Raw genomic sequence first — 57501 nt, 5'->3', positions numbered from 1 at the left:
AGGTATGAAAGTGGGAATTCGAGGTAATAAAGCTCCGTTACGTTGGGATACATCTATTGAACTGAATAAACAAAACCAAACCTATAGCGTCACCTTAGCATTTGATAAATCAGATTCCGAATTACAATACAAATACGTGATTTTTGAAAATGACACTGTGGTACAGTGGGAAAACACTTCTAATCGAACGCTTTCACTAAGCAATTCCAAAGCAACATTCCTAGAGGAAGGGATTTGGAATGTGGAACAAGCAATTGATATTAGCACCTTAAATTCGATTCCTCCCCATCTTTTATTAGAAGACTACCATCTTATTGAAGCCTTAGTTTTAGAGATTCATCCAGGTACGTATCGCTATAATTCTGAGAAAACCATCAAAGAAGGTTTAGACCATTTAAAAGAAACATTTAGTACGGCTTTAACCTATCAGCAAGCTTATCTCGCTGTCTCAAAAATGATGGCATTACTACAATGCGATCATACCAAAGCTGGATTTAATAATCAAACAAAACTAATTAATTCTATCATTCATTATCAAAAAGACAAGTTGCCTTTTACGTTCAAATGGATTGATGATGACATGATTATTATCCGAAATGCCTCGGAAAACCCATTACTCGAAAGAGGGACAAAAATTCTCTCCATTAATAACGTTAATGTCGAGGAAATCAGAGATAACATGATCCATTATATCGCAGCTGATGGTGACACAGACCAAAACCGAATCAACAAAATGCAAGTCCATGGTTTTGATTTTAGATATAACGCCTTTGATGTATTCTATCCCTTGTTATATCCTATTGTAAACGATGAGATAACTCTTAAAATTCAAGGCCCAAATACCGATGACATCGAATGGATAAAAGTGTCAACGTTAAAACGCGAACAACGGTCGTCAATTCTGGCATCTCGCTATCCTGATTTTCCTAAAACTAGAGATGACATGTGGTCATTTGAAATACAGTCTGAAACTACCGCCAAACTCACCTTAAACTCTTTCGGACTATCAGGATGGAAAGCCATGACCATTGACTATAAAGCGTTTTTAGCTCAGGCGTTTCAACAAATTCAGGAACAAGGTATTTCGAATCTTATCATTGATATTCGCGAGAATACAGGTGGCAATGACGAGATGGCTAACGAGCTTTTTTCCTATCTAACAAAAGACTATCCTGTATATTCAAGAGAAGGAAGAACGCGCTACCAATCGTTTGCAGAACAGCTAAAACCTCATATAAAAACATGGGGAAATGACCCATGGTATTATGAACTTCATCCAGCCAATGAAATGAACTCAGATGGCTATTATATCTTCAAAGAAAATTATGACCAACCAAAGCCAGCCAATGACAAAGACATTTTTAATGGTCGTTTATACCTATTAACCAGTGCTGCCAATACATCTTTAGCCTATTACACAGCCTTGCGATTTAAAACTCAAAACTTAGGCATTATTATCGGAGAGGAAACGGGTGGTAACTTAAATGGCATCAATGGTGGACAAATCATTTTTTTAACACTGCCTAATTCACAGATTGAAATTGATGCTCCTATTATGGGAGAATTTACTGTGGGCTCAAGTACAAATTCAGGTGTGGTTCCAGACATTAAAACCGTATACACGAGAGAGGATATTATCAAGCATCGCGATTTAGAGCTAGAGAAAGCCTTAGATTTGATAGAAAAAAATTAAAAGGCATTCGTTTCTTAACAAGTTGGTTAAGTCTATGCCATAAAAGTATCAGTGATCACCAATCTCTGTGTTTTCAATAAGATGCTCAAATCAATGTCACGATACCTTTTCCAAGGGATATAATTTTGAATATTTCTTTCAACGTTATTAGCTGCTTTAAAGACTTGCATCATCGGCATAGATGATGTATAGCTAAGACCCTTCCGAAGAACAATAGAACATGATTTTGCGTTAATCCCTCACTAAAGGCAAGGTGGAACAACGCAACAAGCCTTCTTGTTTAGCGATTTCAGCATAAGGCACTTCTTCCACTGTAAATCCGTGGGAACGCAACCAAGCATTCAAGCGTGTAAAGTGGCGTTCTGAAATAATGACATCCTCAGCGATAGAAAACACATTACTATTCATTTGATACATTTCTTCCTTCGAAATGATAAAACAGTTCGCTTCTCCAAAAAAGTTGAGCAACCACTCATACTCTTCCTCCTCTAAAAAGCCTTCTTTATGTAAGATGGCCTTATTGGTACCTATAGGTTGAAAACAACAGTCCAAATGCAAGGCATTATCTCTAGGGTTGGTTTGCGATTTCCGAAGGTTAAAACTTTTAACGATTTTATGAGGAAATAAATTGGTAATGTAATCTACACCTTGTGTATTTGTGCGTGCCACGATATAATCAGCATAATCTGGTTCGCGATAGGTCCCAATAAAAATATGGTCATTCCAGACAATCACGTCACCGCCTTCAATATGCACTTCTTCAGGCGGCCGCAATACTTTATTCGGATCCATCTGGTCAATGACATATTGAATCGCGTCTAACTCCTCCTCTCTATCTGGTAAAATGTTGGCTTTGATAAACCAATCATCAATCACAAAACCTATATCACGAGAAAATATTTGATTACAATCTTGAATGACTTCTGGCCTGTAAACCGTGACATCATACTTTTCAAATACTTCAGCTACAGCGGTCATTTCAGCTACCATATCGGCTTCAATAGGATAGGTCCCAGCTTTGATATGTTCCGCCGACTTAGGGTCATAAGCGTCCTCTAATTTGGGTGTCGGACCATTACTTTTGGCAGTTCCTAGAATCACAGTCCGAAGGCGCGACGTTTCGTTTTTGACATTGAGTTGTATCATGTCACAAATATAAAAAAAGCTCCATAATAATTATGGAGCTTTTTAAATGACTTGTTCTTAAAACTATCGGTTATCGATGGTCTTAAATAGACGATGAGTCTCGCCAATATACAACTGACGTGGACGACCAATTGGTTCTTTTCTCAAACGCATTTCACGCCATTGTGCAATCCATCCAGGTAAACGTCCTAATGCGAACATCACCGTGAACATTTCTGTTGGGATTCCCATACCTCTGTAAATAATACCGGAATAGAAATCGACATTCGGATACAATTTTCTGTCCACGAAATACGAATCTTCTAAAGCTTCTTTTTCTAAGCCCTTCGCTATATCTAAAATTGGATCTTCAATTCCTAAATCACCTAACACTTCATCTGCAGCGACCTTAATGATTTTAGCTCTTGGATCGAAATTTTTATAAACACGATGACCGAAGCCCATTAATCGGAACGGATCGTTCTTGTCTTTGGCTTTCGCCATGTATTTTTTAGTGTCACCACCATCTTCTTTGATGCCTTCCAACATTTCTAAAACGGCCTGATTCGCACCACCGTGAAGTGGTCCCCATAAAGCAGAAATACCTGCAGAAAGAGAAACGAATAAACCAGCGTGGGATGAGCCTACAATTCTTACAGTGGATGTAGAACAGTTTTGCTCATGATCAGCATGAAGAATTAATAATTTATCTAAAGCATTCACCAAGATTGGGTTTTGCTTATAGTCTTCATCAGGACGTTTAAACATCATCTGTAAGATGTTCTCTACATAACCTAATGATGAACTACCATAATCTAATGGTAAGCCTTTTTTCTTGCGCATAGTCCAAGCGACCAAAATTGGGAATTTCCCTAAAATTCTAACAATCGCATTGTACATATCCTCTTCCGATTCAACATTCACAGACGACGGATTAAAAGCGGTCAAGGCACTTGTTAAAGAAGCTAAAACACCCATTGGATGCGCCGATTTCGGAAATGCATCTAGAATTTTCTTAATATCATCATCCACTACAGCGTGCTTCTTGATATCAGAATGAAATTTGTTCAATTCGTCACGTGTTGGTAACTCACCAAATATCAATAAATAGGCTACTTCTAGAAAATCTGCTTTCTCAGCTAATTCCTCAATGGAATAGCCACGATACCTTAAAATCCCTTTTTCACCATCTAAAAACGTAATGGCACTTTCACAAGAACCTGTGTTTTTATATCCTGGATCAATCGTCGTGACACCACCAGTAGCACTTCTAAGTGATTTGATATCGATTGCAACTTCATTTTCTGTACCTGTAACTAATGGAAATTCGTGCTTTTGTCCATTAATTTCTAGTGTAGCTTTATCTGACATGTATGTATTAAAATTTTGTTAGAGATTATTTTACTTTGCGGATTGCTAATTTACGAAATATCTAAGGATTTACGAAGTCTATTTATAATGCTTTTAACAATTGTGATATTCATAAAATTGATAGATCTAAGGAGTGCTTTCTTGCGGAATTGATTACGATTCAATTTTAGATTATTCCTGCAACCAAACATGATAATTAATACATTTGTGAAAAGATTAAAATACCATGCGTTATTTCATCATTTTATTTTGCTTAACCACATATCTATCGACGGCCCAAGTGGTCAATGTGGAAACGCTTCGGAAGGTTTCAGATTCCGCCAAATGGACAGGCTCTGTAAGCTTGGATGTCTCCTTGATAAAAAATAAAAATGAGATTTTCAGAATTGCCAATAAAGCCCATGTGCAATACAATAATCAAATCCATTTATGGCTTTTTGTCAATGACTTGAATTTACAACGTATTGAAGGGAATTCTCTTGTGAATCGTGGGACGCAGCATTTGCGATATAACAGGCGTCTTTCAGAACATGTTAAATGGGAAGCTTTCGGACAAGCACAATATGATGCTATCTCTAAAATTGATTTCAGAGGACTGCTAGGCACTGGTCCGCGATTTAAATTGACGACTAGCGATAATTATCGCTTCTATCTCGGAACGCTAATAATGTATGAATACGAAAAAGCCGATCAGGTACTGACAGATAGAGTTCAGAAAGATATTCGTGGCAGCGCTTATTTATCCTTCAGTCTGTATCCGAAAGACCATATCAGCATAATTAGCACGAGCTACTATCAACCTAAAGTTTCAGCATTTAAGGATTACCGTTTTTCAACCAATACCTCGTTACTCATAGAGCTCTTTAAAAATTTGGCCTTTAAGACCAATTTCAATTATTTTCACGATGCGTTTCCCGTGAGCTCAGATATTCCTAAAACACAGTATGAATTAACTAACGGATTATTGTATTCCTTCTAACAAAAAAACCTACACGAAGGATCGCATAGGTTCATGATATTAAACTTGTTGTAGATTACTGAATCTTGAAGGCCTTTTCCTGTGGATAATAAGCCACGTCATCCAATTCTTCTTCAATACGCAACAACTGATTGTATTTTGCCATACGGTCACTACGTGATGCAGAACCTGTTTTAATTTGACCTGTATTTAAAGCAACAGCCAAATCGGCAATCGTGTTATCTTCTGTTTCTCCAGAACGGTGAGACATCACAGAGGTATAACCAGCATTGTGTGCCATATTTACTGCGGAAATGGTCTCTGTTAAGGTTCCTATTTGATTCACTTTAATCAAGATAGAATTTGCTATGCCGTTTTCAATACCTCTTGACAAACGTTCTACATTGGTCACGAATAAGTCATCACCAACCAATTGTACTTTATCTCCGATTTTTTCCGTGAGATACTTCCAGCCATCCCAATCATTTTCATCCATACCATCTTCTATAGAAATGATGGGATATTTTTCAGCTAATTGTGCTAAGTAATCGGCTTGTTCTTGGCTTGTTCTTACTTGACCAGATGCACCTTCAAAAATGGTGTAATCATACTTGCCGTCTTTATAAAATTCTGCTGCCGCACAATCTAAAGCAATCATGACGTCGTCTCCTAACTTATAACCAGCATTGTCAACCGCTTTAGCAATGGTTTCTAAGGCGTCTTCTGTCCCACCTTCTAAGTTAGGCGCAAAACCACCTTCATCACCAACCGCAGTACTCAAGCCTCTGTCATGCAATACTTTTTTAAGATGATGGAAAATTTCGGTCCCCATTTGCATGGCATGGGTGAAGTTTTTAGCTTTTACTGGCATTACCATAAACTCTTGAAACGCGATTGGCGCATCACTATGTGAACCACCGTTAATGATATTCATCATTGGTACAGGTAAGGTATTAGCAGACACACCACCTACATAACGGTATAATGGCATTCCTAATTCTCCAGCAGCTGCTTTAGCAGTGGCCAATGACACACCCAAAATAGCGTTAGCACCTAATTTTGATTTGTTTGGTGTACCGTCTAATTCGATCATAAGTTGATCGATTCTATTCTGATCAAATACAGATTCTCCCAATAGTTCTTGAGCAATCACATTATTTACATTGTCTACAGCTTTAGACACGCCTTTTCCCATATAGGCCTTACCACCATCTCTAAGCTCTACGGCTTCATGTTCTCCTGTAGATGCTCCAGAAGGAACTGCAGCTCTTCCCAACATACCGTTTTCAGTAACCACATCAACTTCAACAGTTGGATTACCACGTGAATCTAAAATTTGTCTTGCATGAATGTTAATTATAATGCTCATTCTAATTGGTTTAAGTTATTTTAATTTATACGTCAAATTTACGAAATAGTTGGTCTACTTAGAATTTCAGCCAAGCAGAATTACATATTATCTTAACGATAATGTTTTCGTGACATAAAAATGGCAATGATTTTTAAATTTCATTGCCATTTCTTTATTAGTTTTTTTGGATATTCTGTATAAACTCATCAAATAGATAAGTCGAATCATTTGGTCCAGGACTCGCTTCTGGGTGGTATTGCACAGAGAAGCAGTTCTTGTGTTTCATTTTAATTCCCATTACGGTATCATCGTTGAGATGCAAGTGCGTAATATCCAAGTCTGGATGTGCTTCTGCTTCCTGACGATTGATAGAGAAACCGTGATTTTGAGAAGTGATCTCTCCTTTCGTTGTCACTAAGTTCTTCACAGGATGATTAATTCCTCGATGTCCGTGATGCATTTTATAAGTAGATATGCCATTGGCCAAAGCAATAATTTGGTGTCCTAAACAAATTCCGAATAAGGGTAAATCACGTTTGATAATTTCTTTGGCAAGCGTGATAGCACCTTCTAAAGGTTCAGGGTCGCCTGGTCCATTCGATAGAAAATAACCATCTGGTTGAAAGGCTTCCAATTCTTCGAAAGTAGCGTTGTAAGGAAATACTTTTATGTAGGCATCTCGTTTGGCCAGATTACGTAGAATATTCTTTTTAATTCCAATGTCTAGTGCAGCAATTTTGTAGGTTGCATTTTCGTCACCAAAGTAATAAGGTTCTTTGGTCGATACTTTAGATGCCAACTCCAAGCCTTCCATACTTGGTACTTCGGCCAATTGCTTTTTCAATCCTTCAATATTATCTACCTCTGTAGAAATCACAGCGTTCATAGCGCCATTATCACGAATATGACTGACGAGTGCGCGCGTGTCTACATCAGAAATCGCTAACAGATTATTATCTTCTAAAAATGTTTCTAAAGATTTATCTGCGATAGGTCTCGAATAATTAAAACTAAAGTTTCTACAAATTAATCCGGCAATCTTAATGGAATCGGATTCAGATTCTTCAGCAAAAGTTCCGTAGTTTCCAATGTGTGCATTGGTCGTTACCATGAGTTGTCCATAGTACGATGGATCTGTAAAAATTTCTTGATAACCAGTGGTTCCAGTATTGAAACACACTTCGCCAAAGGCAGTGCCTTCTTTCCCTATAGACTTCCCATGAAAAATGGTACCGTCGGCTAAAAGAATTAGGGCTTTTTTTCGTTTTTGATAGCTCATTATATTAAAAAGTTTTACAAAATTGCATAAAAAAAAGGATAATCTAAAATAGATTATCCTTTATATATTAAATGCTTATTAACATTTATTCTTCTTCATTAGTTGCTTTAGTCTCTACTGGTGCAGCTGCTGGCTTTGAACCACCTCTTCTACTTCTACGTGTCGACTTCTTAGCTGGCTTGTTAGCGTTGTACAACTCATTGTAATCTACTAACTCGATCATGGCCATATCAGCGTTATCACCAAGTCTGTTTCCTAATTTGATGATTCTTGTATAACCACCTGGACGATCAGCTACTTTTACAGCCACTTCTCTGAACAATTCAGTGACGGCATCCTTTTGTCTTAATCTAGACATAACGATACGTCTGTTGTGTGTTGTATCTTCTTTTGACTTTGTAATCATTGGCTCTACAAATTGTTTTAAAGCTTTTGCCTTAGCAACTGTAGTGTTGATACGTTTGTGTTCAATCAATGAACAAGCCATATTAGCTAACATCGACTTTCTGTGAGCCGTCTGTCTTCCTAAATGGTTAAATTTCTTTCCGTGTCTCATGACGTTTTGTTTTAATCATCATCTTGCTACAACCCACTTTGAGGAGCAAAATATGACGTATTAATCTTTATCTAATTTGTATTTTGCTAAATCCATTCCGAAGTTCAACCCTTTAACATTCACAAGCTCTTCAAGCTCTGTTAAAGATTTCTTACCGAAGTTACGGAACTTCATTAAATCATTTTTATTGAACGATACTAAGTCACCTAAAGTATCTACTTCTGCTGCTTTTAAACAGTTCAAAGCACGTACAGAAAGATCCATGTCCACTAATTTAGTTTTCAATAATTGTCTCATGTGAAGTGATTCTTCATCATAAGTTTCTGTTTGTGCAATTTCATCCGCCTCTAAGGTGATACGCTCATCAGAGAATAACATGAAGTGGTGGATTAATATTTTAGCAGCTTCAGTTAAAGCATCTTTTGGATGAATAGATCCATCTGTGATGATTTCAAAAACTAATTTTTCATAATCGGTTTTTTGTTCAACACGGAAATTCTCGATGCTGTATTTTACATTTTTTATAGGTGTGTAAATAGAATCTGTAAAGATAGTTCCTATTGGTGCAGAAGCTTTTTTGTTTTCTTCAGCAGGCACATAACCTCTCCCTTTTTCGATAGTGATTTCCATATTGATGTTCACTTTAGGATCCAAGTTACAAATCACTAAGTCTTTGTTTAATACTTGGAATCCAGAGATAAACTTCTGAAAGTCACCTGCGGTAATTTGATTCTGTCCAGAAATGGAGATAGAAACAGACTCGTTATCTACTTCATCAATTTGACGCTTAAAGTTTACTTGCTTTAAGTTCAAGATCATTTCCGTTACATCTTCTACAACACCTGCTATGGTTGAGAATTCGTGGTCTACACCTTCAATTCTCACAGAGGTGATTGCGAAACCTTCTAAAGAGGATAATAATACTCTTCTCAAAGCATTACCAACAGTTAATCCATAACCTGGTTCTAATGGTCTAAACTCGAATTTACCTTCGAATTCAGTAGAATCAATCATGATTACTTTATCGGGCTTCTGAAAATTTAAAATTGCCATATATGTCTTCGTTTTAATTGTGAGTCGGTTGCGCGATTTATAAGTTTGAAGAAGACTAATAAATCCTTTGGCCGACTACCAATATGATTAATTATTATTTAGAGTATAATTCGACGATGTATTGCTCGTTGATATTTTCTGGAATCTGGATACGTTCAGGAACTGAAACATAGGTTCCTTGTTTTGTATCGTTGTTCCATGTAATCCACTCGTATACATTGCTTGAATTAGCTAAAGAATTTTGAATAGATTCAAGAGACTTTGATTTCTCTCTTACAGCGACAACATCACCTGCTTTTAATTGGTAAGAAGGAATGTTAACGATCTCACCATTGACAGTAATGTGTCTGTGTGATACCAATTGTCTTGCACCACTACGTGATGGTGACAATCCCATTCTAAAAGTAACATTGTCTAAACGAGACTCACAAAGTTGAAGTAATACTTCACCCGTAATACCTTGAGCAGCTGTTGCTTTTTTGAACATGTTTCTGAATTGCTTTTCTAATATACCATAAGTATACTTCGCTTTTTGCTTCTCCATTAATTGGATTGCATATTCAGATTTTTTACCACGACGCTTGTTAGCTCCGTGTTGACCTGGAGGATAATTTCTTTTTTCAAAAGCTTTATCATCTCCAAAGATAGCTTCACCGAATTTTCGGGCTATTTTAGTTTTAGGACCAGTATATCTTGCCATTTTAAAATTTGTTTTGAGAGTGCTTGTGAATTAAGGTCTTAATCTTATCCTTCGACAAACGTTAATCTCTCGTTGATACTTGTTATTATTATTTTTCAGTTTGCAAATTTACATATAAAAAATTAATATCAACCATTTAAAACAGTTGATATTAATTCTTTACGGATAAATTATACTCTTCTTCTTTTTGGAGGTCGACATCCATTGTGTGGTAATAGCGTAACATCAATAATTTCTGTTACTTCAATACCTGCATTATGAATAGATCGGATGGCAGATTCTCTACCATTTCCAGGACCTTTAACGTAAACCTTAACTTTCTTTAGTCCAGCTTCTTTAGCAACACCTGCAGCGTCTTCCGCAGCTAATTGTGCAGCATAAGGTGTGTTCTTTTTAGAACCTCTGAATCCCATTTTACCAGCTGATGACCATGAAATAACATCTCCTTTTTTGTTTGTTAAAGAGATGATGATGTTGTTAAAAGATGCTGCTACGTGCGCTTCTCCAACCGCATCTACGATGACTTTACGTTTTTTTGTACTTGACTTTGCCATATTTTAAAGTTTCTAGTTGTTAGTTTTTTAATGTTTTTAGAATCCTAAACATTGCTATTTCGAACAGATTCCTCTAACGCTAAAACTAATGACTAATGTCTATTGATTATTTAGTTGCTTTTTTCTTGTTAGCAACAGTTTTTCTTCTACCTTTTCTCGTTCTAGAGTTGTTTTTTGTTCTCTGACCTCTTAATGGAAGTCCAGCTCTATGACGAATACCTCTGTAACATCCAATATCCATTAATCGCTTAATGTTCAATTGTGTTTCAGAACGTAACTCACCTTCAATAGTATAAGATCCAACCGCATCACGGATGGCTCCAATTTGCTCGTCTGTCCAATCTTGTACTTTGATGCTTTCGTCTACTTTAGCGTTTGCTAAAATTTCTTGTGCTCTACTTCTACCTATTCCATAGATATAAGTTAAAGAGATTACTCCTCTTTTCTGTTTTGGTATGTCTACACCTGCAATTCTTGCCATAATTACCCTTGTCTTTGTTTGAATCTAGGATTCTTTTTGTTAATGACGTAAAGTCTACCTTTTCTGCGGACTAATTTACAGTCTGCACTTCTTTTTTTAATTGATGCTCTTACTTTCATCTTGTCTTATTAATTTTTTACCAAAGCGATAAGCGACTTATCGTTTTAGTATCTATAAGTTATTCGAGCCTTTGTTAAATCATAAGGACTCATTTCCAATTTTACTTTGTCTCCAGGTAACAACTTAATGTAATGCATACGCATTTTACCTGAAATGTGTGCTGTCACTATGTGACCATTTTCTAGTTCAACTCGGAACATCGCATTTGACAATGCTTCGATGATTGATCCGTCTTGTTCTATTGCTGCTTGTTTTGCCATATTATATATTTTAGTGTTTAATCTTAGGAATTGCAAATACCTTGCCTAAAATTTCCTTTGACTAATCTCTAAATTAGTATTTACATTAAGCGACTGCTTTTCTGTTTTTACCTGTTTTCATCAAACCATCATAATGTTTATTCAACAAGTATGAATTGATTTGTTGCATGGTATCTATCGCAACTCCAACCATAATTAGTAGCGATGTGCCACCAAAGAATAATGCCCATCCACCTTGTACGTTCATAATTTTAACAATGACAGCTGGGAACACAGCGATTAAAGCTAAAAATATAGAACCTGGTAAGGTTATTTGAGACATTATTTTATCTAGATATTCAGAAGTTTCTGTTCCTGGTCTGATCCCTGGAATAAAACCGCCACTTCTCTTTAAATCATCTGCCATTTTATTGGTTGGAACAGTAATCGCCGTATAGAAATACGTAAATATGATAATCAACAATGCAAACACTACATTATACCATAATCCGAAAGGATCACTAAATTGTTGTTGCATCCATTGTCCAACTTCACTTGACGAACCAAAAGATTTTCCGATTAAACTTGGCACAAACATAATCGCTTGAGCAAAGATAATTGGCATCACTCCTGATGCATTCAATTTCAATGGTAAGAATTGTCTATTTCCAAATACGTTCTTTTCATAACCTCCAGATGCCGTTCTTCTGGCATACTGTACAGCAATCTTACGAACTGCCATCACTAACATAATTGAGAGTAAAATAATGACAAACCAAACGACGAGTTCGATTAAGATCATCATTAAACCACCATTTCCACCACCATCTAAACGAGATGCTGCATTTTGAATGAATGATTGCGGTAAAGTGGCAATAATACCAACCATAATCAATAAAGAAATACCATTTCCGATACCTTTATCTGTGATCTTTTCACCCAACCACATTGCAAAAATACATCCTGTCACTAGAATAATTACTGAAGAAATATAGAACGTAGGTCCTGTTCCCAATAAAAATGCCGATGAAGGAATACCAAATGCTGGTTGCAAACTCGCCAAATATCCTGGCGCTTGGAATAAACAAATAATTATAGTTAACCAACGAGTGATCTGTGTGATTTTCTTTTGTCCGCTCGCACCCTCTTTTTGAAGTTTCTGCAAATAAGGAATCGCAATTCCCATTAATTGCACGACAATTGAGGCTGAGATGTAAGGCATAATACCTAAGGCGAATACAGAAGCATTGGCGAATGCACCACCAGTAAACATATTAAGAATTCCTAATATACCACCATCAGCACCTTCAGCTAAACCCGCAAGTTGACTTGCATCAATACCTGGTAAAACAACTTGAGCACCAAAACGGTACACTAAAAGTAGACCAAGTGTTAATATGATCCTGTCTTTTAGCTCAGTTATCTTCCAAACATTTTTTAATGTATCTATAATTTTCATACTCAAGGGGTCTTATAAAGTTACAGCTTCACCGCCTGCAGCTTCAATCGCAGCTTTTGCTGTCGCCGTAAATTTATGAGCAGTTACTGTTAATTTTGATTTTAACTCGCCACGACCAAGAATTTTTACCATTTCATTCTTTCCTGCCAAACCTAATTCTACTAGCGTTTGAAAATCAACTGCATCCTTTATTTTCTTGTTGTCTACTAATTCTTGTAATTTGTCCAAGTTTATTCCTTGATACTCTACACGATTAATATTTGTGAATCCAAATTTAGGAACTCGTCTTTGAAGTGGCATTTGACCACCTTCGAAACCTAATTTCTTAGAGTAACCAGAACGTGATTTAGCTCCTTTGTGACCACGTGTTGCGGTACCACCTTTTCCAGAACCTTGTCCTCGACCTACTCTTTTACCTTGATTCTTAACAGAACCTTCTGCTGGTTTTAAATTACTTAAGTTCATTGTATCTTATTATTTTGTTTCTTCAACAGAAACTAAATGTGAAACTTTACTTACCATCCCAAGAATACTTGGTGACGCATCGTGTTCGATTGTTTGACCAATTCTTTTCAACCCAAGAGCCTCTAAAGTTCTCTTTTGAGTTTGCGTACGATTGATTGCGCTTTTTACTTTTGTTACTTTAATCTTTGCCATCGTCCTTATTGATTAACCATTAAACACTTTTTCAAGGGAAATTCCTCTGTCTTTCGCAATAGCATTGGCATCTCTTAATTGCAATAATGCATCGAAAGTTGCTTTAACTACGTTGTGAGGGTTAGAAGATCCTTGAGATTTAGATAATACATCGTGTACACCAACGGCTTCCAAAACTGTTCTTACAGCTCCACCAGCAATTACTCCGGTACCAGGTGCAGCAGGTATGATATTTACTCTCGCACCACCGTATTTACCTTTTTGTTCATGAGGTAAGGTCCCTTTAATGATCGGAATACGTACTAAATTTTTCTTAGCATCTTCAACCGCTTTTGCGATTGCTGTTGCTACGTCTTTAGATTTTCCTAAACCGTGACCTACAACTCCAGCTTCATCACCAACCACTACGATCGCTGAAAAACCGAAAGCTCTACCACCTTTTGTTACTTTTGTAACTCTTTGTACACCAACAAGACGATCTTTTAAATCAATTCCACTTGGTTTTACTAATTCTGCGTTTTTATATTTTTGATACATAGTGTCTTAGAATTTAAGTCCGCCTTCTCTTGCGCCTTCAGCTAATGATTTTACTCTTCCGTGATATTGGTATCCACCTCTATCAAAAGAAATTGTATTGATACCTGCCTTGATGGCTCTTTCAGCAACAGCTTTCCCAACTAAGGCAGCTATTTCTGATTTCGTTCCTTTTTCTGAAGCAATTGCTTTATCTCTTGAAGATGCTGCTGCTAAAGTTTTACCTGTAACATCATCAACCAATTGAGCATAAATCTCTTTATTACTTCTATAAACAGCTAAACGAGGTCTTGCTTCTGTACCAGAAACAACCTTACGTATTCTGCTTTTTATTCTTAGTCTTTTTTCGTTCTTTGTTAATGCCATAACTAATTTTTTAAGCTGATTTACCTGCTTTTCTTCTTAATTCTTCACCAACAAACTTAACACCTTTTCCTTTGTAAGGTTCTGGTTTTCTAAATCCGCGAATTTTCGCAGCTACTTGTCCAACTAATTGTTTATCGTGAGATGTTAATTTAACTATTGGGTTTTTACCTTTTTCTGAAATGGTTTCAATTTTCACTTCTGGTGCAATATCCATAATGATATTGTGAGAGAATCCTAAAGCCATATCTAATTTCTGACCTTGGTTTGTTGCTCTATAACCTACACCAACAAGCTCTAATTCTTTCGTCCATCCTTTAGAAACACCTTCAATCATGTTTCTCATTAAAGATCTGTATAAACCGTGCTTAGATTTGTTTTCTTTATTATCTGAAGATCTTGTTACCAAAACGTTTCCGTCTTCAACTTTAATTTCAACAGTATCGTAGTGCTGTGTTAATTCTCCTAATTTACCTTTAACAGTAACGACATTATCCTTAACATCGACTGTTACGCCTTCTGGAATGGCTACTGGGTTATTTCCTATTCTTGACATTGTTCTTCTGCTTTAAATTAGTAAACGTAACACAATAATTCACCACCTACGTTCTCACGTTGCGCTTGCTTACCTGTAATTACACCATGAGATGTAGAAACAATAGCAATACCTAATCCGTTAAGAATTCTCGGCATTTCATTCGCGCCAGCATACTTTCGTAAACCTGGTGTACTGATTCTTTGAATTTTTTTGATGACAGACTCCTTTGTGTCTTTGTTGTACTTAAGGGCTATCTTGATAGTTCCTTGTACAGACGAGTCGTCAAATTTGTAACTTAAAATATATCCTTGATCGAATAAGATTTTAGTTATCTCCTTTTTTAAGTTTGATGCAGGAATCTCAACAACTCTATGGTTGGCTTTTACTGCATTTCTGATTCTTGTTAAGTAATCAGCAATTGGATCTGTATTCATTTGTATTAATTTGCGGGAGTGGTTTTCGATAATCTATCGAACCTTCAACCAATTTATAATTCTTAATTGTTATCGTCGTTAAACGATAGGTTTTACCAAGATGCTTTCTTCACACCTGGAATCAACCCTTGATTGGCCATTTCACGGAACATTACACGTGAAATTCCAAACACTCTCATATACCCTTTAGGTCTACCTGTCAATTTACATCTGTTGTGCTGACGGATAGGAGAGGCATTTTTAGGTAACTTTTGTAATGCTTCGTAATCTCCAGCTTCTTTTAAAGCTTTACGTTTTTCAGCATATTTAGCTACTGTTTTTGCTCTTTTTACCTCACGGGCTTTCATTGATTCTTTAGCCATATCTTAGTTCTTTTGAAATGGTAATCCCAATTCAGTTAATAACGATTTTGCTTCTTTATCTGTTTCTGCAGACGTTACAAAAGTAATATCCATACCAGAAATTTTATTGATTTTATCAATGTTTATTTCTGGGAAGATGATTTGCTCAACAACACCAAGGTTATAGTTTCCTCTACCATCAAAACCAGTTGCTTTGATACCATTGAAATCTCTAACACGTGGTAAGGCTGAAGTCACCAAACGATCTAAGAACTCATACATTTGCTCTCCTCTTAAAGTAACGCGAGCACCAATTGGCATTCCTTTACGTAACTTAAAAGAAGCGACATCCTTCTTAGATAAGGTTGCTACAGCTTTTTGACCCGTAATCATTGTTAACTCATCAACCGCATGGTCAATCAATTTCTTATCGGCAACGGCAGCTCCAACACCTTTAGATAAAACAATCTTTTTTAGTTTAGGAACTTGCATGACGTTTTTATATCCGAATTCTTCTGTAAGAGCAGAAACTACTTTGTCCTTGTACTCTTGTTTTAATCTTGGAATATAAGCCATAACTATATTACTTCATTTGATTTTGTTGAAAATCTTACTTTCTTGTCACCTTCCATTTTGTAACCAACTCTTGTCGTTTCTCCTTTCGAAGTTAACAACGATAAATTAGACATGTGGATTGGTGCTTCTTTCTCTACAATACCACCTTGAGGATTCTGTGCACTTGGTTTCGTATGTTTCTTAACCATGTTCACACCTTCTACGATGGCTTTGTTTTTATCCTTTAATACTTTAAGAACATTGCCTTCAGTACCTTTATGATCTCCGGCAATTACTCTTACTGTATCTCCTGATTTAATTTTAAACTTTGTCATTTTATTAGTCATTAAAGCACTTCTGGTGCTAATGAAACAATTTTCATGAATTGTCTATCACGAAGTTCTCTAGCTACAGGTCCAAAAACACGTGTACCTCTCATTTCTCCTGTTGGATTTAAAAGGACACAAGCATTGTCATCAAATCTAATATAAGATCCATCTGGACGTCTAACTTCTTTCTTAGTACGAACAACTACTGCTGTTGATACTGCTCCTTTTTTAATGTTTCCATTAGGAGTCGCATCTTTTACTGAGACCACAATTTTGTCTCCAATAGAAGCGTATCTTCTTTTTGTACCACCTAGAACACGAATGGTTAAAACCTCTTTTGCTCCAGTGTTATCAGCTACTTTTAATCTTGATTCTTGTTGTACCATAATTACTTCGCTCTTTCAATTATTTCTACTAATCTCCAACATTTAGATTTACTTAAAGGTCTTGTTTCCATGATCTTTACTGTATCTCCAATGTTACAGTCGTTTGTTTCGTCGTGAGCAACATATTTCTTTGTTTTCAAAACGAACTTTCCGTACATAGGGTGTTTTACTTTTTTAACTTCTGAAACCACGATTGATTTCTGCATTTTGTTACTAGTAACAACTCCTATACGCTCTTTTCTTAAATTTCTTTTTTCCATCTTTCAGCCAGAATACAATTATTGTATTTCTCTTTTAGTTAATTCTGTTGCAATTCTTGCTACTGAACGTCTAACGTTTCGTAACTGAATTGGGTTATCTAATGGAGAGACTGCATGTGCCATTTTTAGCTCTGCATAACTCTTTTTGGTTTCGCTAAGTTTTTCTTGCAACTCAGTTACTGATAGCTGTGTAATTTCTGCTTGTTTCATCATACTTTAATTTTAAGCTTCGTAATCTCGAGCTATTAAAAACTTAGTTTTAACTGGTAACTTTTGTGCCGCTAAACGTAAGGCCTCTTTCGCAACTTCTAATGGGACTCCACCCACTTCGAAGATAATTCTTCCTGGTTTAACAACAGCTACCCAATATTCTACAGCACCTTTACCTTTACCCATACGTACTTCTAATGGTTTCTTGGTAATTGGCTTGTCTGGAAACACTTTAATCCATAACTGACCTTCTCTCTTCATGTAACGTGTTGCAGCAATACGCGCTGCCTCAAGCTGACGTGATGTCAAGAAATTAGCATCTAAAGATTTTATCCCAAACATACCATTAGACAATGTGTGTCCTCTTCCGGTATTTCCTTTCATACGTCCTTTTTGGACCTTACGAAATTTTGTTCTTTTCGGTTGTAACATCTTACTTTTCTTTAAAAATTACTTTCTACGACGAGATTTGTTCCCACCGCGTCCTCCAGACTTGCCACCTTGTTTCTTAGACAAGCCAACTAATGGAGAAAGTTCTCTTTTTCCGTACACTTCACCTTTCATGATCCATACTTTCACACCTAATCTACCGTAAGTAGTATGTGCTTCAACTAAAGCATAATCAATATCGGCTCTAAATGTCGATAAAGGAATACGTCCTTCTTTGTAGTGCTCGCTACGTGCCATTTCAGCACCATTCAAACGACCACTAATCTGGATTTTGATTCCTTCTGCATTCATACGCATCGCAGCAGCAATAGCCATTTTGATAGCACGTCTGTAAGAAATACGATTCTCTATTTGACGTGCAACGCTGGATCCTACTAAGAACGCATCGAGTTCAGGTCTTTTAATCTCAAAGATGTTTAACTGAACTTCTTTTCCAGTGATATTTTTAAGCTCTTCTTTTAACTTGTCTACCTCTTGGCCACCTTTACCGATAATGATACCAGGTCTGGCAGTAGTGATAGTAACGGTTACAAGTTTAAGCGTACGCTCAATAATTACTCTGGATACACTAGCTTTTGATAAACGAGCATGGATATACTTTCTGATTTTATCGTCTTCAGCAAGTTTATCTCCATAATCATTTCCACCATACCAGTTGGATTCCCATCCTCTGATAATTCCTAAACGATTTCCGATTGGATTTGTCTTTTGTCCCATATCTCTATTTAAGCTTGTGTGTTATTTTTAGCTCCAATCACAACTGTTACGTGATTAGATCTCTTTCTTATTCTGTGTGCACGACCTTGAGGTGCTGGACGCAATCTTTTCAACATTGATCCACCATCAACTCTAATTTCTTGAACAAATAAATCTGCATCTTCTATCGTTGCATCTTCATTTTTAGCTTGCCAGTTAGCAATCGCAGAAAGTACTAATTTCTCTAATCTGCGTGAGGCTTCCTTTTGGCTAAATCTCAAGATTTGTAATGCTTTTTCAGCTTCTTTTCCTCTTACCAAATCCGCTACTAAGCGCATTTTTCTTGGAGAGGTAGGACAGTTATTCAACTTTGCAAATGCAACTTTCTTTCTGTCTTCCTTAATAGCGTCTGCCATTTGTTTTTTACGACTTCCCATAGCTTACTATTTTTTTCCTTTATTTTTTGCACCTGCGTGACCTCTAAAAGATCGTGTTGGTGAAAATTCTCCTAACTTATGACCTACCATGTTTTCAGTTACGTAAACTGGTACGAATTGACGTCCGTTGTGAACTGCTATCGTTTGTCCAACAAAATCAGGTGATATCATTGAGGCTCTAGACCATGTTTTGATAACCGTTTTTTTGTTAGAAGCGACATTCTCCTCAACTTTCTTATTCAATTTATAATGGATGTAAGGTCCTTTTTTTAATGAACGTGCCATATTATCTCAATTATTTCTTTCTACGTTCTACAATATACTTATTACTCGCTTTGGTTCTAGAGCGTGTTCTGTAACCTTTAGCTGGAATACCATTTCTAGATCTTGGGTGTCCTCCTGAAGATTTACCTTCACCACCACCCATTGGGTGATCTACTGGGTTCATCACTACTGGTCTTACTCTTGGTCTTCTACCTAACCATCTACTTCTACCTGCTTTACCAGATACTGTTAATTGATGATCAGAGTTAGAAATCACTCCAATAGTTGCCATACACTCTGCAAGTATCATTCTTGTCTCACCAGATGGCAACTTCACTGTGGCGAACTTACCGTCTCTTGCCATTAATTGAGCAAATGCTCCAGCACTTCTTGCCATAACTGCACCTTGTCCAGGACGCAACTCAATACAAGAAATAATGGTACCTAATGGAATTTGACTTAAGGGCATTGCATTTCCAATTTCTGGAGCAACACCTTCTCTTCCTGACACTACATTCTGCCCAACCTGTAAACCATTTTGAGCAATAATGTAACTTTTCTCACCATCTTGATAATTCAATAATGCGATAAAAGCTGTTCTGTTTGGATCATACTCGATTGACTTAACTTCAGCAGGAATTCCTGTTTTGTTACGTTGGAAATCGATAATACGATACTTTCTCTTGTGACCTCCACCAATTTGGCGCATGGTCATTTTTCCTTGACTGTTTCTACCACCAGATCTTTTATTCGGAGCGAGTAAACTCTTCTCCGGCTTATCAGTAGTAATGGCGTCAAATCCATTTACTACTCTAAAACGCTGAGCTGATGTGATCGGTTTTAATTTTCTTACTGACATTCTTGTCTAATTACATGTTAGTGTATAAATCAATGACTTCACCTTCCGCCAGTTGTACAATTGCCTTTTTAACAGCATTTGTTTTACCATGTTGAATACCTGTTTTTGTATAACGTGTATTGCGATCTGGACGGACATTAATCGTACGAACTTTTTCTACAGAGACCCCATAAGCAGCTTCTACTGCTTTTTTGATTTCTACCTTGTTCGCCTTGGTGTTCACTTGAAATGTAAAGCAGTTGTTCAACTCACTATTAGTTGTCGCTTTTTCAGTGATGATAGGTTTAATTAAGATACTCATGGTCTACTTATTTACTTAAATTCGTTTCAATTCCTTCTAAAGAACTCTCTAGAAGAACTAATTTATTCGCATTTAAAATTTTGTAAGTGCTTAATTCTGAGTTCATTATGACTTCAGAGCCTTTAAAATTTCGTGATGACAAATATACATTATTATTTGACGCACCCAACACAAACAATGATTTTTTGTCTTGAATATCAAGTGCTTTCAATACAGCTGTAAAGTTTTTCGTCTTTGGAGCATCGAAATTGAAGTCTTCCAAAACAACGATATCTTTATCATTAGCTTTCATTGATAATGCTGATTTACGTGCTAAACGCTTCAGGTTTTTATTCAATTTAAAGCTATAGTTTCTTGGTCTTGGTCCGAACATACGTCCACCACCTTTAAATACACCAGACTTGATACTACCAGCTCTCGCCGTACCTGTACCTTTTTGTTTTTTAATCTTACGTGTACTTCCTGCAATTTCTGCTCTTTCTTTTGCCTTATGCGTTCCTTGACGTTGATTAGCTAAATACTGCTTTACGTCTAAGTATACCGCATGATTGTTAGGCTCAATAGCAAACACATCCTTAGAAAGCTCTGCTTTTCTACCTGTGTCTTTTCCGTTGATATCTAAAACTGCTACTTTCATTACTTCTGAATAATTACATAAGAGTTTTTGTGTCCTGGGACACAACCTTTTACTACTAACAAGTTCTTTTCAGGAACTACTTTGTAGACTCTTAAATTTTCAACATTCACTTTTTCGCCACCCATACGACCGGCCATCTTCATTCCTTTAAATACTCTCGCAGGATATGAAGCTGCTCCAATAGAACCAGGAGCTCTTAAACGGTTGTGCTGACCATGCGTTGCTTGACCAACTCCACCAAATCCATGACGTTTTACAACCCCTTGGAATCCTTTACCTTTAGAAGTTCCTGCAATATCAACATACTCACCTTCGATAAAGTGCTCTACTGTTATAGCATCTCCTAATTTGTAATCTCCTTCAAAATCTCTAAATTCCGCGACTTTTGCTTTAACAGAAGTACCAGCTTTCTTGGCATGACCAAGTTCCGCTTTTGTAGCACTTTTTTCTGTCTTGTCATCGAAACCTAGTTGAAGGGCATTGTACCCGTCTACCTCTTCGGTTCTGACTTGGGTAACGATACATGGTCCAGCTTCGATTACTGTACAAGGAATGTTCTTCCCGTTTTCATCGAAAATGCTGGTCATACCGATTTTTTTTCCTATTAACCCAGACATAATTATTAATTTATTTGTTATTACTCTATTATTAAAATTCAAGGTCGAAAATACATCCGACCTTGAATTGTATTTTAACCGTTTTTCCTTCGCACGCAGCTCCGGACATGTTTCGCTTTTATCTTACAAGCGATAAGATTCACTTACACCTTGATCTCAACTTCAACGCCACTTGGTAATTCAAGTTTCATCAATGCGTCAATCGTTTTTGAAGATGAAGAATAGATATCCAATAATCTCTTATAAGAAGATAATTGAAATTGTTCTCTCGACTTCTTATTAACGTGCGGTGAACGCAATACAGTGAAAATCTTTTTGTGTGTTGGTAATGGAATTGGTCCAGTAACCACAGCACCAGTACTTTTTACTGTTTTTACAATCTTATCAGCAGACTTGTCAACTAAATTGTGATCGTAAGACTTTAATTTTATTCTAATTTTCTGACTCATTTTCTTTTAGTTTTAAGCTTCTACGCCTTTTGCTGCTTTAATAACCTCTTCTGAAATATTAGAAGGAGTTTCTGCATAATGTGAAAATTCCATAGTTGATGTTGCACGACCTGAAGACAATGTTCTCAATGTTGTCACATATCCAAACATTTCAGATAATGGCACAGTCGCTTTTACAGTTTTTGCACCCGCTCTATCACCCATATCACTTACTTGACCACGACGACGGTTTAAGTCACCTACGATATCACCCATGTTTTCTTCTGGAGTGATTACCTCAAGTTTCATGATTGGCTCCATGATAACCGCTTTCGCAGCTTTTGCAGCATTTTTAAATCCTAGCTTAGCAGCTAATTCGAACGATAACTGATCAGAATCGACATCGTGGTAAGAACCATCCGTCAACGTCACTTTCATCGCGTCTACTTCATATCCTGCCAATGGTCCATTAACCATTGCCATTTGGAATCCTTTCTCAATTGAAGGGATAAATTCTTTAGGAACGTTACCACCTTTAATTAAAGATTCAAATTGAAGTCCTTCAACACCTTCATCCGCAGGCTCCAGCGTAAATACAATATCTGCGAATTTACCACGTCCACCAGATTGCTTTTTGTAAACCTCTCTGTGTTCTGCACGTTGCGTAATTGCTTCTTTGTACTCTACTTGTGGCTGACCTTGATTTACTTCAACCTTAAACTCACGTCTTAAACGGTCTACAATAATATCTAAGTGAAGCTCACCCATTCCAGAAATAATAGTCTGTCCTGAAGCTTCGTCAGTTCTTGCCGTAAATGTTGGATCTTCTTCAGATAATTTAGCTAATGCCATACCTAATTTATCCACATCTGCTTTCGTCTTAGGCTCTACAGCAATACCAATTACTGGATCTGGAAAATCCATAGATTCTAGTACAATTGGATGCTTTTCATCTGTCATGGTATCACCAGTCTTGATATCTTTAAACCCTACTGCTGCTCCAATATCACCTGCTTCGATATAATCGATAGCATTTTGCTTATTAGAGTGCATTTGGTAGATTCGAGAGATACGTTCTTTCTTTCCTGAACGGTTATTCAAGATATAAGAACCAGCATCTAAACGACCAGAGTATGCTCTAAAGAATGCTAAACGTCCTACGAAAGGATCTGTAGCAATCTTAAATGCCAATGCTGCAAACGGATCGCTTACATCAGGCTTACGCAATTCTTCTTTACCAGTATTTGGGTTCGTTCCTACAATACCTTCCTTATCAACAGGAGATGGTAAGTAACGACATACAGCATCTAATAAAAACTGTACCCCTTTATTTTTAAATGCAGAACCACAAATCATTGGAATAATGGCCATATCCATTACCGCAGCTCTAAGTGCAGCATGCACTTCCTCTTCAGTAATAGAATCTTCATCTTCCATGAATTTTTCTAAAAGATTCTCATCGTAAGTTGCAACTTCTTCAATTAGAAGCGCTCTGTACTTACGAGCTTCAGCTTTCATATCTTCTGGAATATCAATCACATCAAAAGTTGCCCCTTGCGTGTCATCATGCCAAACGATAGCTCTGTTTTTCACTAAATCAATGATACCTTTAAAGTCTGCTTCATCACCAATATTCAATACAATTGGAACTGCGTTAGACTTCAACATATCTTTCACTTGCTGACATACAGCAAGGAAGTTAGATCCTTGACGATCCATTTTATTAACGAATCCTATTCTAGGAACTTTATAGTTATCAGCAAGTCTCCAGTTAGTTTCAGATTGTGGCTCAACACCATCAACTGCACTAAATAAGAATACCAAACCATCTAATACACGTAATGATCTGTTTACCTCAACGGTAAAATCCACGTGACCAGGAGTATCAATAATATTAAAGTGGTATCCCTTAGTTTCTGGAGTAGGCTGTGCATTTTCTAAAGGAAACTGCCAAGTACAAGTTGTTGCAGCCGAAGTAATGGTAATACCTCTTTCCTGCTCTTGCTCCATCCAGTCCATAGTTGCAGCACCATCGTGAACCTCACCTATCTTGTGAGACACTCCCGTATAAAAAAGAATACGTTCTGTAGTTGTTGTTTTCCCTGCATCAATATGTGCAGCAATACCTATATTTCTTGTATATTTTAAATCTCTTTGTGCCATCTTTAATTAAAATCTAAAGTGTGAGAATGCCTTGTTTGCTTCTGCCATCTTGTGAGTATCTACTCTCTTTTTAACAGCCGCACCTTCTTCTTTAGCTGCAGCTATAATCTCAGCAGCTAATTTTTGTGGCATAGATTTTTCATTTCTTTTTCTCGCGTAGCTAATCAACCATTTCATTGCAGTTGATACTTTGCGGTCTGGACGAATTTGCATTGGGATTTGAAAAGTCGCACCACCAACTCTACGACTACGTACTTCTACGTGAGGCATAACGTTTGATAAGGCATCTTTCCAGATTTCCAAAGCTGTTTTCTCATCATCTGTTTTTTTAGAGTCTACGATATCAATGGCATCGTAAAACACTTTAAAAGCAACAGATTTTTTACCGTCCCACATCATCATGTTAACGAAACGTGTCACTAACTGATCATTGAATCTTGGATCCGGTAAAAGCGGTCTTTTTTTCGCTTGTCTTTTTCTCATGTCTTCTTCTTAAAGTTTTTTAATTACTTCTTAGGGCGTTTTGCACCATACTTAGATCGACGTTGTGTTCTACCTGCAACACCTGCTGTGTCTAAGGCACCACGAACAATATGATATCTAACTCCTGGCAAATCTTTTACCCTTCCACCTCTAACCAATACTATCGAGTGCTCTTGTAAGTTGTGTCCTTCTCCACCGATGTATGCATTCACCTCGTTTCCGTTTGTTAAACGAACCCTAGCTACCTTACGCATCGCTGAGTTTGGTTTCTTAGGAGTTGTTGTGTAAACACGAGTACACACACCACGTCTTTGTGGACACGAATCTAAAGCAGCCGATTTACTCTTCTTGGTTATTTTGGCTCTTCCTTTTCGTACTAATTGTGAAATTGTTGGCATATATTTCTATATAAATTTTATTAAACCCTCTCATTAGAGGGCTGCAAAGGTAGAAATAAATATCAATTTTTCAAACCATTACCAATTAATTTTACAAAGTTTCTGAATTTATTTTAAGTCCTACATATTTATAGTGATTATTTTCCGTTAGATTTGAACAATATTTCTTTTTGATGCTTAAGAAAATTCATCTTATCTATGTTTTCCTTTTCTTTTCTGGATGGCATCCATTGGTTGCTCAAAATATCTATTTAAAGGTCACTGAAGCATCTAAAAAAGGCGTTAAAACTATTGATTCTATAGGCTATCAAGATACCTTTAAAGATTACCTCAGTTTAAAACAAGAAGTCGACAACCTTCAATCTAAATTGGTCAAAGCTGGTTTTATTGAATCAGAACTCATGCGTTTTAATAAAACGAATGATTCGTCTTATGTGGCACATTTCAATTTGAAAATAAAATATCAAAGCCTAGTCATTCAAAACACGGAAATGGTTGATGCTGCCATTTTGAAGTTAACGGGATTTATGAATAAAAACAATGCGCTCGAAATTCCTATTGCAGCAATAGAATCTACCATGCAACTTATTAATTCCCAACTCGCAAATAGAGGCAACCCTTTCAGCTATTTAATTATTGATAACATTGAGAAACTGGATGCTACAACCCTAAGCGGTACCCTAAACATTTCCAAACAGCAGTCCCGACAAATAGACAAACTTGTAATCAAAGGTTATGAGAAATTTCCGCGTGCTTACATGTCGCATTATCTAAAAATCAAAACTGGCCAATCATTTAATTTAGAAAAAATTAAGCAGCAAACTGCGGCTTTTAATGATTTAGCTTTTGCCAGCCAAATAAAAGAGCCAGAAGTGTTGTTCACTCAAGATTCTACCATATTATATATGTATATCGATAAATCGAAGAGCAACACCTTTGATGGCTTTCTTGGCTTTGGCACCAATGAGTCGACGAACAAAATTGAGTTTGACGGTTACTTGGACCTCAATCTCACCAATAATTTGAACTATGGTGAATCCTTAAAATTACTTTACAAAAGTGATGAGAATGACCAACAAACCTTCGATCTTAGAATTGGAGCGCCTTTCATTTTTAGTTCACCAATTGGTCTAGATCTCAATTTGAATATCTTTAAAAGAGACTCCTCTTTTGTAACAGTTACACAAGCTGCGAAAATCAACTACCAAATCAACAGTAAACATCTTATCTCTACGGGTATTAATTCGGTAACCTCTACCAATCTATTAGATGACCTATCGGACATCCAAGATTACAAATCCCAATTTTACAATCTCAACTATATCTATACAGATCGTCAAAATTATGACTTTCTCTTCCCTATTAACTTTTTGTTTGATATTTCAGGAGGCATTGGACAACGAACTTTTGGTGACGTGAAGCAAAGGCAATCCCAATTCGCGCTCAATACTTTTAAAATCATTAACCTGAACGATAAGAATAGTCTCTACGGACGAATAAGCTCTAATTATTTGATTTCTGACGCTTATTTGGAAAATGAACTTCCTAGATTTGGTGGTATTAACTCTATTAGAGGTTTTGAGGAGAATAGTTTAATCGCGAACCTATTTATGGTACTCAACACGGAATACAGATACAAATTAAACAACACCATATATATACATTCCGTAATTGATGCAGCTTATTACGAAAACCAAATAGCCTCACAAAAAGGCAAGCTCTTTGGTTTTGGATTTGGGTTTGGTCTTCTTACAAAAGCGGGTTTGTTTCGTTTCAATTATACAAGTGGTAAAACTGAAGATCAAAAATTCAGATTATCCGACTCAAAAATTCACTTGAGCCTCACCACAAGATTCTAATCCACAAAAGTTTAACAGAAAAATCTTAAAATTTTAACAAAAAACCTAGAATTAATATTGGTTGGTAAGGATTTTATTGTGAAATTTGAAATAGGCCAATTTAAATCAATCAATAATATGAAATTATCGTTAAGTAAGACGCTAACACTCTTATTGCTGTTAGTGGTGCAACTCTCGTTAGCACAAGAACAAACAATCTCCGGAACCGTATCAGACGCATCAGGACAACCTGTACCTGGAGTTAACATTATCGTAAAAGGAACCACGACTGGGACCCAAACCGATTTCGATGGTAATTATACCATTAAATCTAGTGAAGGTAATGTTTTAGTCTTTTCCTACCTGGGCTTAAAGACTCAGGAAATCGTTGTGGGCACATCCAATACCATTAATGTGACCATGCTAGAAGACACAGAATCACTCGATGAAGTGATTATTACCGCTGTGGGTATCAAACGAAAACCTGATGAAATTACCACAGCTTATGAAAACTTAAAGGCTGATGAAATCACATCAGCAAACAATCCCGATGCCGTGCAATCCCTTGCAGGAAAGGTATCTGGGCTACAGATAAACACTATCAGCTCAGGTGTAAATCCAACAACTGAAATACGATTACGCGGAGTAAGATCATTGTCTGGCTCTAATGCCGCATTAATCGTAATAGATAATGTGATATCTAGTGCAGGAGTACTTTCTAGTTTAGATCCAGAAATCATAGAATCTATGAATATTTTGAAAGGACCAAATGGTGCTGCTCTTTATGGTTCTAGAGGTGGAAACGGTGTGATAGTCGTGACTACAAAAAAAGGAACACAGGGACAAGGAAAACTGAATATAAATTATACTTCCTCTGTCACTTTAGAGGAAATTGCATATTTGCCAGAATTACAAGATCGCTACGGAAAAGGATATTGGGGTGAAGTCGATGCTTTTGACCAAGGGTCTTGGGGTCCTGAATACGATGGATCCATTCAACCAGTTGGCTTACCTTATCCTACTGTAGATAGTTTTAGGTATGGTACTTATGAGTTTAAAAAGGATAATATGAAACCCTTCTTCAATACAGGAGTAATAATGCAAAACACGATCACATTTTCTGGTGGTGATAGTGATGGTTTCTATTCATTATCTGGAAATAGAAGAACTACAGATGGGGTTATTCCTCAAGATAGATTCGATAAAGATTTTTTTGCTCTCAGTGCTGGGAAGACTTTTGGTAAATTCTCTATCACCGGAAATGCTCGTTTAACATTAACTGACCAAAATACAGCAAATGGTGTTTATGGTCAATTAGCTCAACTACCAAGTGATGTTGTCGTGACAGATTTTGATTCTGGAAGCAATAGTGATCATTGGACAGCTTTTGGCGATAGTCCTTACTGGGTGAAAGATAATCAGAGAACAATTAGTGAGAGTACACTTGCTGATCTATCGGCGGAATTAACATATCAATTTAATGACAATATTAGTGCTGTTTTAAGAAGCAATATCAGAACTTCAAATGGAAATTCGTACACATATGTTAATGATTATGTAGCCGAGTATACCATTACGGGTGACAGTAGAGATATCCAATCCTCTTTAAGTGTGACCTCTGCAAGGTCTCGTGATATCTATTCCGATTTTATTGTAAATTTCAATTATGATCTTACGGATGATATAGGATTGAAATCATTAATTGGATTAAATGCAACTGAAAGTGAAGGTTTTCAACAAACAACTGCCGGTGAATTATTGACTTTACCTGGATTATATACTGTAGAAAATATTTCTAGTGGAATAAATGTGACTGACCTCAGTCGTAAATCAAGACAACAAGCATTATTTGCCAATATTGATTTGAATTACAAAGACTATTTATTTTTAAATTTAACTGGTAGACAAGAATGGGATTCTCGACTACAATCTCCTGGTCGGAAGCTTAATGAGATTGATTTTTTCTATTATTCTGCTGGTATATCTTTTATTGCCACCAAAGCACTTCCAGAAATTAAGTCTGATTTTTTTAATAAAATGAAAGTTTCAGGAGGTTATGTTAAAGTTGCTAATATTTCGGCGTTAGATCCACACCAACTTTTTGATACCGGTTTTAGACCGGGAGCATTTCCTTATCCAGGTGGTATAAATTCCTTTTTAATACCTTCTAGTACATCAGATATTAATATTGAACCTGAATTCGTTAACACCTTTGAAGCAAACCTAAATTTAGAATTATTAAAAAAAGGCGGAATTCCAAGAATTACACTTGATGGAAGTTATTCGTACTATACCAACGATAATCAGATCTTGAGCGCATCAGTCTCCTCTGCAACAAGTGTTTTTAATGCTATTGTTAATGTAGGTGAAACTCAAACTAATGCTTATGAGTTGGATCTCGGGTTGACACCTATTAAGACAGATAACTTTAGATGGAATCTCAATTTTGGTTATGCCGCACAACAAACGATTGCCACTAAAATCACAGACGATGCTGATATATTAGGATCAGGTTCACCAGGTATCTATGCAGTTCAAGGTCAAGAATGGCCAGTGATAAGAGGTACTGCCTATGAACGTGATGAGGAAGGCCGAGTTGTATTAAATCAAAATGGTTCACCTAGAGTTGCCTCTGGGATAAAAACACTTGGCAATGTAACACCGGATTATATATTAAATTTTGGCACTGAATTTACGTACAAAGGATTTAGATTGAGCGCTGTAGCAGATTTTAGAACAGGTCATGTATTCTACTCTGGAATCTACAACAATTTGACAGGTCAAGGACGTAGTTTTATTACTGCGGAAAATGGAAGAGGTTATTTTATATTTCCTAATTCCACTGTGGAGGGCTCTGGAACTACCAATACAACTGTACTTACAGGTCCTTCTTATGGTGGTCCTTCAGCATATTCACAGTACCAGTCGTTTGTGCAGAGCGGTGATTTCCTTGGTGTAGATGAAAACTTCATCATAGATGCTACTGCCTTTAAACTTAGAGAGGTTGCCTTAAGCTATACATTACCCAGTGACGCATTTAACAATAAAATTTTACAAGGATTAAGCTTCGGATTAAGTGCTAGAAACTTAATAGTTCTTTTACCAAAGGAAAATAGAGGCTATAATGACCCGGAGTTAGGAGCAGGTATTGGTGGTTATGGACAAACACCTCCCACTAAATTCTATTCAATGAATGTAAAACTTAATTTTTGAGAATTATGAAAAAGCTAAATAAAATTTTATATATAATACCATTATGCTTATTCATTCTCACACTTTCCTGTGAAGATGTATTAGTTAATGAAGATCCCAACGGCACGTTAATTTCAGAGTTACCTCCAGAGGTTATTCTGCCTGGTGCTTTAACAGTTCCTGCTAGTACTCTTATGACAAGCATGAATGACTTAGGAAATACAATGACAGCAACTTGGTCTGGTAATGCACAGCAAGTTCAGGCGCCATATTTTGAAGAATTCCAATATCAATTGACAACTGATTTTTATGATGTCATTTGGGATAATTTAATGGTAAGAACTGGTAACTTATCGCAAATTATAAATAATGAATATGATCAGAATTATGACTATTTCAAAGGAGCATCCAAGATTTACAGGGCCTTCTATTTTCAATATTTAGTTGATTTATATGGAGACATTCCTTTTACGGATATACATCAACGTGGTGAGTTACTATTCCCTGAATATGATGACCAAATAAATGTATATGTCTCATTAATTACAGATATTAATGATGCGATTGCACAAATTGAAAATACCGACGCTAGCACGGCAATAAGTATGGGAACAAACGATGTGATTATGGGTGGAGACATGGAAATGTGGATCAAATTCGCCAATACCCTTAAGCTCAGAATGTTGCTTAGAATTTATGATGCTTCTCAATCTATTCCCGATTTGCAAACTATTGTAGATGACGAATTTACAACACTTAATAATGCAGATTTCTTAGGTTCAAATGATGATGTTACCATTAATCCGGGATATTCAGATGAACAAGGACGTATGAACCCTTTTACTGAGGTTTTTGGATATACTGCTGGACAATTTGGAAATACAGCCAACCAAACTTTTTCAAATCTAAGAGCAGGACCAACTACCTACCTTGTAGAACTATTAAATGGAACGACGAATGGCATCACTGATCCAAGATTAGAAAGGTTATACGAACCTAGATCTGGTCAAACGTCTATTCAAGGAAACACACAAGGAGGGCAAGATCAACCTTCAAGAATTGGACCAGGATTATTGATTTCGCCACAACAAGACGGCTATATAATGACTGCTTCAGAAGCATTATTTCTTCAGTCAGAAGCCGCTTTTAGAGGTTTAATATCTGGTAACGCTAAAAACTTATTTCAAAGTGCTATACAATCTTCATTTAATCGATTAGGTGCTTCTGTTGGGAGTTATATAAATAATTCTGATAACACCTCAGGTATTGGATGGGAAGGTAGTACTGATAAGCTTGAAGCCATTATTACTCAAAAATGGATTGATTTAGGTGGCACAAATGGTATAGAAACTTGGATAGAATACACAAGAACGAGTTATCCAAGTAACATGCCACTTCCTGATATAACCAGTAGACCTAATAGACCATTAAGATTATTGTATCCAACCTCGGAATATATAGGTAACTCAGCCAATGTTAATGTATACAATCAAACTACGGATACTGCATTTGAAACTCCAATATTTTGGGATGTTAATTAAAAAAAAAGATTATGAAAAATTTTAAAATTATAGTACTAAGCATTCTAAGTGCGCAGCTTATCCTATCATGTAGTATTGATGATGAGCCTCAAAAATTAGAAGCTGACTTTGCCAATACACCATATGTAGTTGGCTTCAATAATGATCAAGCATCACCTGCTTTTGTTACAGACGGTTCTGTAAATGTATTTAGTGAAAATATTGTGTTAATTGGAGGTCAAGACTTTTCAAACACGCCCAGTTTTACCGTGAATTTTGAAGTCGATCCTAGCTCCACCGCAGTTGCTGGAACAGACTACGATTTTGCTAATAGTTCACAGTCCATCACCATTCCTGAAAATAGAGATTTCGGAACCTTGGATTTGAATATTTACTCTGAGAACATTGATATTGACAACCCGAAAGTATTGGTTCTTAATATCTCTAGTGCTAGTAACAATGCCGTTGTCGCAAGCGCATTCCAAACATTAACCATTACTATCAATGGGATTTGTTTTTCAGATATTGGGGGAATGTACAGCGTTACTACCACTTATGGTTATCATGACTTCCTTCCTACGTTTAGCACCCATACCATGGATGTTGAGCTCGTAGATTTAGGAGACGGACAATACAGCCTGACCGATATGTCTGGAGGACTTTACACTGTTGGACCCTACGTAGCTGCTTATGGCACAGGACCAACTAGCTTTGACGTCGTAATCACTGAAAACTGTGGTGACATCTCTTGGACGGATCAAAATGATCCTTGGGGACTTGTGGTTCCACTAGATGGTGGCGTTAATGCCGTAGACCCAGACACAGGTGTCATTACCATTTCTTGGTTTTGTGAAGGTTATGGCGAAAATGGCGTTTCAGTTTATACACCACTTTAAAAATTAGATGATATGAAAAATACATATATAAAAATAAAAACGTCTTCTCTTGTCATACTTTTTCTAGGTCTTATGATCTTTTCTTGTCAAGATGATGACACAATTGCGAGACGAGGGAAACCTCAATTATTTGTAATGAACAATAGCGCCACGGTAACGGAAGGTGAAACAGCAACTTTTGATATTGATGTCGAATATGCCGTATCAGATAAAATAGATATCAGAATTGACGTGCTTGATGATCAAGGAAATCCAGTCGTAACAGCCAACCCGACCGATGGTGATCCTACTTCAGGTAATGGCTATTATGACCGCGTTGAATTTGACGATTTTGAGGTGCCTTACCCGACTTGGTTCGAAGCCGGATGGTTTCAATATGGTTATTTAGGTGGAAGTGGTTATGTGGCCACCTTCCCTCCCTTTAGCGAAAGCATTCAATTAAATATTGAAACATTAGCTGATTTTATTCCTGAAAATAGCAAAACGGTGACCTTCAGACTTACATCAACTTCCTTGATGTCTGCTACCATTGATGAACAAATAACACTTACCATTGAGGATTTAGTGGGTGATGATTTAGTAGCACGACTCAATTGGGATGGTGACTATCTCGATAGTGGTGCAGATCCTTGTGACATAGATAACGGTCTAGATTTAGATTTGGAACTCATTTTTGGAGGCAACTATATACAAACGAGTTATGGTGATTGTCCTGAAGAATTGACCATCCTTGGAACAGATACGGATGGTACTTATACTATTGATGCTAGTTTTTGGACAAACAATGGAAATTCGTCAGCCGACAATATAAATGTTCCAGCTTCCATAGATTTTTTAAAGGCTGGTGTCTTTGTGGAATCTGTAGACCTGTCCTCATTATTTCCATTAAATGATGGAGGGCTCAGTGATGGCAATGGCAATGCTATCACCTCATTCACAATAGAAAAATCTGGAACTACCTATACTATTACAGATAGCGATAATAACCAAATAGCCCAAGGACGAGTTAGTCGACCGTTTCGTTCATTAGAAGAAAAACGGCAAATGAAGAATCAGTAAATTCATTATTGATTATAAAAAATCCACCTCCATAAGAGGTGGATTTTTTTGTTAAGAACAATTATCCACTATAATTACTTATAAAATCCATCTGTTTATGTAATTTTATGGAAATAATTCAACGCATTGTTAGGTTTAAAACCTTGTTGCTACAGTTAAGAAAAAGAAATTATTATGCTTAAAAAATTACCATTTTTCATTTTTATTCTTTCATTCACATGGAATACAAACGCCCAAAATACCGTTGGAACTGTATTGATATCGGAAGACGTTTTTGAGGCTTACACACTCATAAGCGTTCACAACAACGCTTATTTACTTAATAATTGCGGACAAGTCGTCAATGAATGGTCTAGTGCTTACTTACCGGGAAATTCGGTGTATCTCTTGCCAAATGGCAATCTGTTGCGAGCTGGGAGAGTTGAAGACGGTAGTAGTAATATTGTATTTGGAGGACAAGGTGGCGTTGTCGAGTTATTCGATTGGGATGGCAATTTATTATGGTCTTTTTTATATAACAACAATCAACAGCGACAACATCATGATGTTTTTCCTATGCCTAATGGCAATGTCTTGATACTAGCGGCTACTGCCATTCCTGAAGCCGAAGCTATTAATTTAGGGAGAGATCCAAATCTAATCGTTGGCGGCAGGCTTTATAATGAACAAATCATTGAAGTGGAACCTGTTGGGAGTGATCAAGCAAATGTTGTTTGGGAATGGAATGTGAAAGATCATATAGTTCAAGATTTTGACAATACAAAAATCACCTTTGGAGATGTAGGAATGACGCCTGAAAAACTAGATATTAACTTTTTAAATGGTATCGGAGCATCAGAGAATTGGTTACATTTCAACTCGATACAATACAACGCAAATCTTGACCAAATTGTGATTAGCTCTCGTAATTTGAGTGAAATATATATTATTGACCATTCTACAACAACCGCTGAAGCTGCCACCAGTTCTGGAGGAATTTATGGTAAAGGTGGCGACTTTCTATATCGCTGGGGAAATCCGCAGGCCTATCGCCAAGGAACTGCAACAGATCGCATCCTCTATGGTCAGCATTACCCCTATTTCATTGAGGATGGTCTGGTTGATGCTGGCAAAATTATAGTCTTTAATAACGGCAATGGCAGAACACCAGAATATTCTGAAGCCGCCATATTTGAACCGCCAAAAGTCTCACCAGGTGTCTATGCTTACACCCCTAACACCGCTTATGGCCCAACGAGTTTCGAGTATAGTTATTCCGAGCAAACAAGTGATCCTTCAGATTTTTACTCAGCCATATTGAGTAGTGCGCAAAGGTTACCCAATGGGAACATGTTGATCTGTGAAGGGCGAACAGGTGAAGTTTTTGAAATTGATGCTGCCGATAATATCGTATGGAAATATATTAACCCAATTGATAACAACACGGGGAGTTCTATCGTTCAAGGGGATCCTCCTATGGCGGGAAATCTGTTATTTCGAGCCATTAAATATGCACCTGATTTTCCAGGTCTTGTTGGAAGAGACTTAACTCCTGGAGCTACGTTAGAATTCAATCCAGACCTGACAGAATGTGAAAGCCTAAGTGTTCAAGACGTAGCGATGTCAAATGTTACTATCTTTCCGAATCCAACGTCTCATTCAATACAAATTAACTCTCAATTCGATATTGATCTCATAGAAGTCTATTCTCTAGTAGGACAAAAAGTTATAGTATCTAAAAACCAAACGAGCATTGATCTGTCAAATCTTGATTCTGGAGTTTACTTTATAAAAGTGTATTCAGATTCAAGAAATTATAGTCAAAGAATTATAAAGCAATAATCAAAAAATAGGCTTGTAAAACCATTCTATTTTAGGATGGTTTTTTTTATACCTTTGACGCATGGAAAAAGAGACCACTATTTTTGGAATAAGAGCTGTTATTGAAGCAATAAAATCTGGAGAGAATATTGATAAAATATTTCTTCAAAAAGGGTTACGTGGCGATTTATTTTCAGAATTGGAGCAACTCTTAAAAAAAGAACGTTTAAATAGTTCGTATGTTCCGGTCGAAAAGCTGAATCGCTTATCTAAAAAAAATCACCAAGGTGTGATTGCTCAAATAGCTCCAATCACATTTCACGATATCGAAAATCTAGTCATGAGTGTGATTGAATCTGGTAAAACGCCCTTATTCTTATTATTGGATCAGCTTAGTGATGTGAGAAATTTTGGTGCCATCGTTAGAACCGCAGAATGTACCGGTGTTTCTGGAATCATTATTCAAAAGAAAGGTGGTGCTCCTGTTAATGGTGATGCTATAAAAACGAGTGCTGGTGCATTATTCAAAATGCCCATTTGCAAAGTAGACCATATCAAAGACGCCGTTTTTCATATGCAGGCCAGCGGTATAAAAGTGATTGCGGCTACTGAAAAAACAGATAACACCATCTACGATGTCTCGTTTAAAGAACCGTGTGCCATTATTATGGGATCGGAAGGCAAAGGTATCAATCCTTCTGTATTAAAAGTTGTAGACGAAAAAGCGAAACTTCCCTTATTAGGTGAGATTGAATCTTTGAATGTATCTGTGGCCTGTGGTGCCTTTTTATATGAAGCAGTAAGGCAACGTCTTTAGTCTTTATTTTCCTTGAATGTATAGGTAATATTTGGCTCTGATGATTCACTATTCATTTCTGGTTCTTCCTCTGGTTCTAAGTTTTCAATAAAATTTCCATGTTCATCAAAATGCCTTAAAAACGGGTCGTCGTCTTCATTATAATCTGGTTCTTGCCAAACGTAGCGTTCTGGTTTAGCAATGGCTCTTTTAAAAATAAGAGCAAATAAAAAGCCTGAAATAAGTCCACCAAGATGTCCTTCCCAGGACATGCCTTCTTTTACTGGGAATGCATACCATACCATACTTCCGTAAAGGAATACAATAATTAAAGACAAGGCAACCAAGCGATAATGTTTCGCAAAAATGCCCTTAAAAAAAATAAAACTGACGAGAACATATACCAAGCCACTGGCTCCAATATGATTGGAAGGTCTTCCAATAATCCATGTAAAAAGTCCTGATAATAGAATGCCGTAAAATATGACCTTCCACGAGATCTTTCGATAGAAATAGAATAAGGCCATGGATAACACAAATAATGGAATAGAATTGTGATACAAATGCTCAATATCGCCATGGATAAAAGGACTTGTGACAATCCCAATAAGTCCTTCTATTTTTTGTGGATATACGCCAAACCCTTTAATTGCTGGAAAAAATCGAACCTGCAACCAGAATACGACCCATAATGTGAGTACAAAAAACACTGGATAAGCAATAACTCCAGTAGAATATCTAAAATGGGCTTGGTTACTTTGATTCATCCTTAAATTTAAAATAATCTTAGCAAAATGCTATCCAATTCTTGATTCCATGAAATATTGTCACCTTGTTTTTTGTAATTTTACATTATGAATGAACCTTTAGCAGAACGATTACGACCGCAAACCCTAGCCGATTATTTAAGTCAGTCTCATTTGGTAGGTCCCAAAGGTGTACTCACTCAGCAATTGCAACAAGGTGTTATTGCTTCCATGATTTTTTGGGGACCACCTGGAACGGGAAAAACAACTTTAGCGACGATTGTTGCGAATGAATCTAAGCGTCCATTCTATACCTTAAGTGCCATCAACTCTGGTGTTAAGGATATTAGAGACGTTATTGATAAAGCCAAACAAAGTGGTGGTTTGTTTACGACTAAAAATCCTATATTATTTATTGATGAGATTCATAGATTTAGCAAGTCCCAACAAGATTCATTATTACAAGCCGTTGAGAAAGGTTGGGTCACGTTAATTGGTGCGACAACTGAAAACCCAAGTTTTGAAGTGATTCCTGCCTTACTTTCACGTTGTCAGGTCTATGTTTTAAATTCTTTTGATAAAAAGGATCTAGAGGCATTGTTAAAACGTGCTTTAAAAGAAGACAGCATCTTGTCTAAGCGATCTATTGAACTCAAAGAAACTGAAGCCTTAATAAGACTATCTGGTGGTGATGCTCGTAAACTTTTGAATCTATTCGAATTAATAGTGACAAGCTTCGACGAAAACGAGAGCCTTGTCATTACCAACGATTTAGTTTCTGAACGCGTGCAAAGCAATACGGTGAGGTATGACAAAACGGGTGATCAACATTATGATATTGTTTCGGCATTTATCAAATCCATTCGAGGGAGTGATCCAAATGCTGCAACCTATTGGTTGGCGAGAATGATTGAAGGAGGAGAAGACGTTAAATTCATTGCCAGACGATTACTCATTCTTGCTAGTGAGGATATAGGTAACGCTAATCCAACAGCATTGGTTATAGCAAACAATACATTTCAAGCTGTTTCTGTCATTGGCTATCCCGAATCTCGTATCATTCTGAGTCAATGTGTGACCTACTTGGCGACATCTCCAAAGAGTAATGCGGCTTATGAAGCGATTGGTAAAGCTCAACAATTGGTAAGAGCAACAGGTGATTTATCCGTTCCTCTGTCTATAAGAAATGCGCCAACCAAATTGATGAAAGAGCTTGGATATGGCGATAACTATCAATATGCACATAACTATGAGAACAGTTTTGCGCCTCACGAATTTCTACCCGATGAAATCAAAGGTACAACGTTGTATAACCCAGGTAATAATAACCGTGAAAACGATCAACGTGACTTTCTAAAATCACGATGGAAAGATAAATACAACTATTAAAATTTAATTTTTAAAGCTGTGACAGAAGCTTCATCTTCCTTGTATTTAGAAAGATACCAAACACCATCCTGTTTGTAAACAATCGCATTATCATCTTTAACTAAAAACACGTCTTTCTTTGGTGTTTCCAACAATAGCATCACGACTTTCGGAGATGTATCTACAACTTGATAGCCCGTTGACGTAGGCTGTGCATATAATGCATAAGTTTCTGTGCTTTTCTCCACTTTTGAATTTGTTTGAGGCTTTTCAACTGTAGGTTTGGAAGTTTCAGTGATTTTAGTCACTGTTGCTTCTTGCTGTTCTTTGAGAGCTTCTACTTCGTTTTTTAATCGTTCTATTTCAGCTTGGGCTTGTTGTTCTTCAGCATCTGAAACTTCTTCAGATTTAGAGGTTTGAGACGTTATTTTGGAATTTGGTTGATACGTGTAATCATAGAATTGATAAGTCTCAAAAGCTTCTCGAATAGCAGCGTTATAGGCCTTATCATAAGCTTTTATTCGCGATGATCCTTCTTTGGAGGTCATCACAACGGTTCCTTGGCAATCTATTAATTGTATTTGTACATCCGTCTTTAGAAATCCACCTTTGAGTTTATCTACTTTAGCACGTAAAGCCAAACATCCATTCCGAATCAAATCCTCTGGAAAGTCCTCACCTTCCAAAATCGCCGAATATCCATATTTATTAAACAAGAACTTTGTCAATTCATTCAATTGATATTGACCTTCTGTTTTTTGGAAATTAAATTGTTTGGGTACAACTATGTATTTATAATCGTTAATAGACGTTTGTGCTATTGCCGAAAACTGAATCAACAACAGGCAAATGACGGTATAAAAAAACTTATTCATATAAAAAATTGAGTGTATTCTAAAATGTAAATATACGCTTTGTTCACTAGAATCCTTTCGAAATACCCCTGTGAATTTTTAATCGAACATCAGTAAATTTATAAAAACGTTTTTAATTCAGACAGTTTCGAAACTTGTTTAATATGGCTTCCTACGGTTACTTTATGGTAATTAAATAATATCACATCCCATCCTAAATCCATGGCACCTATGATATCGGCTTCCAAATTATCACCTATCATCATGCTTTCGTCAGGTAGCGCATTGGCGAGCTTCAAGGCATGGTTAAAAATAATCGGATTTGGTTTCTTTACACCTGCGGCTTCTGAATTGGTTACGGTTTGAAAATAATGGGCAATTTGAGCATTATCCATTTTTCGTTGTTGGGCTTCTTCAAAACCGTTGGTAATAATGTGTAAGTGATACTTATCTTTTAAATGGTCTAAGATTTCCAACGTACCATCAAATAAATGATTAAATGTTGTCAGGTAGTTGATGTAATCTTCAGAGAGCTGGTCAATCAGCTCATCTGACACAACAAAACCAACAGCGTCAAAGGAATCTTTCAAGCGTTTATATCTCAAATTTGCTTTATCGATTTTTTCCTCGCGATATAATTTCCAATAATTGAGATTGATAGGCTCATAGACTGATAGAAAATCGGTGATTTCAATATCTACTTTGTGAATATCAAAAATTTTTTCGAATGTGAGTGCCGAGTTTTTGTCGAAATCCCATAAGGTGTGATCTAAATCAAAAAACACATGTTTAATACCATTAACTTTCATGCGAAGAATCTAAAATTTGTGTGAATAATTTTCTGAACCCTTTCCATCTCGGATCACTTCCGAAAGTGTAATTATGAAATACTGGTGTAAATGTCCCGTTAACTTGTTTTACAGTATTTATTAATCGCTGTAAGACTTGCTTTTTATCTAATTGGGATTGAAATTTCAGTAAGGAATAATCGATACAATGAAACGAATGAATCAACAAAGGTGTTTGTGTTTCATAATCCAAATCATAAAATAAAAATGGTGTACAAGTTCCTGCCCTGAAACCCATATAATTCAAATAACCCATCGTGTAATCTTCTTTTATCTCTAATTCAATAAGATTACGATAAGACATGGGCAGATTAATTTTGGAAAACGAGTTCCTTGAGGCTTGCAATTCATAATTGGTGATGAACTCCATTTTTTTCTTTTCCTTTTTTAATATGGACATATCATCCAGAGAAAAGTAAGAAGCCTTCAGTCCGACTCTACAATAATCAGCGACCGATTTAATGAGCGAGACAAATTTCTTTTTATTAACGTTGATGTTTTTGTCATACGTGGAATAGTCCCCTATTAAAAAAAAGACGGTAAATTTAAATGGATATTGTTTCTGTTTATTAATAATCCACTTAAAGGAATCATAAGGATCCCGTTTGAAACCAAACAAAACCATATAGCGCTGATAAAGCTGTCTTAATTTGAATCGATACAAATCGTTTAAAGTACCTCCTAGAGTACGCATCAATCCTTTTTGTTTGAAATAATAAGCCATCGGCACGTCTACAACTGGCTTAACTTGATAGTGTCTCTCTGGGAATTCAAAGGCTTCGAATCGCTCTTGCAACACACGTTTAAATTTATAAGCCCAAATATCTACCACAGGCTGATTTAAAAACTGATGTTTAAAGGCCAAACTTTCCGTAGCGGTAAAGCGTCCGTAAGTGTCCTTAACGTGTGGGAGATATTCTTCATATCGACTCAATAGATAAAACGATGCTCCAAAAATATCGAAAGGCAACGCACTTTTATCACCGGTTGAAAAGAAGCATTTGGTATCCTCCCAATCCTGAACATTAATATCTACATCGGACAGTCCTTGCTCAAATAACAGTTCGTGATTTCGTATAAAAATTTCATTGCTAAGCGGTTGTCTGGTATAAGACATTTTTAAATTATCGTGGGCGATAAACTCCTCGATGGTTGTTGTAAAAGACACTGGAATTCCGAGTATTCTTGTACACAAATGTTTAAAAGTGTATCGTAGTCTTGGTGTAATTTTATGGGTATAAACGAGTAGCATACTTCTATTCTGATTCCAGATTTTAAAAGTACCAATTTCAAATCAAAATATATACTTTCATTGAGATTTAAAACATATGGACGTCAAATTACAGCTGCGATGCATCGGCAAAACTATAATACGCCTTTTCCGTAATAATCACATGGTCTAAAATCTTGATGTCTAAACTTTGCGCCGCAACTTTTATTTTTTGGGTTAAATTTTTGTCTGCCTGACTCGGTTTTAAGGTTCCTGAAGGGTGGTTATGTACCAAAATTAAACCGACGGCACCAACTTCCAAAGCTGTTTTCAGAACCAATCGCACATCGACAATGGTACCAGTAATACCTCCTTTACTCGATTGATGTTTTTGAATCACTTTGTTGGAGTTATTGAGGTAAATAATCCAGAATTCTTCATGTTCTAATTCTCCAAGTATGGGCTGCATTAAGTCGAAAACAGCTTGACTAGAACCAATCTTATATTTCTTTAAAGGCAGTTCATTGCGCCTTCGTTTTCCTAATTCTAGAGCTGCAGTAATAGCAATGGCTTTAGCCTCACCTATCCCTTTAAAAGACATCAATTGCTTTAAAGACAATTTACCCAATGCATTCAGATTATCACCGACACTTGCTAATATGCGCTGGCTCAATGCCACAGCACTTTCTGAAGTATTACCAGAGCCTAAAATAATGGCTACCAACTCAGCATCACTCAAGGTCGCCTTTCCTTTATCTCGTAATTTCTCTCTAGGCTGGTCACTTGCACTCCAACTTTTTATTGAAAATGACGTCTCTTTGTGCGACATACACTTAAAATTAGTACTTTTATTGTTGTTAAATATATAGAATATATTCGACACAAATTATGATTTTCAATTAATTTCATCATTTTGAAGTATCCGCCACCACATCATCAAGATGACCAGAGGGAACATCTTATCGAAGTCATCAAAAACTATCCCTTAGGAACTCTTATTTCTATAGACAATAATCAACCTTTGATCTCACATTTACCGTTAATCTTTGACAACGGGAAATTAATTGGTCACATTGACATTTTTAATCCGCAGATGGCATTTTTAAAAAATGACCAGCCTGTAACAGTGCTATTCTCTGGTCCACAATGCTACATCTCTCCTTCCATCTATACGACAACACAGTTACCTACCTGGAATTATATTAAAGTACACTTAAAAGGAACCGTTAAAGCCATAGACCAAAAATCGGCTTTAAAACAATCTTTAATTTCGATGACAGAATACCTGGAAGCTCCAGAACATAAGTATGTATTAGAACCTGATAACCCGAGACTCGAAAGGAATCTCGATTACATTAAAATGTTTGAAATTACTATTACCGACTGGGAAGGTAAATTTAAGCTCTCGCAAGATAAAAAACCGAGAGACATCGCAGCCGCTCGATTAGAACTTATTAGAGCAAATCAGGAAAGCATCAGCTCGTTTTTAGATATGATTTTTGAATGATTATTGCACGTTATAACTATCCAAATATCTAATGATACTGGGAATATCGTTGGTTACCGTAGAGCTTGTATCATAGATTAGTCCGTAACCATCGGCATAGTAAAAGGAGTCAACTCCTGGAGCTATTTCACCGTTTGATAAAATGGCGTAGCGCTTTGATTTGACGCAATCAAATATTCCAGGTGTCACCGAAAGTTCTGTAGTTCCTTCCATCAATTGTTCTACTACAGTTCCCCATTCATAAGTGGCAATTGTCCTTAGAGATGCATCAGTGTGGCTGAATTTAACATGTCCGTCAATTGTGGTGAGATTCCCATTGTCGTCACGCACATACTCAAAATGTTCGCCATTAGGATTGCAGAAGGTAATGCCAGCCTCATTACCTACGGTCATACGTCTCATCTTGAAATATTTGACTCCAGAAATATCCTCTAAACCGACTACACTTACGGAGTCAATTACACCAGTATCTTGATAGGTTTCAGAGACTGGATCATACTTATAATTCTTATAGACCCAAGAGTTTCCTAAAGTCAATGCATAAAAGTTAGCATCGGGTAATGGCGTACTGTTGGACTCTGTATCAGAGCAAGCATTTAACAAAATAATGGCAAAAAAACCGAAGACAATACGTTTCATAAGATTACATAGTTAGAATTAAAAAACGTAAATCTATTGTATAAGCATCAAAATATGGGTTAGTTGTTTTTAAAAACGGAGGAACATTTAATTTATTGTCTAAAACGAACTTATTGGATCACCTGGGCTATTTCCTCAAAATCTAATCCACCATAATTTCCAGAGCTCATTAATAAAAGTGCTTTATTGTCAAAATCTTGTTGAAAAAGGTAATCTTGGAAGTCTTTAGGATTGGTATAAATAATTAAATCATCCCGTTGAAATGCCTTCGCTATTTGTTCATGAGTCACCTCTTCCAATTGTTTGATTTCAACGGCATGCGGTGAGTAAAAAACCACAGCAATATCTGCGGCATCCAAAGCACCTTTGTATTCCTTTAAAAATTCAGCATTTAAACTACTGTAAGTATGCAATTCTAAGCACGCGAGTAAGGTTCTATTCTCATACTGTTCTTTCACTGCTTTAGTAGTCGCTTCCACTTTGCTAGGTGAATGTGCAAAATCCTTATATGCGACACTATTCGTGCTTTCTGCTATTTTTTCTAAGCGCTTACTTGCGCCTTTAAAAGTGGCTATAGCCTCGTAAAAATCGTCTTCATCAACACCCATGTGCTGACAAATCCATTTTGCTCCAGCTAAGTTATTAAGGTTATGCTCACCAAAAATTTCTATAGGCAAATCACCTTCAGGTGTCGCTAAAAGCGTTTGTCCGTTCTCAACCCGATATTCAGGTGTGCGATAAGGCAATTTTCTTATCGGATTTTCGCTCGCTTCAACAACACGCTTCACTTCAGGATCCTCCTCATTATAATTGATGCTTCCTCCTTGAACAATACTATCAATAAAAATAGCAAACTGCGCAACATAATTCTCATAGGTTGGAAACACATTGATATGGTCCCATGCAATCCCACTGAGCAAAGCAATATTTGGTTTGTACAAATGAAATTTCGGGCGCCTATCAATTGGCGAACTTAAGTATTCGTCGCCTTCTAATACAATGAAGTCATTAGCTTTTGTCAGTTTTACCATAACATCAAAACCTTCCAACTGCGCACCTACCATGTAATCTACATCCTTTTCATGATAATGCATGACATGAAGAATCATAGAAGTAATGGTTGTCTTACCATGGCTTCCTCCAATAACGACTCTGGTTTTGTCTTTAGATTGTTCGTACAAAAATTCAGGATAACTATAAATTTTCAATCCTAATTCCTGAGCTTTCAGCAACTCCGGATTATCTGCTTTAGCATGCATCCCTAATACAATGGCATCTAATTTAGAGGTGATTTTTTCAGGAAACCAACCAAAGGATTGCGGCAATAAACCTTTAGCTTCCAATCGCGATTTAGAGGGTTCAAAAATAGTATCATCACTTCCGGTAACGTGATATCCTTTTTGATGTAAAGCTAATGCCAAATTGTGCATGGCACTTCCACCTATAGCTATAAAATGTACATTCATGAATTGAATTTTGTAGACCTTCAAATATAGCAATTGACGTGCTAAGACAGAAAGGAATCTAATAAGTTTTTATAAGATTTATAAACTTTCGATTTGTAATTTTTCTTTCCTGAAAACATCAATTTTAGGCAAACTGACAATCGCCTTGTTAATCCATTTTAAGGCATCTTCCTTGTCGTTTTTATACTTGTAAATTTGAGCTAATCGATAATAAGCCCATGCTTTTGGCACACCATCTTTGGCTGAGTGATTCTCAATATATACCAACAAACAGCGTTCACCTTTATCTAATTGGATATTGTACTCTGCACATACCTTTCCAATTTGGTAATGCATGGCATTGCGCTCGTGCTTTATGCCTGAAGCTTCCAAGTTTGAAATGGCCCTATCTGGTTGATTGCTTTTTTCATATAAGGCTGTAAGCTTATCATAACAGGTCAATGAACCTCCTTCTTCAATAGCCAGTCTATAGTATTTTTCTGCCAATTCTGGTTCATCATCATATTCATGGATATAGCCTTTAGCCAAATACCCGTCCACTTTAGACAAAACTTCTAATTCATTTGCATATTTTAATGATTTACTCTTGCTGCCGCCTACAATTCCCGGTAGCTGCATATATAATTCCACTAAAGCCCAGCGTGTATCTATATGATTGGGATCTAAATCTGCAGCTTTCAGAAAAGCCTCCTTAACATCTCCAATAATACCCAAAGCTTTTAGTTTACTTACACTCAAAGCCTTCATGCCGAGTGAACCGCCATACTTGTAATGATAATTGGCATTACTCTGATCCAATTCTATCAACCGTCTGTAATTAGAAGCCGCTTCGTCCCATTTTTTTTGATAACCATAGGCATCACCTAAAAGTTCAATCGCTTCTCGATCATTTTTGTGATTAGCCACATACGTCTTTAGCGATTGTACTGCTTTTACATAATTTTTGGCATCCATTAAAGATTTGGCATGTCCCAAAGATGGCTCTTGTGACAGTCCTAACAAAGGAATTATTAAAAAAACAAATAAATACTTCATACACTTATTTACGCAAAAGGCATACCATTTAGTTCTTGGTATTGTTTTTGCTTTTGAAAGCACAAAGATAATCAGTTTACTGTGAAAATGATTAACTTCCCTCAACCAAACGAAACAATGACGTATTTGTTATTTTTTTAGTGGGTTTTAGGGTTTAATTTCCTAAAAAAATAAGTTTTATGAAATCAATTATAAGTCTGTTAATGATCGTATGCTTCGCTAATTTTACCAATGCTCAATCACAAAATGATTATGATAAATTGTGGAAAGAAGTTGAAGCATTTGAAAAAGAGGGTTTACCAAAATCGGCGTTAGATGTGGTAATGCGCATTGAACAAAAAGCTAAATCAGATGACAATTCAGTACAAGAAATAAAAACCTTATTGTTTAGAAGCAAGTATGCACTCACGCTCGAAGAAGATGCACAGCTCAAAATTGTTAATGACTTTAAAGCTGCTATTTCTAGTAGTGACATTCCCGATCAAAATATTTTAGAAAATATTCTAGCCACGCTGTACTGGCAATATTTCAACCAAAATCGTTGGAAGTTTTACAATCGTACTAAAACAAGTGAGAAAGTGGATGACACGGATTTCAGAACTTGGGATCTCGAAACCTTGTTCCATGAGATTCATGTCCATTATCAAAATTCTTTGCAAAATGGTCTCATTCTACAAAAAACTGATCTTGCTAATTATGATGCTATCGTAATCAATCAAACCGACTCGAAACGCTACAGACCTTCCGTATTTGATATTTTGGCGCATAATGCCCTTCAATTCTATAAGTCAGATGAAAACAGTATCACGCAACCTGCCTATAAATTTGAGATAGATAACCCTGAAACCCTTAGTAGCGCTGATCGTTTTTCGCGACTAGACTTAAAATCTAAAGATAGCACATCCTTACAGCTACATGCTTTAAAAATCTATCAAAGCTTGGCGAAATTTCACTTAAAGGACGAGGCTTCTGATGCTTTAGCCGTGATCGATATTGAGCGTTTACATTACATCCACAGTAAGGCTACGTTTAAAGAAAAAGGGGATTTATTCTTAATGACCTTAGAAACAGCTTTTACTAAATATCAAAGCGAGAATAACGATGTAGCTGCCTTATACGCTTATGAAATTGCAGAGTATTATCATCAACTAGGTTTGCAGTTCGAGGCTCATTCTAACGAGAAACATCGTTGGAAACTCAAGGAAGCCATCACTATGTGCAATACCGTCATTGCTGATTATCCAAAGAGTACAGGTGCCCAAAAATGTCGACTTCTAAAAGCTCAGATTGAAAGTCCGACGTTACAAGTAATCACAGAAAATTACATCCCTACGCAATCGCATGCCTTGGCATTAATCACGTACAAAAATATAGATAGCATCGGTTTTAGGGTTTCTAAAATTTCAGAATATGAATTACAAACCTTAAAGGCTTATAATCATGATAGTGAAAAAGAGCTGCGATACATTAGGAATTTTAAGCCAGTAAAAACGTGGACTTCTCATCTAAAAAATGAAAGCGATTATCAAAGCCATCGCACAGAAATTGCCTTGCCTAAATTAGACAATGGCATTTATGTGGTCTTTGGAGAAGTAATGAATGACAGCAAGATTTATGGATTCAAAGTCGTTCAAGTCACCAATATCGCCTATGTCCAAAAAGAACATAAAGACCAGACTACCTATCAGGTATTTGATAGAATCGACGGACAACCATTAGCCGAAGCAAAAGTTACGTTTACATACAGTAAAAATTACCAAAACAGACTCATAAAGGAGCAATATACTACAAATGCTCAGGGCGAATTTACCATTCCGAAAACCGATTATTCGCGCTCAAACATCAAACTAAATATCCTCTACAATAATGAAGAGGCTATTTTTGAGAATTTGTATTTAAACCGTTATTACAATGATGACCATTCTAATAAAAAAATAGTCCATGACGGATTTATATTTTCAGACCGAAGCATTTATAGACCTGGACAAACACTATATTTTAAAGGGATCGTAATCAATAATTCAGAATCTAATGCCGAAGTTGTAGCGAATTCAACCGTAGCCATTACCCTATATAATAAAAACAGGGAAGTCCTAAAAACACAAACAGTTAAAACCAATGCCTATGGCTCAGTAGCGGGTGAATTCATCTTACCAAATCAAGGTTTATTAGGAAATTATTCCATAAGAATGACAGGTGAAAATAACCTCACAACCCATCATTATATTTCCGTAGAGGAATATAAAAGACCAAAATTTGAAGCTAATTTTAAACCCATTACAAACACCTTCAAGGTGAATGATACGGTTGTAGTCACTGGACATGCGTTGGCCTATGCTGGAAGCAATATCACCGACGCCAAAGTCGTTTATCGTGTGCATCGCAACGTACGCTATCCAGATTGGTACTATTGGTATAGGCCCTATTTCAGTAGTGAGCCACAGGAAATCACCCATGGTGAAATCACTACAGATGCCTCAGGGAATTTTGAAATCAAATTTAAAGCCATTCCCGACAAGAGCGTTGATAAATCCTCTTTACCCATTTTCAATTATGAAATCACAGCGGATGTCACAGATCTCAATGGTGAAACAAGAAGTGCTACCACTACGGTGAACGTAGGTTATCATGCTTTAAAGGCTTCCGTTTCTATTGCCAGCGTATTGGATAAAACCAACAACGATCATAAAATCACGATAGCTACTAAAAACCTGAACGGCACCTTTGTACCTACTCAAGGAACCGTCAAAATTTATAAGCTAAAAGCGCCAAATAGTGTTTTAAGAACCAGACCTTGGCCAGCGCCAGACTACCAAGAGTTTACCAAAGAAGAATTTAAGTCTCTTTTTCCACACCAAGCGTATAAAGACGAAAATGATTCCAAGCGTTGGGATAAAGGAGACATGGTTCTATCTAAAACCTTTGATACCGAAGATTCTAAAACATTAGATTTGGGAAATATGAAACGTTGGGATTCTGGAACCTATCGCATCGTACTTGAAACCAAAGATCGTTTCGGACAACTGGTTAAAGATGAAGCGCAAACCTTTATTTATAGTGATAAAGACGACACTTTAGCCGACCATCAAATTTTCAATATCACCACTGATAAAAGTGCTTATTCAAAAGATGATACCGTTGAAATCACTCTCGCTTCTGCGGCGAAGGAACTCTATGTCACCATAGAAATTGAAAAAAATCATAACATTGTTGACAAGCGAACTATTCTTTTAAACAACAACAAAAAGACCATCTCTATTCCTGTGAGAGACTCAGATTTGGGAGGATTTGGCATCCATTATTTTTATGCCTTTCAAAATGATTTCGGTCAAGGGAACTTGGCTATCAATGTGCCTTACCCAAAAACTGAATTAGAGATAGAAACCGCGACGTTTAGAGACAAATTACAGCCAGGAACCGACGAAACTTGGAGTTTTAAAATTAAAGGTCCGAAAGGAGACCAAGTAACGGCAGAATTACTGGCAAGTATGTATGACATGTCCTTAGATCAATTTAAATCACATGAATGGTATTTCAATCCTATTCAAAAACCTTACTACTACCCTTCTTACCGAGTGAATGTTGGCAACGGATTTGCAACAGGAAGGTTCTCAATTTATAATACCAGACAATCTTTCGGGAGTTTTCCTTCTCAACGTTTTGACCAATTCAACTTATTCGGATTGCGTATGGGATTCGGCAATGCTTATTATTTAAGAGGTAGAGTCGCAGGCTTGGAAATTGTAGAAGACGAAAGTGTTTTAGAAGAAGTCGCGGTTGTAGGCAATAGTAGTCCAAGGTCGGAGAACAAATTAATGAATGCTGTAGCCATGGACTCTGTAAGTGAAACCGGTGTAGACGATGTATCTAAGCAGAATGACATAGATGATAAAACTAAGGCAGACGAAAAAGACTTTGGCGCAATAAAAGTGCGTAAAAATCTTCAAGAAACGGCCTTTTTCTTTCCGCAGCTTACAACAGATGCTGACGGACACGTCAGTTTTAGTTTTACAACACCAGAAGCCTTAAGCAAGTGGAAATTACAACTACTAGCACACACGAAATCTCTCGAAAGTGCCACAACCACCTTGGAAGCTGTAACTCAAAAAGAGTTGATGGTACTTCCTAATGTCCCGAGGTTTTTACGTGAAGGCGACCAAATTACGATTAGTTCTAAAATTTCCAACCTGACTGAAAAAGCACTCAACGGACATGCAAAACTCATCCTAACTGATGCCATTTCTGGAGAGGATATCACACGTCATATGGGAATTTTACCTACGGGAGAAACCGTGCAATTTTCGGTAGATGCGAAAGGCAATACGAACGTCTCATGGTCCTTAAACATTCCGTTTGATGTGGATGCTGTTCAGTATAAAATTTTAGCAAAAGCAGGCGATTTTAGCGATGGTGAACAAAACGCTTTACCAATCTTAAGTAATCGTATGCTAGTCACAGAAACCTTACCAATGTGGGTTAAAAGTAATGAGACTAGGACTTTTACACTTGACAAACTCAAAAACAATACATCAACCTCTTTAAAACACCATCAACTCAGTCTTGAGGTCACCTCAAATCCTGCTTGGTATGCTGTGCAAGCATTACCATACTTAATGGAATATCCTTACGATTGTAACGAGCAGACGTTTAGCAGGTATTATGCAAACGCATTAGCCAGTCATATTGCTAATAGCAATCCGCGTATCCAAGAAGTTTTTAATCAATGGAAAAATACGGATGCGCTAGTATCGAACCTAGAAAAAAACCAAGAACTCAAATCAATTCTCATCGAAGAAACCCCTTGGTTGCGCGATGCGCAAGATGAAACGGAACAGAAAAAGCGTATCGCTTTACTATTTGACTTAAATAAGATGTCGAATGAATTAACAGCCGCTCACCGCAAACTCAAAAATGGACAAATGCCAAATGGCGCTTGGGCATGGTTTAATGGTGGTCGACCAAACCGTTACATCACGCAACACATTGTTGCTGGTTTTGGTCATTTAGACAAATTAGGCGTAACCACAGAGGACCATAAACAAATGATTGATAAAGCGATTCGTTATTTAGACTCGGAGTTTATCGAAGATTATAAAAACCTAAAGAAATACAACCCAGAGGTCAACTTATCCAAGGATCATTTATCCTACATCCAATTGCATTATTTGTATATGCGCAGTTTCTTTCCTGACAATAAACCTTCAAAGGAGGTTCAAAAAATCATGGATTATTATCATACGCAAATTGAGGATTATTGGTTGAAGCGTTCCTTATATGCGAAAGGTCTGATGGTTTTAGTTGCTCATAGAAAAGGGAATGAGCGTATCTCAAAAAGTATTTTAAAGTCATTGAGAGAAACTAGCATTACTTCGGAAGAATTAGGCATGTATTGGAAAAACAATACAAGTTCTTGGTACTGGCATCAAGCGCCTATAGAAACACAAGCCTTAATGATTGAAGCGTTTTCTGAAGTAGAAGGCCCTACAGAAACCATAGATAACTTGAAAATATGGCTCTTAAAAAACAAACAAACCAATCGCTGGAAAACAACCAAAGCAACCACGGAAGCCGTGTATGCGTTATTGTTACAAGGCAGTGATTGGCTGAGTGTGACTGAGATGGTAGATGTTTCTATAGGAGGCCAAGCATTAGCACCATCCCAATTGGAGAACGTCAAAATTGAAGCAGGGATAGGCTATTACAAAACCTCGTGGACTGGATCTGAAATTGCACCAGACATGGCAACTGTAAAAATGTCTAAAAAAGGCAAAGGCATTGCTTGGGGCAGTTTATACTGGCAGTATTTTGAGGATTTAGATAAGATCACTTCCGCAGAGACACCACTAAAACTGAGCAAAAAACTCTTCAAAAAAACACATACAGACCGAGGAGAAGAAATCTCAGAGATCACTTCAGAAACCTTATTGGAAGTGGGCGACTTGGTGCGCGTGCGCATAGAATTGCGTAGTGATCGTGACATGGAATTTTTACACATGAAAGACATGAGAGCAGCAGGCCTAGAACCAGTTAATGTATTGTCACAGTACAAGTGGCAAGACGGATTAGGGTATTACGAAAGCACTAAAGACGCTTCAACGAACTTCTTTTTCGATTATCTTCCAAAAGGTATCTACGTATTTGAGTATGATTTAAGAGTTCAAAATGCAGGTGATATGAGTAATGGTATTACCACCATTCAAAGCATGTATGCTCCAGAATTTAGTAGTCATAGTAAAGGTGATCGTCTGAAAATCAATTAAACCTTAGATTTTATTTTCAACTTACATTTAAATAGTTATTTTGCCCCTCTAAACTATTTTTTATGAAAAGATTCCTAACCTTACTTTTGCTTTTTACAGCAACACTAACTTTCGCTCAAGATATTTCTATCACGAAGAGTGACATTTTTAAAGACAAGAAGAAAAACTCTTTTCTTAGCTTCAGCCTTGAGTCTGATGATGGAGGTATTGTCACCATCAGATCCTATTATTCTGGTCTAGGATTGAAATTAAGAGGCTACTATATCCAATACTTTGATGAACATCTGAAACTCATTAAAGAATTAGACTATGAGGTTGACGACAAGATCATTAAAAATGCGTTTTTAAAGAATAATCAGATACATTTAATTGAGGTTGAAACTCAAAAAAAAGAAGACAAAATTGCCATTAATGTGTCTTCAGCAAATATTGGCGATTTAAATTTTAGCACGAGAGAGCTTCTAAATTTCTCTGAAGACAATGTTAAAAACTACTTTGGAGTTTCTATTTTTCCCCTGTTTTATAATGGTGGGTTCAACCAAGCTGATGGTGATCACATGGGAGAAGTTATCTTATCAGCAAACGAAGCCTTTTTTGCGATTAATTTTGATTTCAAGAACAAAAAACAAGAGACGCATAAAGTGTTTGTTTTTAATAGTGATTTCGAACCGGTTTATGAAAAATTGATTGTAAAGGATATCAAGGATAGACTTTTTGAATACAACAGTTTTGAAGTGGATGGTCAAGATGGTACGATTTATTTTTTAGGCAAATCGTTTGAAAATAATTCTAAAAGAACTAAAAAAGACGGTAAAGTCAATTATCATTTTGAATTAAACAGAATCAATGCTTCCGGTGAGACAAGTATTTCCTTTAAAAGTGACGAAAAATATATTGAATCTCTGCATTTGGTTAAGAATGAAAGTCGATTAGCCTGTGTTGGTTTCTATGGTAAAAAAGAAGAGTACAAGCTCAATGGCGTTTGTGTTTTTGATCTCAATCCAGAAACTCTTGAAACCAATTTTAAGCGTTATAATGAGTTTTCAGAAGAATTCCTTACCGATAAATACGGAAATAGAGAAGGGAAAAAAGAACGTAAGAAAGAGAAAGGCATCAATAATATTGATTTTAAAGGTGTTTACCTCATGGCCAACAATGACATTGTAGTGAATGCTGAAGAATTTTTTATTACAACACATACTAGTATGGGAGCAAACGGATCAATGCGTACCTACACGGTATTTCATTACAACGATATTATGGCGATGCGGCTTGACGCAGACGGTCATTTAAAGTGGGCTAGAAATATTAATAAAGCACAGGTTGGAACAATAAATAGCTCTTACACCAGTTTGCCGGTTGATGAATCCACCTACTTCTTTATTAATTGCTCCGATAATATCAAAAAATTAAGTGCCGATCGTATTGCATTTAAACAGACGTCATCCAAAAAGTCAAATTTATATGCGATCTCGATTGATGCCGAAGGTAATTTCGATTATAAAAAATTGATTGATGATAAGGAATCTAAAGTCTATTACAAAGTGAATAACGGTCTAGCTAACGTCAATAAGCATACTGTATTTTTGCTTGGTGAACGAAAGAAAAATGGTCGAATCATCAAATTAGACATCAACTAATCACTAAAAACACCATGAAAAAAGGCTTCCAATGGAAGCCTTTTTGTTTTCTATATTTTCATTAGTTACTCGGTGGCATCGTAGGTCTTACCTCTACTTTACTCGGTAAGGTTCTAGGATTCATTTTTAACAAATCGACTACCAATTCGCCAATATCTTCAATCTGGATTTTCCATGCATCCTTGTCGCCTGGTTCGTTACCATTGAAATGTGTCGACACAGATCCTGGCATGATGGTACTCACTTTAACACCATATTTCCTTAAATCTAACATGACGGCTTGTGTAAATCCGGTGACTCCAAACTTACTGGCATTATAAGCCGCTCCTCCCGCGAAAAAATTAGTTCCTGCTAAGCTTGAAATGGTGATATAATAGCCTTGACTCTTTTTCAAGGCATCAACACTTGCTTTTATCGTGTTAAAAACACCTGTTAAGTTCGTGTCAATCACAGCGTTCCATTGCTCCGTAGTTAATGCCTCTATACTTCCAAAATGGCCTAAGCCAGCATTAGCTACTACAACATCTAACTGACCAAATTGCTCAACAGTTTGCTGAACAGCTTCGCGTTGGTCACCTAAGTTTTTGACATTGGCTTCTAAACCTATAATAGCATTTGTCGTTTGTGTTTTTTCTGCTAGTGATTTGGCAGCTTCTTTAGCGGCATTCAAATCGCGACTTGTAATGGCCACTTTAAGTCCTTGAGCTAATAAAGCTTCTGCGATGCCATAACCGATACCTTTAGTTCCTCCTGTAATTAATGCGACCTTTCCTGATAATTGTGTCATTGTCTCTTTCTGTTTTAACCAAAGTTACAAAACAAAAAATCAATGATAAACCGCAACGCTATAAAATTGACATCTATTTGGTGTTGTCTGGCGGAAACCCTTCAAGGACCTTTGAAACAATGGCTTTAAATTGGGCCTCTCGTTTTTCTGGTGAGGCATTGGGATTGTAATTCGATTCTGAAATAGCCTGCCAAAAAAGGCCGATCCCATTCTCATCTACAAATTCAAATACAATTTCCCGGCCCATTTTTGTTTGGCCAACCGGTAAGCCAATTGAAATGCCACCACCAACGTTTCTTCCAGTGCCACCAACACCCATTCCTACAGTATTACCAGATTGTTGTTGGAATTCTGCTGTTTTGATATCTATAAAAAAATCAGGCATATCAGATAATTGATAACCTCTTGCTTGCAGTCCCTCATCCAATGCCATGAACAAGCGTTTGTTATCTAATTCACTTAAACCAGTATTGACGTTTGAGTAATAGTTATAGGTTTTATAAGTCGTGAAATCGGCTGTAGTCTCGTAGTCATAATTCACCCGAATAGAGACGCATGACGTGAGTAACACGCAGACCAATAGGCTGTAGAATATTCTCATGGCTTTTTATTTTAAAGATACTGAAATTTTAAGATTTCTTAAAATGATCTATTTAAAACCTGCGTTAAGGATGGAAGCCCTGTTGGAGCTCCTCGAAGAGAGCGACGGCTGAGAGCCTGACCCTTTTCCGAAGACGTCGGAAAGGGGAACGCCCAAAAATTAATCATTAAGAATTTTCCAGAGTTTGTCCTTTAATTCGGTAATACCTTGCTGCGCCACCGAAGAAATAAACATATAATTTATAGGTAATGTCTCATCTAATTGCGCTTTCATTTCAGATTTTAGTTCGTCATCCAACATATCACTTTTTGAAATCGCAATCATCCGATCTTTATCCAACATTTCAGGATTATAGCGTTTCAACTCATCCAGCAAAATATCATATTGTTTGCGGATATCGTCGGCATCGGCAGGAATTAAAAATAATAAAACCGAATTGCGCTCTATATGACGTAAGAAATAATGTCCGAGCCCTTTTCCTTCAGCAGCACCTTCAATAATTCCAGGAATATCAGCCATTACAAATGTTTGAAAATCGCGATATTCCACAATGCCAAGATTGGGTTTTAGGGTCGTAAACTCGTAATCTGCAATTTTGGGTTTTGCTGCTGTAATCACCGACAACAAGGTTGATTTTCCCGCATTTGGAAATCCTACCAATCCTACATCTGCCAAGATTTTAAGTTCTATGGTAATATTTTTCTCCTCGAGCGGCTCACCAGGTTGTGCATATCTTGGCGTTTGATTTCTTGAACTCTTAAAATGCCAGTTTCCTAATCCGCCTCGACCACCTTTTGCCACTATTTTTTCTTCCCCATCTTCCGTAATTTCAAATAGCACTTCGTCTGTTTCAGTATCTTTTACAACTGTTCCAAGAGGCACATCCAAGTAAATATCTTCGCCATCTGCACCTGTACTCCTACTCTTACTTCCATGTTCGCCATGACCTGCTCTAGCGTGTCGCTTGAACTTTAAATGAAGTAAGGTCCAAAGATTGGAGTTACCACGAATAATCACGTGACCTCCACGACCACCATCGCCTCCGTCAGGTCCACCTTTTTCAATAAATTTCTCACGGTGTAAATGAGCAGAACCCTGCCCTCCTTTACCTGAAGAGACATGTATTTTTACGTAATCTACAAAGTTACCTTCTGTCATTTTCTATCTCCGCAATTGCGAACTTTTATGGGATTCAATTATGGTCGCCTCGCCATGAGTGACCTATTCGTCTATCAATGTTTGAACTAAAGCGTATCGATAACTGCTTTGAGTCGTTCTGTAATTTCTTGAATACTACCAACACCATCCACACCGTGATATTTATCTTGTGCGGCATAATAGTCTTTCAAAATAGCCGTTTTTTTGTAGTATTCCTGAATGCGATTTCTGATGATGGATTCATCAGCATCGTCTTTACGACCACTTGTTTTTCCGCGTTCCAACAAACGTCCTACTAATACTTCGTCGTCTACCTCCAAAGCAATCATCGCATTAATTTGAGAATCCTTAGCATCCATTAAATCATCTAGTGCTTTTGCTTGGGCATTGGTTCTTGGAAACCCGTCAAAGATAAAGCCGTTAGCATCGGCATTTTTCTCAACCTCAGCATTGAGCATATCTATAGTGACTTGATCTGGAACTAACTCCCCTTTATCCATGTAGGATTTAGCAAGCATGCCTAATGCGGTTTCGTTTTTGATATTATATCTGAACACATCGCCAGTTGAGATATGTACTAAATTGTAAGTTTCCTTTAAAAATTCTGCTTGAGTTCCTTTACCTGCACCAGGAGGGCCAAAGAGCACTAAGTTAGTCATGTGTTGTGTTGTTTTTAATTGATATATTGCTGGCAAATCACGTCCCAAACCATCATAATCGAGACCGTAACCTACGATAAATTTGTTGGGAATTTCTTTACCGACATAATGTAATTTATAATCCTTTTTGTAAGCTTCAGGTTTGTAAAAAAGTGTCGCAATTTTTAGTTCATCAACCCCTTCATTTTCAAAAATTCGATGTACTTCCTCTAAGGTGTTGCCTGAATCAATGATATCTTCTAAAATCACCACTTTTCTGCCCGACAAATCCTGTGTAAGTCCGATAAGACGATGAATATCCTCTGTCGACTTCAAACCTTCATAAGACGCCAATTTAATAAAC

The 57501-nt window shown here is 36.8% G+C and carries 61 protein-coding genes (2 of these 61 only partly in view); 13 read left to right on the top strand and 48 right to left on the bottom strand.

Annotated elements, in window-relative coordinates; genetic code table 11:
- Positions 1-1693 carry the 3' portion of a S41 family peptidase gene (locus ACU8DI_RS12090; RefSeq protein ID WP_447113037.1) on the top strand. It extends 98 nt beyond the left edge of the window, so only the last 1693 of its 1791 coding nucleotides appear in the window; its start codon lies beyond the left edge, outside the window; the stop codon is at positions 1691-1693.
- A gap of 231 nt (positions 1694-1924) precedes the next feature.
- Here the strand turns inward: ACU8DI_RS12090 and ACU8DI_RS12085 are convergent, their stop codons facing one another.
- Positions 1925-2839 carry a dimethylarginine dimethylaminohydrolase family protein gene (locus tag ACU8DI_RS12085; RefSeq protein WP_447113036.1) on the bottom strand — a complete coding sequence of 305 codons (915 nt, stop codon included), beginning with the start codon at positions 2837-2839 and terminating at the stop codon, positions 1925-1927.
- Between the two features lie 63 nt (positions 2840-2902).
- Positions 2903-4189, bottom strand: a complete 1287-nt coding sequence (locus ACU8DI_RS12080; RefSeq protein ID WP_447113035.1) for a citrate synthase — start codon at positions 4187-4189, stop codon at positions 2903-2905.
- Between the two features lie 226 nt (positions 4190-4415).
- Here ACU8DI_RS12080 and ACU8DI_RS12075 point away from each other — a divergent pair, with 226 nt between their 5' ends.
- Positions 4416-5168 carry a DUF481 domain-containing protein gene (locus ACU8DI_RS12075; protein WP_447113034.1) on the top strand — a complete coding sequence of 251 codons (753 nt, stop codon included), beginning with the start codon at positions 4416-4418 and terminating at the stop codon, positions 5166-5168.
- A 55-nt stretch (positions 5169-5223) separates the two neighbouring features.
- On the opposite strand, the gene eno is transcribed toward ACU8DI_RS12075, so the two are convergent.
- The 34 genes from eno to rpsL all read right to left on the bottom strand — a co-directional run bounded on the left by eno (position 5224) and on the right by rpsL (position 25279).
- Positions 5224-6516: a phosphopyruvate hydratase gene (gene eno, locus ACU8DI_RS12070; protein ID WP_447113033.1), complete on the bottom strand. Its 1293-nt coding sequence runs from the start codon at positions 6514-6516 to the stop codon at positions 5224-5226.
- A 157-nt stretch (positions 6517-6673) separates the two neighbouring features.
- A complete protein-coding gene (carA, locus tag ACU8DI_RS12065; RefSeq protein ID WP_447113032.1) occupies positions 6674-7777 on the bottom strand; it encodes a glutamine-hydrolyzing carbamoyl-phosphate synthase small subunit in 1104 nt (367 codons plus the stop codon).
- Positions 7778-7862: 85 nt separating this feature from the next.
- Positions 7863-8333, bottom strand: coding sequence for a 50S ribosomal protein L17 (gene rplQ / locus ACU8DI_RS12060; protein ID WP_447113031.1), 471 nt, complete (start codon positions 8331-8333; stop codon positions 7863-7865).
- Between the two features lie 60 nt (positions 8334-8393).
- Positions 8394-9386 carry a DNA-directed RNA polymerase subunit alpha gene (locus ACU8DI_RS12055; protein WP_298903618.1) on the bottom strand — a complete coding sequence of 331 codons (993 nt, stop codon included), beginning with the start codon at positions 9384-9386 and terminating at the stop codon, positions 8394-8396.
- Positions 9387-9480: 94 nt separating this feature from the next.
- Complete coding sequence (rpsD, locus tag ACU8DI_RS12050; RefSeq protein WP_447113030.1) at positions 9481-10086, bottom strand: 30S ribosomal protein S4; 606 nt, start codon at positions 10084-10086, stop codon at positions 9481-9483.
- Positions 10087-10256: 170 nt separating this feature from the next.
- Entirely contained in the window at positions 10257-10640 is a 384-nt protein-coding gene (rpsK, locus tag ACU8DI_RS12045) for a 30S ribosomal protein S11 (RefSeq protein WP_447113029.1), read from the bottom strand.
- Between the two features lie 106 nt (positions 10641-10746).
- On the bottom strand, positions 10747-11121 hold the full coding sequence (gene rpsM, locus ACU8DI_RS12040) for a 30S ribosomal protein S13 (RefSeq protein WP_447113028.1): 375 nt from the start codon (positions 11119-11121) through the stop codon (positions 10747-10749).
- Between the two features lie 2 nt (positions 11122-11123).
- Positions 11124-11240: a type B 50S ribosomal protein L36 gene (ykgO, locus tag ACU8DI_RS12035; RefSeq protein WP_081990159.1), complete on the bottom strand. Its 117-nt coding sequence runs from the start codon at positions 11238-11240 to the stop codon at positions 11124-11126.
- Between the two features lie 45 nt (positions 11241-11285).
- Positions 11286-11501 carry a translation initiation factor IF-1 gene (gene infA / locus ACU8DI_RS12030; protein ID WP_026753784.1) on the bottom strand — a complete coding sequence of 72 codons (216 nt, stop codon included), beginning with the start codon at positions 11499-11501 and terminating at the stop codon, positions 11286-11288.
- Between the two features lie 85 nt (positions 11502-11586).
- On the bottom strand, positions 11587-12939 hold the full coding sequence (secY, locus tag ACU8DI_RS12025; RefSeq protein WP_447113027.1) for a preprotein translocase subunit SecY: 1353 nt from the start codon (positions 12937-12939) through the stop codon (positions 11587-11589).
- A 12-nt stretch (positions 12940-12951) separates the two neighbouring features.
- Complete coding sequence (rplO, locus tag ACU8DI_RS12020) at positions 12952-13404, bottom strand: 50S ribosomal protein L15 (protein ID WP_447113026.1); 453 nt, start codon at positions 13402-13404, stop codon at positions 12952-12954.
- A gap of 9 nt (positions 13405-13413) precedes the next feature.
- Positions 13414-13596: a 50S ribosomal protein L30 gene (rpmD, locus tag ACU8DI_RS12015; protein ID WP_447113025.1), complete on the bottom strand. Its 183-nt coding sequence runs from the start codon at positions 13594-13596 to the stop codon at positions 13414-13416.
- 12 nt (positions 13597-13608) lie between these two features.
- The gene (gene rpsE, locus ACU8DI_RS12010; protein WP_447113024.1) at positions 13609-14133 is read right to left on the bottom strand and encodes a 30S ribosomal protein S5; all 525 of its coding nucleotides are present in this window, start codon (positions 14131-14133) and stop codon (positions 13609-13611) included.
- A 6-nt stretch (positions 14134-14139) separates the two neighbouring features.
- Positions 14140-14496: a 50S ribosomal protein L18 gene (rplR, locus tag ACU8DI_RS12005; RefSeq protein ID WP_447113023.1), complete on the bottom strand. Its 357-nt coding sequence runs from the start codon at positions 14494-14496 to the stop codon at positions 14140-14142.
- 10 nt (positions 14497-14506) lie between these two features.
- Complete coding sequence (gene rplF / locus ACU8DI_RS12000; RefSeq protein ID WP_447113022.1) at positions 14507-15049, bottom strand: 50S ribosomal protein L6; 543 nt, start codon at positions 15047-15049, stop codon at positions 14507-14509.
- Between the two features lie 17 nt (positions 15050-15066).
- A complete protein-coding gene (gene rpsH, locus ACU8DI_RS11995; protein WP_447113021.1) occupies positions 15067-15465 on the bottom strand; it encodes a 30S ribosomal protein S8 in 399 nt (132 codons plus the stop codon).
- Positions 15466-15557: 92 nt separating this feature from the next.
- On the bottom strand, positions 15558-15827 hold the full coding sequence (rpsN, locus tag ACU8DI_RS11990) for a 30S ribosomal protein S14 (protein WP_447113020.1): 270 nt from the start codon (positions 15825-15827) through the stop codon (positions 15558-15560).
- A gap of 3 nt (positions 15828-15830) precedes the next feature.
- Positions 15831-16382, bottom strand: coding sequence for a 50S ribosomal protein L5 (gene rplE / locus ACU8DI_RS11985; protein ID WP_447113019.1), 552 nt, complete (start codon positions 16380-16382; stop codon positions 15831-15833).
- A gap of 2 nt (positions 16383-16384) precedes the next feature.
- Positions 16385-16696 carry a 50S ribosomal protein L24 gene (rplX, locus tag ACU8DI_RS11980; protein ID WP_447113018.1) on the bottom strand — a complete coding sequence of 104 codons (312 nt, stop codon included), beginning with the start codon at positions 16694-16696 and terminating at the stop codon, positions 16385-16387.
- Between the two features lie 11 nt (positions 16697-16707).
- Positions 16708-17076, bottom strand: coding sequence for a 50S ribosomal protein L14 (gene rplN, locus ACU8DI_RS11975; protein ID WP_028871112.1), 369 nt, complete (start codon positions 17074-17076; stop codon positions 16708-16710).
- Positions 17077-17078: 2 nt separating this feature from the next.
- The gene (gene rpsQ / locus ACU8DI_RS11970) at positions 17079-17336 is read right to left on the bottom strand and encodes a 30S ribosomal protein S17 (RefSeq protein WP_073085362.1); all 258 of its coding nucleotides are present in this window, start codon (positions 17334-17336) and stop codon (positions 17079-17081) included.
- Positions 17337-17354: 18 nt separating this feature from the next.
- Positions 17355-17546, bottom strand: coding sequence for a 50S ribosomal protein L29 (gene rpmC, locus ACU8DI_RS11965; protein WP_447113081.1), 192 nt, complete (start codon positions 17544-17546; stop codon positions 17355-17357).
- A gap of 12 nt (positions 17547-17558) precedes the next feature.
- Positions 17559-17978, bottom strand: a complete 420-nt coding sequence (gene rplP, locus ACU8DI_RS11960; RefSeq protein WP_447113017.1) for a 50S ribosomal protein L16 — start codon at positions 17976-17978, stop codon at positions 17559-17561.
- An 18-nt stretch (positions 17979-17996) separates the two neighbouring features.
- Positions 17997-18713, bottom strand: coding sequence for a 30S ribosomal protein S3 (gene rpsC, locus ACU8DI_RS11955; RefSeq protein ID WP_447113016.1), 717 nt, complete (start codon positions 18711-18713; stop codon positions 17997-17999).
- An 8-nt stretch (positions 18714-18721) separates the two neighbouring features.
- Positions 18722-19129, bottom strand: a complete 408-nt coding sequence (gene rplV / locus ACU8DI_RS11950) for a 50S ribosomal protein L22 (RefSeq protein ID WP_447113015.1) — start codon at positions 19127-19129, stop codon at positions 18722-18724.
- Between the two features lie 6 nt (positions 19130-19135).
- Positions 19136-19414, bottom strand: coding sequence for a 30S ribosomal protein S19 (gene rpsS / locus ACU8DI_RS11945; RefSeq protein WP_260097707.1), 279 nt, complete (start codon positions 19412-19414; stop codon positions 19136-19138).
- 10 nt (positions 19415-19424) lie between these two features.
- Entirely contained in the window at positions 19425-20252 is an 828-nt protein-coding gene (gene rplB / locus ACU8DI_RS11940) for a 50S ribosomal protein L2 (protein ID WP_447113014.1), read from the bottom strand.
- A gap of 10 nt (positions 20253-20262) precedes the next feature.
- Positions 20263-20553 (bottom strand): 50S ribosomal protein L23, encoded by a 291-nt coding sequence (gene rplW / locus ACU8DI_RS11935; protein WP_447113013.1) that lies wholly within the window; start codon positions 20551-20553, stop codon positions 20263-20265.
- 7 nt (positions 20554-20560) lie between these two features.
- Positions 20561-21190: a 50S ribosomal protein L4 gene (gene rplD, locus ACU8DI_RS11930; RefSeq protein WP_447113012.1), complete on the bottom strand. Its 630-nt coding sequence runs from the start codon at positions 21188-21190 to the stop codon at positions 20561-20563.
- On the bottom strand, positions 21190-21807 hold the full coding sequence (gene rplC / locus ACU8DI_RS11925; RefSeq protein ID WP_447113011.1) for a 50S ribosomal protein L3: 618 nt from the start codon (positions 21805-21807) through the stop codon (positions 21190-21192). The genes rplD and rplC overlap by 1 nt, the downstream gene beginning before the upstream one ends.
- 143 nt (positions 21808-21950) lie before the next feature.
- Complete coding sequence (gene rpsJ / locus ACU8DI_RS11920) at positions 21951-22256, bottom strand: 30S ribosomal protein S10 (protein WP_007650482.1); 306 nt, start codon at positions 22254-22256, stop codon at positions 21951-21953.
- 12 nt (positions 22257-22268) lie between these two features.
- Positions 22269-24398 carry an elongation factor G gene (gene fusA / locus ACU8DI_RS11915; protein WP_447113010.1) on the bottom strand — a complete coding sequence of 710 codons (2130 nt, stop codon included), beginning with the start codon at positions 24396-24398 and terminating at the stop codon, positions 22269-22271.
- Positions 24399-24404: 6 nt separating this feature from the next.
- A complete protein-coding gene (gene rpsG / locus ACU8DI_RS11910) occupies positions 24405-24881 on the bottom strand; it encodes a 30S ribosomal protein S7 (protein ID WP_447113009.1) in 477 nt (158 codons plus the stop codon).
- A gap of 23 nt (positions 24882-24904) precedes the next feature.
- Positions 24905-25279: a 30S ribosomal protein S12 gene (rpsL, locus tag ACU8DI_RS11905; RefSeq protein ID WP_008269190.1), complete on the bottom strand. Its 375-nt coding sequence runs from the start codon at positions 25277-25279 to the stop codon at positions 24905-24907.
- A gap of 173 nt (positions 25280-25452) precedes the next feature.
- Between rpsL and ACU8DI_RS11900 the strand changes: the two genes are divergently transcribed.
- The 7 genes from ACU8DI_RS11900 (at position 25453) to rlmB (ending at position 36401) form a co-directional block, all read left to right on the top strand.
- A complete protein-coding gene (locus ACU8DI_RS11900) occupies positions 25453-27138 on the top strand; it encodes a POTRA domain-containing protein (protein ID WP_447113008.1) in 1686 nt (561 codons plus the stop codon).
- A 117-nt stretch (positions 27139-27255) separates the two neighbouring features.
- Positions 27256-30330 carry a SusC/RagA family TonB-linked outer membrane protein gene (locus tag ACU8DI_RS11895; RefSeq protein WP_447113007.1) on the top strand — a complete coding sequence of 1025 codons (3075 nt, stop codon included), beginning with the start codon at positions 27256-27258 and terminating at the stop codon, positions 30328-30330.
- Between the two features lie 5 nt (positions 30331-30335).
- On the top strand, positions 30336-31850 hold the full coding sequence (locus ACU8DI_RS11890) for a SusD/RagB family nutrient-binding outer membrane lipoprotein (RefSeq protein WP_447113006.1): 1515 nt from the start codon (positions 30336-30338) through the stop codon (positions 31848-31850).
- Between the two features lie 11 nt (positions 31851-31861).
- Complete coding sequence (locus tag ACU8DI_RS11885; RefSeq protein ID WP_447113005.1) at positions 31862-32725, top strand: hypothetical protein; 864 nt, start codon at positions 31862-31864, stop codon at positions 32723-32725.
- A gap of 12 nt (positions 32726-32737) precedes the next feature.
- Positions 32738-33784 (top strand): hypothetical protein, encoded by a 1047-nt coding sequence (locus ACU8DI_RS11880; protein WP_447113004.1) that lies wholly within the window; start codon positions 32738-32740, stop codon positions 33782-33784.
- A 174-nt stretch (positions 33785-33958) separates the two neighbouring features.
- Positions 33959-35605, top strand: a complete 1647-nt coding sequence (locus ACU8DI_RS11875; RefSeq protein ID WP_447113003.1) for an aryl-sulfate sulfotransferase — start codon at positions 33959-33961, stop codon at positions 35603-35605.
- A gap of 61 nt (positions 35606-35666) precedes the next feature.
- Entirely contained in the window at positions 35667-36401 is a 735-nt protein-coding gene (gene rlmB, locus ACU8DI_RS11870) for a 23S rRNA (guanosine(2251)-2'-O)-methyltransferase RlmB (protein WP_447113002.1), read from the top strand.
- Here rlmB and ACU8DI_RS11865 read toward each other — a convergent pair.
- A complete protein-coding gene (locus ACU8DI_RS11865; RefSeq protein WP_447113001.1) occupies positions 36398-37147 on the bottom strand; it encodes a rhomboid family intramembrane serine protease in 750 nt (249 codons plus the stop codon). The two genes, rlmB and ACU8DI_RS11865, sit on opposite strands and share 4 nt — an antisense overlap.
- An 87-nt stretch (positions 37148-37234) precedes the next feature.
- On the opposite strand from ACU8DI_RS11865, the gene ACU8DI_RS11860 reads away from it, so the two are divergent.
- Positions 37235-38515 carry a replication-associated recombination protein A gene (locus ACU8DI_RS11860; protein WP_447113000.1) on the top strand — a complete coding sequence of 427 codons (1281 nt, stop codon included), beginning with the start codon at positions 37235-37237 and terminating at the stop codon, positions 38513-38515.
- Here ACU8DI_RS11860 and ACU8DI_RS11855 read toward each other — a convergent pair.
- The 4 genes from ACU8DI_RS11855 to radC form a co-directional block, all read right to left on the bottom strand.
- Entirely contained in the window at positions 38512-39369 is an 858-nt protein-coding gene (locus tag ACU8DI_RS11855; protein ID WP_447112999.1) for a hypothetical protein, read from the bottom strand. The two genes, ACU8DI_RS11860 and ACU8DI_RS11855, sit on opposite strands and share 4 nt — an antisense overlap.
- A 98-nt stretch (positions 39370-39467) precedes the next feature.
- A complete protein-coding gene (locus tag ACU8DI_RS11850; protein ID WP_447112998.1) occupies positions 39468-40157 on the bottom strand; it encodes a YjjG family noncanonical pyrimidine nucleotidase in 690 nt (229 codons plus the stop codon).
- Positions 40147-41448: a polysaccharide deacetylase family protein gene (locus tag ACU8DI_RS11845; protein ID WP_447112997.1), complete on the bottom strand. Its 1302-nt coding sequence runs from the start codon at positions 41446-41448 to the stop codon at positions 40147-40149. The genes ACU8DI_RS11850 and ACU8DI_RS11845 overlap by 11 nt, the downstream gene beginning before the upstream one ends.
- An 88-nt stretch (positions 41449-41536) precedes the next feature.
- Complete coding sequence (gene radC / locus ACU8DI_RS11840) at positions 41537-42235, bottom strand: RadC family protein (protein ID WP_447112996.1); 699 nt, start codon at positions 42233-42235, stop codon at positions 41537-41539.
- 84 nt (positions 42236-42319) lie between these two features.
- Between radC and ACU8DI_RS11835 the strand changes: the two genes are divergently transcribed.
- Positions 42320-42913 carry an FMN-binding negative transcriptional regulator gene (locus ACU8DI_RS11835; RefSeq protein ID WP_447112995.1) on the top strand — a complete coding sequence of 198 codons (594 nt, stop codon included), beginning with the start codon at positions 42320-42322 and terminating at the stop codon, positions 42911-42913.
- Here ACU8DI_RS11835 and ACU8DI_RS11830 read toward each other — a convergent pair whose 3' ends face one another.
- From ACU8DI_RS11830 to ACU8DI_RS11820, 3 genes are all read right to left on the bottom strand, one after another.
- Positions 42914-43552: a hypothetical protein gene (locus tag ACU8DI_RS11830; protein WP_447112994.1), complete on the bottom strand. Its 639-nt coding sequence runs from the start codon at positions 43550-43552 to the stop codon at positions 42914-42916.
- Between the two features lie 110 nt (positions 43553-43662).
- The gene (locus ACU8DI_RS11825) at positions 43663-45018 is read right to left on the bottom strand and encodes a UDP-N-acetylmuramate--L-alanine ligase (RefSeq protein ID WP_447112993.1); all 1356 of its coding nucleotides are present in this window, start codon (positions 45016-45018) and stop codon (positions 43663-43665) included.
- 78 nt (positions 45019-45096) lie between these two features.
- Positions 45097-46053 carry a tetratricopeptide repeat protein gene (locus tag ACU8DI_RS11820; protein ID WP_447112992.1) on the bottom strand — a complete coding sequence of 319 codons (957 nt, stop codon included), beginning with the start codon at positions 46051-46053 and terminating at the stop codon, positions 45097-45099.
- A 179-nt stretch (positions 46054-46232) separates the two neighbouring features.
- Here ACU8DI_RS11820 and ACU8DI_RS11815 point away from each other — a divergent pair, with 179 nt between their 5' ends.
- Positions 46233-52313 (top strand): alpha-2-macroglobulin family protein, encoded by a 6081-nt coding sequence (locus tag ACU8DI_RS11815; RefSeq protein ID WP_447112991.1) that lies wholly within the window; start codon positions 46233-46235, stop codon positions 52311-52313.
- A 62-nt stretch (positions 52314-52375) separates the two neighbouring features.
- A complete protein-coding gene (locus ACU8DI_RS11810; protein ID WP_447112990.1) occupies positions 52376-53953 on the top strand; it encodes a hypothetical protein in 1578 nt (525 codons plus the stop codon).
- 61 nt (positions 53954-54014) lie between these two features.
- Here ACU8DI_RS11810 and ACU8DI_RS11805 read toward each other — a convergent pair whose 3' ends face one another.
- The 4 genes from ACU8DI_RS11805 to ACU8DI_RS11790 form a co-directional block, all read right to left on the bottom strand.
- Complete coding sequence (locus tag ACU8DI_RS11805; RefSeq protein WP_447112989.1) at positions 54015-54740, bottom strand: SDR family oxidoreductase; 726 nt, start codon at positions 54738-54740, stop codon at positions 54015-54017.
- Between the two features lie 73 nt (positions 54741-54813).
- Positions 54814-55341: a DUF4136 domain-containing protein gene (locus ACU8DI_RS11800; protein WP_447112988.1), complete on the bottom strand. Its 528-nt coding sequence runs from the start codon at positions 55339-55341 to the stop codon at positions 54814-54816.
- Positions 55342-55500: 159 nt separating this feature from the next.
- Positions 55501-56499 carry a GTPase ObgE gene (obgE, locus tag ACU8DI_RS11795; RefSeq protein WP_447112987.1) on the bottom strand — a complete coding sequence of 333 codons (999 nt, stop codon included), beginning with the start codon at positions 56497-56499 and terminating at the stop codon, positions 55501-55503.
- An 86-nt stretch (positions 56500-56585) separates the two neighbouring features.
- Positions 56586-57501, bottom strand: partial view of an adenylate kinase gene (locus ACU8DI_RS11790; RefSeq protein ID WP_447112986.1) — the 3' portion only. The gene runs 194 nt beyond the window's last position; 916 of the gene's 1110 nt are visible here — the last part of the coding sequence; its start codon lies beyond the right edge, outside the window; the stop codon is at positions 56586-56588.

The sequence above is a fragment of the Psychroserpens sp. BH13MA-6 genome, from assembly GCF_052983595.1.
The sequence above is the reverse complement of the archived record's forward strand: the minus strand, read 5'-3'. Positions and strand labels throughout refer to the sequence as shown.

What these genes read in the sequence shown, in the direction of transcription:
- ACU8DI_RS12080 (WP_447113035.1), bottom strand. Translation starts at nt 4,189, where the DNA reads ATGTCAGATAAAGCTACACTAGAAATTAATGGACAAAAGCACGAATTT.
- rpsS (WP_260097707.1), bottom strand. Translation starts at nt 19,414, where the DNA reads ATGGCACGTTCATTAAAAAAAGGACCTTACATCCATTATAAATTGAAT.
- ACU8DI_RS11800 (WP_447112988.1), bottom strand. Translation starts at nt 55,341, where the DNA reads ATGAGAATATTCTACAGCCTATTGGTCTGCGTGTTACTCACGTCATGC.
- ACU8DI_RS12075 (WP_447113034.1), top strand. Translation starts at nt 4,416, where the DNA reads ATGCGTTATTTCATCATTTTATTTTGCTTAACCACATATCTATCGACG.
- rplP (WP_447113017.1), bottom strand. Translation starts at nt 17,978, where the DNA reads ATGTTACAACCGAAAAGAACAAAATTTCGTAAGGTCCAAAAAGGACGT.
- rpsH (WP_447113021.1), bottom strand. Translation starts at nt 15,465, where the DNA reads ATGAATACAGATCCAATTGCTGATTACTTAACAAGAATCAGAAATGCA.
- ACU8DI_RS12085 (WP_447113036.1), bottom strand. Translation starts at nt 2,839, where the DNA reads ATGATACAACTCAATGTCAAAAACGAAACGTCGCGCCTTCGGACTGTG.
- ACU8DI_RS11815 (WP_447112991.1), top strand. Translation starts at nt 46,233, where the DNA reads ATGAAATCAATTATAAGTCTGTTAATGATCGTATGCTTCGCTAATTTT.
- ACU8DI_RS11880 (WP_447113004.1), top strand. Translation starts at nt 32,738, where the DNA reads ATGAAAAATACATATATAAAAATAAAAACGTCTTCTCTTGTCATACTT.
- rplV (WP_447113015.1), bottom strand. Translation starts at nt 19,129, where the DNA reads ATGGGAAGTCGTAAAAAACAAATGGCAGACGCTATTAAGGAAGACAGA.
- eno (WP_447113033.1), bottom strand. Translation starts at nt 6,516, where the DNA reads ATGAGCATTATAATTAACATTCATGCAAGACAAATTTTAGATTCACGT.
- secY (WP_447113027.1), bottom strand. Translation starts at nt 12,939, where the DNA reads ATGAAAATTATAGATACATTAAAAAATGTTTGGAAGATAACTGAGCTA.
- ACU8DI_RS11850 (WP_447112998.1), bottom strand. Translation starts at nt 40,157, where the DNA reads ATGAAAGTTAATGGTATTAAACATGTGTTTTTTGATTTAGATCACACC.
- infA (WP_026753784.1), bottom strand. Translation starts at nt 11,501, where the DNA reads ATGGCAAAACAAGCAGCAATAGAACAAGACGGATCAATCATCGAAGCA.
- obgE (WP_447112987.1), bottom strand. Translation starts at nt 56,499, where the DNA reads ATGACAGAAGGTAACTTTGTAGATTACGTAAAAATACATGTCTCTTCA.
- rpmD (WP_447113025.1), bottom strand. Translation starts at nt 13,596, where the DNA reads ATGGCAAAGATTAAAGTAACAAAAGTAAAAAGCGCAATCAATCGTACG.
- ACU8DI_RS11895 (WP_447113007.1), top strand. Translation starts at nt 27,256, where the DNA reads ATGAAATTATCGTTAAGTAAGACGCTAACACTCTTATTGCTGTTAGTG.
- rplR (WP_447113023.1), bottom strand. Translation starts at nt 14,496, where the DNA reads ATGGCATTAACAAAGAACGAAAAAAGACTAAGAATAAAAAGCAGAATA.
- radC (WP_447112996.1), bottom strand. Translation starts at nt 42,235, where the DNA reads ATGTCGCACAAAGAGACGTCATTTTCAATAAAAAGTTGGAGTGCAAGT.
- rpmC (WP_447113081.1), bottom strand. Translation starts at nt 17,546, where the DNA reads ATGAAACAAGCAGAAATTACACAGCTATCAGTAACTGAGTTGCAAGAA.
- rplE (WP_447113019.1), bottom strand. Translation starts at nt 16,382, where the DNA reads ATGGCTTATATTCCAAGATTAAAACAAGAGTACAAGGACAAAGTAGTT.
- ACU8DI_RS11825 (WP_447112993.1), bottom strand. Translation starts at nt 45,018, where the DNA reads ATGAATGTACATTTTATAGCTATAGGTGGAAGTGCCATGCACAATTTG.
- fusA (WP_447113010.1), bottom strand. Translation starts at nt 24,398, where the DNA reads ATGGCACAAAGAGATTTAAAATATACAAGAAATATAGGTATTGCTGCA.
- rplB (WP_447113014.1), bottom strand. Translation starts at nt 20,252, where the DNA reads ATGTCAGTAAGAAAATTAAAACCGATCACATCAGCTCAGCGTTTTAGA.
- ACU8DI_RS11875 (WP_447113003.1), top strand. Translation starts at nt 33,959, where the DNA reads ATGCTTAAAAAATTACCATTTTTCATTTTTATTCTTTCATTCACATGG.
- ACU8DI_RS12055 (WP_298903618.1), bottom strand. Translation starts at nt 9,386, where the DNA reads ATGGCAATTTTAAATTTTCAGAAGCCCGATAAAGTAATCATGATTGAT.
- ACU8DI_RS11885 (WP_447113005.1), top strand. Translation starts at nt 31,862, where the DNA reads ATGAAAAATTTTAAAATTATAGTACTAAGCATTCTAAGTGCGCAGCTT.
- rpsJ (WP_007650482.1), bottom strand. Translation starts at nt 22,256, where the DNA reads ATGAGTCAGAAAATTAGAATAAAATTAAAGTCTTACGATCACAATTTA.
- rplX (WP_447113018.1), bottom strand. Translation starts at nt 16,696, where the DNA reads ATGACAAAGTTTAAAATTAAATCAGGAGATACAGTAAGAGTAATTGCC.
- rpsL (WP_008269190.1), bottom strand. Translation starts at nt 25,279, where the DNA reads ATGCCAACAATTTCACAATTAGTACGAAAAGGAAGAGCCAAAATAACC.
- rpsM (WP_447113028.1), bottom strand. Translation starts at nt 11,121, where the DNA reads ATGGCAAGAATTGCAGGTGTAGACATACCAAAACAGAAAAGAGGAGTA.
- rpsQ (WP_073085362.1), bottom strand. Translation starts at nt 17,336, where the DNA reads ATGGAAAAAAGAAATTTAAGAAAAGAGCGTATAGGAGTTGTTACTAGT.
- ACU8DI_RS11805 (WP_447112989.1), bottom strand. Translation starts at nt 54,740, where the DNA reads ATGACACAATTATCAGGAAAGGTCGCATTAATTACAGGAGGAACTAAA.
- carA (WP_447113032.1), bottom strand. Translation starts at nt 7,777, where the DNA reads ATGAGCTATCAAAAACGAAAAAAAGCCCTAATTCTTTTAGCCGACGGT.
- rplO (WP_447113026.1), bottom strand. Translation starts at nt 13,404, where the DNA reads ATGAACTTAAGTAATTTAAAACCAGCAGAAGGTTCTGTTAAGAATCAA.
- ACU8DI_RS11830 (WP_447112994.1), bottom strand. Translation starts at nt 43,552, where the DNA reads ATGAAACGTATTGTCTTCGGTTTTTTTGCCATTATTTTGTTAAATGCT.
- ACU8DI_RS11890 (WP_447113006.1), top strand. Translation starts at nt 30,336, where the DNA reads ATGAAAAAGCTAAATAAAATTTTATATATAATACCATTATGCTTATTC.
- rpsD (WP_447113030.1), bottom strand. Translation starts at nt 10,086, where the DNA reads ATGGCAAGATATACTGGTCCTAAAACTAAAATAGCCCGAAAATTCGGT.
- rplW (WP_447113013.1), bottom strand. Translation starts at nt 20,553, where the DNA reads ATGAGTATCTTAATTAAACCTATCATCACTGAAAAAGCGACAACTAAT.
- ACU8DI_RS11810 (WP_447112990.1), top strand. Translation starts at nt 52,376, where the DNA reads ATGAAAAGATTCCTAACCTTACTTTTGCTTTTTACAGCAACACTAACT.
- rplF (WP_447113022.1), bottom strand. Translation starts at nt 15,049, where the DNA reads ATGTCAAGAATAGGAAATAACCCAGTAGCCATTCCAGAAGGCGTAACA.
- rpsN (WP_447113020.1), bottom strand. Translation starts at nt 15,827, where the DNA reads ATGGCTAAAGAATCAATGAAAGCCCGTGAGGTAAAAAGAGCAAAAACA.
- ACU8DI_RS11900 (WP_447113008.1), top strand. Translation starts at nt 25,453, where the DNA reads ATGCTTAAGAAAATTCATCTTATCTATGTTTTCCTTTTCTTTTCTGGA.
- rplD (WP_447113012.1), bottom strand. Translation starts at nt 21,190, where the DNA reads ATGAAAGTAGCAGTTTTAGATATCAACGGAAAAGACACAGGTAGAAAA.
- rplC (WP_447113011.1), bottom strand. Translation starts at nt 21,807, where the DNA reads ATGTCTGGGTTAATAGGAAAAAAAATCGGTATGACCAGCATTTTCGAT.
- ykgO (WP_081990159.1), bottom strand. Translation starts at nt 11,240, where the DNA reads ATGAAAGTAAGAGCATCAATTAAAAAAAGAAGTGCAGACTGTAAATTA.
- rpsG (WP_447113009.1), bottom strand. Translation starts at nt 24,881, where the DNA reads ATGAGAAAAAGACAAGCGAAAAAAAGACCGCTTTTACCGGATCCAAGA.
- rplN (WP_028871112.1), bottom strand. Translation starts at nt 17,076, where the DNA reads ATGGTACAACAAGAATCAAGATTAAAAGTAGCTGATAACACTGGAGCA.
- rlmB (WP_447113002.1), top strand. Translation starts at nt 35,667, where the DNA reads ATGGAAAAAGAGACCACTATTTTTGGAATAAGAGCTGTTATTGAAGCA.
- ACU8DI_RS11855 (WP_447112999.1), bottom strand. Translation starts at nt 39,369, where the DNA reads ATGAATAAGTTTTTTTATACCGTCATTTGCCTGTTGTTGATTCAGTTT.
- ACU8DI_RS11820 (WP_447112992.1), bottom strand. Translation starts at nt 46,053, where the DNA reads ATGAAGTATTTATTTGTTTTTTTAATAATTCCTTTGTTAGGACTGTCA.
- ACU8DI_RS11845 (WP_447112997.1), bottom strand. Translation starts at nt 41,448, where the DNA reads ATGCTACTCGTTTATACCCATAAAATTACACCAAGACTACGATACACT.
- rplQ (WP_447113031.1), bottom strand. Translation starts at nt 8,333, where the DNA reads ATGAGACACGGAAAGAAATTTAACCATTTAGGAAGACAGACGGCTCAC.
- ACU8DI_RS11860 (WP_447113000.1), top strand. Translation starts at nt 37,235, where the DNA reads ATGAATGAACCTTTAGCAGAACGATTACGACCGCAAACCCTAGCCGAT.
- ACU8DI_RS11865 (WP_447113001.1), bottom strand. Translation starts at nt 37,147, where the DNA reads ATGAATCAAAGTAACCAAGCCCATTTTAGATATTCTACTGGAGTTATT.
- rpsC (WP_447113016.1), bottom strand. Translation starts at nt 18,713, where the DNA reads ATGGGACAAAAGACAAATCCAATCGGAAATCGTTTAGGAATTATCAGA.
- rpsE (WP_447113024.1), bottom strand. Translation starts at nt 14,133, where the DNA reads ATGTATCAAAAATATAAAAACGCAGAATTAGTAAAACCAAGTGGAATT.
- rpsK (WP_447113029.1), bottom strand. Translation starts at nt 10,640, where the DNA reads ATGGCAAAGTCAAGTACAAAAAAACGTAAAGTCATCGTAGATGCGGTT.